Source organism: Myxococcus sp. AB036A (assembly GCF_006547355.1).
Classification (GTDB): Bacteria; Myxococcota; Myxococcia; order Myxococcales; family Myxococcaceae; genus Myxococcus; species Myxococcus virescens.
In genome coordinates this window covers 55232-112902 of the sequence record NZ_VHLC01000004.1, presented here as the reverse complement: position 1 = coordinate 112902, position 57671 = coordinate 55232, and the positions used below count along the sequence as shown (strand labels likewise).

General features: G+C 69.9%; 37 protein-coding genes (2 of these 37 running past the window's edge). 15 read left to right on the top strand and 22 right to left on the bottom strand.

Annotated features, from left to right (window positions below):
* Positions 1 to 3440 carry the 3' portion of a serine/threonine-protein kinase gene (locus FL344_RS02935; protein WP_141617434.1) on the top strand. It extends 196 nt beyond the left edge of the window, so only the last 3440 of its 3636 coding nucleotides appear in the window; its start codon lies off the left edge, out of view; it ends in the stop codon at positions 3438 to 3440.
* A gap of 96 nt (positions 3441 to 3536) precedes the next feature.
* Here FL344_RS02935 and FL344_RS02930 read toward each other — a convergent pair whose 3' ends face one another.
* From FL344_RS02930 to FL344_RS02915, 4 genes are all read right to left on the bottom strand, one after another.
* The gene (locus FL344_RS02930; protein ID WP_153881167.1) at positions 3537 to 3980 is read right to left on the bottom strand and encodes a hypothetical protein; all 444 of its coding nucleotides are present in this window, start codon (positions 3978 to 3980) and stop codon (positions 3537 to 3539) included.
* 44 nt (positions 3981 to 4024) lie between these two features.
* Positions 4025 to 5647, bottom strand: coding sequence for a sigma 54-interacting transcriptional regulator (locus tag FL344_RS02925; RefSeq protein ID WP_141617433.1), 1623 nt, complete (start codon positions 5645 to 5647; stop codon positions 4025 to 4027).
* Positions 5648 to 6186: 539 nt separating this feature from the next.
* A complete protein-coding gene (nth, locus tag FL344_RS02920; protein WP_141617432.1) occupies positions 6187 to 6909 on the bottom strand; it encodes an endonuclease III in 723 nt (240 codons plus the stop codon).
* A 129-nt stretch (positions 6910 to 7038) separates the two neighbouring features.
* Positions 7039 to 7545 carry a GNAT family N-acetyltransferase gene (locus FL344_RS02915; protein WP_141617431.1) on the bottom strand — a complete coding sequence of 169 codons (507 nt, stop codon included), beginning with the start codon at positions 7543 to 7545 and terminating at the stop codon, positions 7039 to 7041.
* Between the two features lie 202 nt (positions 7546 to 7747).
* Here FL344_RS02915 and FL344_RS02910 point away from each other — a divergent pair, with 202 nt between their 5' ends.
* The 5 genes from FL344_RS02910 to FL344_RS02890 all read left to right on the top strand — a co-directional run bounded on the left by FL344_RS02910 (position 7748) and on the right by FL344_RS02890 (position 16342).
* Positions 7748 to 13264: a hypothetical protein gene (locus FL344_RS02910; RefSeq protein WP_228564734.1), complete on the top strand. Its 5517-nt coding sequence runs from the start codon at positions 7748 to 7750 to the stop codon at positions 13262 to 13264.
* A 41-nt stretch (positions 13265 to 13305) separates the two neighbouring features.
* Positions 13306 to 14160 (top strand): CHAP domain-containing protein, encoded by an 855-nt coding sequence (locus tag FL344_RS02905; RefSeq protein WP_141617429.1) that lies wholly within the window; start codon positions 13306 to 13308, stop codon positions 14158 to 14160.
* A 68-nt stretch (positions 14161 to 14228) separates the two neighbouring features.
* The gene (locus FL344_RS02900) at positions 14229 to 14633 is read left to right on the top strand and encodes a hypothetical protein (RefSeq protein WP_228564733.1); all 405 of its coding nucleotides are present in this window, start codon (positions 14229 to 14231) and stop codon (positions 14631 to 14633) included.
* A 63-nt stretch (positions 14634 to 14696) separates the two neighbouring features.
* Positions 14697 to 15983, top strand: a complete 1287-nt coding sequence (locus FL344_RS02895; protein WP_141617427.1) for a hypothetical protein — start codon at positions 14697 to 14699, stop codon at positions 15981 to 15983.
* Positions 15980 to 16342, top strand: a complete 363-nt coding sequence (locus FL344_RS02890) for a DUF2019 domain-containing protein (RefSeq protein ID WP_141617426.1) — start codon at positions 15980 to 15982, stop codon at positions 16340 to 16342. The genes FL344_RS02895 and FL344_RS02890 overlap by 4 nt, the downstream gene beginning before the upstream one ends.
* Before the next feature lie 124 nt (positions 16343 to 16466).
* Here the strand turns inward: FL344_RS02890 and FL344_RS02885 are convergent, their stop codons facing one another.
* Complete coding sequence (locus tag FL344_RS02885; protein ID WP_255508164.1) at positions 16467 to 18890, bottom strand: protein kinase; 2424 nt, start codon at positions 18888 to 18890, stop codon at positions 16467 to 16469.
* Between the two features lie 223 nt (positions 18891 to 19113).
* Here FL344_RS02885 and FL344_RS02880 point away from each other — a divergent pair, with 223 nt between their 5' ends.
* From FL344_RS02880 to FL344_RS02850, 7 genes are all read left to right on the top strand, one after another.
* Entirely contained in the window at positions 19114 to 28662 is a 9549-nt protein-coding gene (locus tag FL344_RS02880) for a flagellar hook-length control protein FliK (protein WP_141617424.1), read from the top strand.
* Positions 28663 to 28682: 20 nt separating this feature from the next.
* Positions 28683 to 29288, top strand: a complete 606-nt coding sequence (locus FL344_RS02875; RefSeq protein ID WP_090488521.1) for a hypothetical protein — start codon at positions 28683 to 28685, stop codon at positions 29286 to 29288.
* On the top strand, positions 29288 to 29980 hold the full coding sequence (gene queC / locus FL344_RS02870) for a 7-cyano-7-deazaguanine synthase QueC (protein ID WP_141589308.1): 693 nt from the start codon (positions 29288 to 29290) through the stop codon (positions 29978 to 29980). The genes FL344_RS02875 and queC overlap by 1 nt, the downstream gene beginning before the upstream one ends.
* Positions 29977 to 30633 (top strand): D-alanyl-D-alanine dipeptidase, encoded by a 657-nt coding sequence (gene ddpX / locus FL344_RS02865; protein ID WP_141617423.1) that lies wholly within the window; start codon positions 29977 to 29979, stop codon positions 30631 to 30633. Before queC ends, ddpX begins: the two co-directional genes overlap by 4 nt.
* 98 nt (positions 30634 to 30731) lie before the next feature.
* Positions 30732 to 32063 carry a von Willebrand factor type A domain-containing protein gene (locus FL344_RS02860; RefSeq protein ID WP_228564732.1) on the top strand — a complete coding sequence of 444 codons (1332 nt, stop codon included), beginning with the start codon at positions 30732 to 30734 and terminating at the stop codon, positions 32061 to 32063.
* Between the two features lie 9 nt (positions 32064 to 32072).
* Entirely contained in the window at positions 32073 to 33896 is a 1824-nt protein-coding gene (locus tag FL344_RS02855; RefSeq protein ID WP_141617421.1) for a HAMP domain-containing sensor histidine kinase, read from the top strand.
* Positions 33893 to 34594 (top strand): response regulator transcription factor, encoded by a 702-nt coding sequence (locus tag FL344_RS02850; RefSeq protein ID WP_141617420.1) that lies wholly within the window; start codon positions 33893 to 33895, stop codon positions 34592 to 34594. The genes FL344_RS02855 and FL344_RS02850 overlap by 4 nt, the downstream gene beginning before the upstream one ends.
* 2 nt (positions 34595 to 34596) lie before the next feature.
* Here FL344_RS02850 and FL344_RS02845 read toward each other — a convergent pair whose 3' ends face one another.
* Both FL344_RS02845 and FL344_RS02840 read right to left on the bottom strand, forming a co-directional pair.
* Positions 34597 to 35520 (bottom strand): HEAT repeat domain-containing protein, encoded by a 924-nt coding sequence (locus tag FL344_RS02845; RefSeq protein ID WP_141617419.1) that lies wholly within the window; start codon positions 35518 to 35520, stop codon positions 34597 to 34599.
* Positions 35517 to 37379, bottom strand: a complete 1863-nt coding sequence (locus FL344_RS02840) for a protein-arginine deiminase family protein (RefSeq protein WP_141617418.1) — start codon at positions 37377 to 37379, stop codon at positions 35517 to 35519. The genes FL344_RS02845 and FL344_RS02840 overlap by 4 nt, the downstream gene beginning before the upstream one ends.
* Positions 37380 to 37555: 176 nt before the next feature.
* Here FL344_RS02840 and FL344_RS02835 point away from each other — a divergent pair, with 176 nt between their 5' ends.
* Both FL344_RS02835 and FL344_RS02830 read left to right on the top strand, forming a co-directional pair.
* Positions 37556 to 39172: a DUF1800 domain-containing protein gene (locus tag FL344_RS02835; protein ID WP_228564731.1), complete on the top strand. Its 1617-nt coding sequence runs from the start codon at positions 37556 to 37558 to the stop codon at positions 39170 to 39172.
* Positions 39173 to 39279: 107 nt separating this feature from the next.
* Positions 39280 to 40854: a serine hydrolase gene (locus tag FL344_RS02830; protein WP_141617416.1), complete on the top strand. Its 1575-nt coding sequence runs from the start codon at positions 39280 to 39282 to the stop codon at positions 40852 to 40854.
* Between the two features lie 6 nt (positions 40855 to 40860).
* Here the strand turns inward: FL344_RS02830 and FL344_RS02825 are convergent, their stop codons facing one another.
* The 15 genes from FL344_RS02825 to FL344_RS02755 all read right to left on the bottom strand — a co-directional run.
* Complete coding sequence (locus FL344_RS02825; protein ID WP_194862966.1) at positions 40861 to 44823, bottom strand: IPT/TIG domain-containing protein; 3963 nt, start codon at positions 44821 to 44823, stop codon at positions 40861 to 40863.
* Between the two features lie 98 nt (positions 44824 to 44921).
* On the bottom strand, positions 44922 to 46067 hold the full coding sequence (locus FL344_RS02820) for a peptidoglycan-binding protein (RefSeq protein WP_228564730.1): 1146 nt from the start codon (positions 46065 to 46067) through the stop codon (positions 44922 to 44924).
* Complete coding sequence (locus tag FL344_RS02815) at positions 46064 to 46396, bottom strand: hypothetical protein (RefSeq protein ID WP_228564729.1); 333 nt, start codon at positions 46394 to 46396, stop codon at positions 46064 to 46066. The genes FL344_RS02820 and FL344_RS02815 overlap by 4 nt, the downstream gene beginning before the upstream one ends.
* Positions 46397 to 46577: 181 nt before the next feature.
* On the bottom strand, positions 46578 to 47909 hold the full coding sequence (locus FL344_RS02810) for a hypothetical protein (RefSeq protein WP_228564728.1): 1332 nt from the start codon (positions 47907 to 47909) through the stop codon (positions 46578 to 46580).
* A gap of 5 nt (positions 47910 to 47914) precedes the next feature.
* Positions 47915 to 48658, bottom strand: coding sequence for an outer membrane lipoprotein-sorting protein (locus tag FL344_RS02805; RefSeq protein ID WP_141617413.1), 744 nt, complete (start codon positions 48656 to 48658; stop codon positions 47915 to 47917).
* 19 nt (positions 48659 to 48677) lie between these two features.
* The gene (locus FL344_RS02800) at positions 48678 to 49904 is read right to left on the bottom strand and encodes an ABC transporter permease (RefSeq protein WP_141589298.1); all 1227 of its coding nucleotides are present in this window, start codon (positions 49902 to 49904) and stop codon (positions 48678 to 48680) included.
* Positions 49901 to 50629, bottom strand: coding sequence for an ABC transporter ATP-binding protein (locus FL344_RS02795; protein ID WP_141617412.1), 729 nt, complete (start codon positions 50627 to 50629; stop codon positions 49901 to 49903). The genes FL344_RS02800 and FL344_RS02795 overlap by 4 nt, the downstream gene beginning before the upstream one ends.
* A gap of 17 nt (positions 50630 to 50646) precedes the next feature.
* The gene (locus FL344_RS02790) at positions 50647 to 51882 is read right to left on the bottom strand and encodes a beta-ketoacyl synthase (RefSeq protein ID WP_228564727.1); all 1236 of its coding nucleotides are present in this window, start codon (positions 51880 to 51882) and stop codon (positions 50647 to 50649) included.
* 20 nt (positions 51883 to 51902) lie between these two features.
* Positions 51903 to 53138, bottom strand: coding sequence for a beta-ketoacyl synthase (locus FL344_RS02785; protein WP_141589295.1), 1236 nt, complete (start codon positions 53136 to 53138; stop codon positions 51903 to 51905).
* 62 nt (positions 53139 to 53200) lie between these two features.
* Entirely contained in the window at positions 53201 to 53974 is a 774-nt protein-coding gene (locus FL344_RS02780; RefSeq protein WP_228564726.1) for an SDR family NAD(P)-dependent oxidoreductase, read from the bottom strand.
* Positions 53971 to 54720 carry an SDR family oxidoreductase gene (locus FL344_RS02775; RefSeq protein WP_141617409.1) on the bottom strand — a complete coding sequence of 250 codons (750 nt, stop codon included), beginning with the start codon at positions 54718 to 54720 and terminating at the stop codon, positions 53971 to 53973. Before FL344_RS02775 ends, FL344_RS02780 begins: the two co-directional genes overlap by 4 nt.
* Positions 54707 to 55141, bottom strand: coding sequence for a 3-hydroxyacyl-ACP dehydratase FabZ family protein (locus FL344_RS02770; protein ID WP_255508165.1), 435 nt, complete (start codon positions 55139 to 55141; stop codon positions 54707 to 54709). Before FL344_RS02770 ends, FL344_RS02775 begins: the two co-directional genes overlap by 14 nt.
* Positions 55142 to 55148: 7 nt before the next feature.
* Positions 55149 to 56171: a beta-ketoacyl synthase N-terminal-like domain-containing protein gene (locus FL344_RS02765; RefSeq protein WP_141617407.1), complete on the bottom strand. Its 1023-nt coding sequence runs from the start codon at positions 56169 to 56171 to the stop codon at positions 55149 to 55151.
* The gene (locus FL344_RS02760; RefSeq protein WP_141617406.1) at positions 56168 to 57379 is read right to left on the bottom strand and encodes a beta-ketoacyl synthase; all 1212 of its coding nucleotides are present in this window, start codon (positions 57377 to 57379) and stop codon (positions 56168 to 56170) included. Before FL344_RS02760 ends, FL344_RS02765 begins: the two co-directional genes overlap by 4 nt.
* Positions 57376 to 57671, bottom strand: the final stretch of a protein-coding gene (locus tag FL344_RS02755; RefSeq protein WP_141589289.1) for an MBL fold metallo-hydrolase. The gene runs 475 nt beyond the window's last position; 296 of the gene's 771 nt are visible here — the last part of the coding sequence; the start codon falls outside the window, past its right edge; it ends in the stop codon at positions 57376 to 57378. Before FL344_RS02755 ends, FL344_RS02760 begins: the two co-directional genes overlap by 4 nt.

Below are 57671 nucleotides of genomic sequence, written 5' to 3'. Positions count from 1 at the left end.
CGTCAGGTGAGCAGCCCTCTCCCGAGCAGACCGTTACGGTCGACCCGGTCCGGGTTGAACAGGCATTGGCCCCGGGGGACGCCGACGTCCCTGCTTTCCCGCTCCCCGGGTGGGAGCGATACCAACCCGTGCGGTTCCTGGGACAGGGCGGAATGGGTCGTGTGTTCCTGGCCTGGGACCCACGCCTGCGCCGACAGGTCGCCCTCAAGTTCGTCCGCGACGAGGAATCGCACACTTGCCGCTTCGTTTCCGAGGCGCGTGCTCAGGCCAAGGTGAAGCACGAGCGCGTATGTCAAGTGTATGAGGTGGGCCACGTCGGGGGGAAGGTCTTCATCGCCATGCAGTACATCGACGGCCAGTCGCTCGGCGCCCAGGTGCGTTCGCTCACCATCGAGCAGAAGGCACTGGTGATGCGTGAGGCTGCTCTGGGGGTTCATGCGGCCCACCGCGTCGGGCTCATCCACCGGGACATCAAGCCTTCCAACATCATGGTGGAGTCCTCCGACGACGGGACTCCCAGGCCCTATGTGATGGACTTTGGTCTTGCGCGTGAATGGAACGCGTCCGTCACGGCCAGCGGCGCCGTCTTGGGGACGCCGCACTACATGGCCCCGGAACAGGCTCGCGGAGAGGTGAGCGGGCTCGACCGCCGCGCGGATGTCTACAGCCTGGGGGCCACCCTCTACTTCCTCCTCACCGGCGAGGTCCCCATCCCCGGGGCCAATGGCCTGGAAGTGCTCAACAGCATCGCCACCGAGGAGCCGCGCGCGCCGCGCCTGCTTGCTCCAGGACTCCCGGCGGACCTGGAGGCCATTGCCCTCAAGTGTCTGGAGAAGGACCGCGACGCCCGTTACGACTCGGCGCGTGCATTGGCGGATGACCTGGAGCGTTTCCTGGGCGGCGAGCCGGTGCTGGCACGCACGAGCTTCGCGTACTCCCTGCGCAAGCGCCTGCGCAAACACCGGCTCCTGGCCACGGTGGGCGCCGCCGCGCTGGTCACGGCGGGAGGGGCCCTCGGTTGGGGCATCCGGGCCCGCCAGGAGGCCGCCGAGCGTGAGCGAATCGTCCAGCGATTCACCGAGCTGGTGGAGGGCATCGAGTCCAGGGGCCGCTACTCCGCGCTCTCGCGGCTGCATGACATCCGGCAGGACCGCCGGGCACTCCAGGCCCAGATGGCCGAACTGGAGGCAGAGATACAGCGCTCCGGTCCGCAGGCGCTGGGCCCTGGGCACCATGCGCTGGGGCGTGGCCACCTCGCGCTCGGAGACGAGGCGAAGGCCCTGGAGTTCCTGGAGTCCTCCTGGCGCAATGGTTTTCGCTCGCCCCGGGCCGCGTATGCGCTCGCACTGGTGAGCGGGCGGCGCTATCAGCAGCAACTTCTGGAGGCGCAGCGGATCCGTGTGCCGGCGCTGCGGGAGGCCGCGACGCGTGAAGCGGAGCGCCTCTACCGGGATCCGGCGCTCGCGTGGTTCAAGCAGAGTGAAGGCGCTCAGGTGCCCTCGAGGGAATACGTGGCGGCGCTGGTCGCCTTCTACGAGGGCCGCTTCGATGACGCCCTGCTCCTGGCGGATCGCGCCGCCAGCGAGCTGCCCTGGTTTCATGAGCTGCCCATGCTGCGCGGGGACGTCCATGCGGCACAGGCTTTCAAACGCTGGAACGGGGGAGACCCCGAGGGAGCCCGAGCGAGCTTCGAAGCCGGTCGCAAGGCCTACGCCGCCGCCATCGCCACCGCTGAAAGCGACCCCGCTGTCTACCGGTCCCTGGCCTTGCTCGAAAACGATGCGATGGTCATGGAGCTGTATGGCAGGGGGGATGTGATGCCTGCGTACCACCGTTCCCTGGACGCGCTTTCCCGTTGTCTCACCATTGCTCCGGACGACGCCCAGTGTTTGATTCGGATGGCGCGCGCGCACCACCGCTTGGCTGAGCACCGGCTCACCCATGGGGGCGATGGGGAGGAGCCTCTCGCGAAGGCACTGGAGGCAGCGCGGCGTGCCCTCTTGGTGTCGCCCGGGCTTCCGGCGGCCACATTCAACCTGGCTCGGAGCACCTGGCTCCAAGCGCGCTATCAAATCGAGAAGGATGAGGACCCACGCGCGCTGCTCGGCGAAGCCGCCGCGTTGTTCGCGAGCATCGGCGTGGCGCACCGGGACCGCGCCTACCACGGCGATTCAGGTCTCGTCTTCACGACATGGGCGGACTACGAGGAGCAGATTGGGAGGGATTCCGGCGGGAACAGGGACAAAGCCATCCGCGCCTACGAGGCGGCCATCGCCTTGGACAATCGTGTCCCCGAGGACTGGATCAACCTGGGGCGTGCGTTTTTTTCACGGGCTTCCCGTCCACTCAATGCGGAGGCGGAGCAGGACCTGCGGCGGGCGGCGGCGGCACTCGAGGAGGCTCGGGCCCTCAACCCCCAGCATATGGCGCTGTACTTCTATGCGGGGCAGGTCGACGAGCAGTTGGCTCGGCGGCGGGGTCGTCGCGGCGAGGATCCGCGACCCGTCCTGGCGCATGCATTGGAGCAGTATCAGCGTGGCATTGAAATCAACCGCCGGATCCCCAACTTCCATAACGGAATGGGCGTGGTGCACTTGCTGCGGGCCGAGGATTCCTGGAACCGGGGTGAGGATCCCCTGCCCGCGCTGGAGCAGGCTCGGACGTGCTTCGAACAGGCCATCGCTGTCGCGCCCGGACAGGGCTTTGCCTATGCGAACCTGGGCTCTCTCTTCGTCCGGCGCGCGCACTACCTGCTCGCGCTTGGCGAGTCGCCTCTTTCGAGCACGCATGAGGCAAGGGAGGCACTGAGACAAGCCTCCGAGAGGATGCCGGGGGCCGTGTGGCTGCGGGTCCTCCTCGGCACGGTGCATGTCATCCAGGCCCGCGTCGAGTCGGACCAAGGGCGAGACCCCGGGGCTGCCATCGCTCGCGCCCTGAAGGAACTCCACGCCGCGTTGGAGGTGAACTCCCTGGAGGCGGAGCCCTGGCTCCAGCTTGGCAAGGCGCAGGCCCTCCATGCGCACTGGAAGGCACAGCGCGGATCGCTCCAGCCCGAGGCCATGGCGGCAGCGGCGAAGTCCTTCGACAGGGCCCTCACGCTCTCTCCGGACGACCCGGAATATCGCCTGGAGGCTGGCCGCTTCTACCGACGGTGGGCGGAACACCAGAAGCGCACGGGTCGTGAAAACGGTCCGCTCCTTTTGCGGGGCCTCGAACACGCCGAGCAAGCGCTGAAGCTCCGGCCCGACTGGGCCGCGGCCCGCGCCCTGCGGGCCGGTTTGAGGTTGGAGTGGGTTGAAGCCGAGCCCCCCGGGGACCTGTGCACCTGGAGGCGCGAATCCCTGGATGAGCTGACCCAGGCGCTCACGCACAATTCAAACCTCTCCAACGAGTGGGGCGGTCCACTCGCTGGCGCTCAGCGGCTTGCCGCATGCCCCTGAGCCCGTGCTTGCGTCGCCCTCCGCCACGTCCGCGGCTAACTGGCGTGAGAATGGAACGTCGTGCCGCGAGCGTGGGGCGTACCTTGGGAGCGGTGGCTAGACCAGAGAGGGAAGTTCTGAGCCAGGACCGCCTGATACTTCGATTGTCCCAGAGGATGTGGGGGGTTCCCCTTTTGAAGGGCGGTTCTCCACCCTGTCTCTCAGAGGGTACTCGGGGGGCACGGTTTCTACGAGTTTGACGACATAGTTGCGTATGAATTGATCTTGGGAGGTGGGGGCCTTGGTTTTGTCTATCTGAGGAACGAAGTCGTGTTCGTATGTGTTTGTTTCTTCGGTGAAGACGAAGTCGTGGGTGGGATCATTGATTGTCAGGATGCAGGCATCGGGGTCGGTATCGCAGAAGGTGATTGTTGGAGTCAGCTTCAAGCCGTCAGGGAGTATGATCCTGAAGGTTATCCTGGTGCCGTCTAGGACCGCGATTGTCTTCGGTTCTGGTTTAGGGTTCTTTGTGAAGTCGATGGTGATGCTGTCGGGCTGCATGGTCGTCTCCTGGTCTGCCATTGAGGCGGTGTGAGGCCGTCCGCTCAGGACTCCTTCGAATACAGCCCCAGTTCCTTGACACGCCGGTTCAAGGCCCGCTTGGACACCTCCAGGCGCCGTGCCATCTCATCCAGGTTGCCCTGGCACGCGTGGAAGGAGCGGGTGAGTTCCTCCACGCTCAGGTCTCCAGCCAGACGGATGTTGGGGCTGCGCTCGATGAGATCATAGATGGAGGAGCGGGCGATCTGCAGGTGGTGGGCGGCCTTCTTGACGTCCCAGTCGTGCGCACGCAAGGCCACGAGGAGTTCCTGTTCGCCCACGTCCGTGGACTTGCGACGGGCCGCAACCTCACGCTTCGGGGGGAGGGCGGAGGCGGAGGGCCGGGCCGGCGGCGCCAGGTCGAGCCTCAACTCCTGGGCGAGGCGTGCATCAAGCTCCAGGCAGGGCTTACCCCTACTGCCGATGACGAGCTGTCTGGCGACGTTCCGGAGCTGACGGACGTTACCCGGCCAGGGATGTAGCAGGAGCTGCGCCGCCAGGTCTGATGGCAGCCAAGGTCGCGCATGAGGGTCTCTCGTGGTGAGGTGGTGAGCCTCTCCGAGCGCGTCCAACTCCTGGCGGGCGAAGTGGAGGAACAGTGGAGCGATGTCCTCCCGGCGCTCGCGGAGAGGGGCAAGCCGGAGCTCATAGCCGGCCAGCCGGTGAAGGAGGGGAGACCGGAAGCGCCCCTCGGCGATCTGCGCTTCCAGGTCCGCATCCGTGGCCGCGATGAGGCGGATGTTCGTCGCCACGGGCTTGCTGGCCCCCACCGGGTACAGCTCCCCCGTCTCCAACACTCGGAGGAGCATGACCTGTACGTCGGATGAGGCCTCTCCCACCTCGTCGAGGAAGAGCGTGCCGCCCTCCGCGGCTTGGAAGAGGCCCTTACGGTCGCGTTGGGCACCAGTGAAGGCTCCCTGGACGCTGCCGAAGAGTTCCGCCGCGGCCAGTTCCTTCGGGAGGGCGCCCAGGTTGACACTGACGAAGGGACCTCGGCGCTGGCTCCGCTCGTGGAGGGCCTGGGCGACCAGTTCCTTGCCAGTTCCGGTTTCGCCCCGGATGAGGACGGGCACATCCAGATCGGCGACGCGCTCGATGTGTCGGCGCAGGGCATGGATGGCGGCGCTTTCTCCCACCATTCCCAGGGCGGATGTTGCGTTTGATTCGGGGGGAGGGGCCAGGTGCAGCAGCACCCCCGTCCGCCTGGAGAACTCCAGCGGGACTCCTCTTTCAAGTTCTGTGGGACCGAATTCGCGGGCCCCGTGGAGTGGCTCACCCGCTGACGTGCATCGTCCCACTTCGCCCAGGACGACGCGGAGGCCTGCTCCCGCGGGGACGAACAGGATCGACTTGCGACTCATGAAGGGGTCGCCCAGGGGCAGGCCCAGCGGCTCGCCCGGGCGGCAGAAGTCCGGGGCATTGCGGGAGAGCGGGACCTCCCGGCCGGCGAGGAGTCCGTGCAGCAGCAGCCTCTCCCCGAGGCGGGTGACGGTGGTATGCGAGATGAGCGTCAACGCTGGAATCGGGCGCGCGGACAGGCGCTGCCCGTACGGAACCGACTCGGAGGCCGTGGACACGTCCGAGGTCCTCGCGGCCGCATGGGGAGGGGGGACGCTGGGACGGGACATCCGTGCGAATTTATCTCAATGCTCAATGAATTGCACCCGCAAGGGCTCAAGTGCTGAGGTCGTCCAATACCCTTTCACCCCTTGGTTTACTTAAAGGGTGCGCTGGGACCTGCCCCCTCCCATCGCGGCGGGCACTGCAACCAGGACCAAGCCCTCCTCCTGGCGAGTGAGCGACGGAGGGCTGGACGGGCAGGTGTGCCTATCCAAAATTCGCTCGCTGCGTCATGAGCGCGTCGCGGCGAGTAAGCGAGCCGTGCACGAGGCCAGAAGTCTCCAAGCCATCCGGGGGAAATCTTTGCCTGTTACGGCCACCACCACCGTCGAGGTGACGCACTCCAGCGCCTTGGCTGCGGCGCGACACGCGGAACCTGTCAACGCGAGTGAGACAGTGCGTTCGAGATTGGCGGTGTCTTCGGTATTGGGGCACCGCGGGGGAATCGCTCAGGGTGAGTGGCGTAGGCAGCGGCGAGCACCGCAGCGCGGGCCGCTCGGCGGCTGGCCCGCCGGGCGACGCAGCTCGTGGGGCAGGACCGGTTGCGTCAGCGCGCGTCCCTCACGCCGACCTGCCGGCAGAAGCTCAGCACCGGGCATGTGGAGCACTTCGGCCGCGTGCCCGTGCAGACGTGTTTGCCAAAGGGCACCAGCAGTCGGTTGAGTTCCACCCACCAGGCGCGCGGGAGCACGGCCTCCAGCGCCTCCATGGTGGCCTCCGGCGTGCGCGCCTGCACATAGCCCCAGCGGTTCGTCACCCGATGGACGTGGATGTCCACGCTGATGGCTTCGTGCCCGCACGCGATGCCCAGCGCCAAGTGCGCGCACTTGGGGCCCACGCCCTTGAAGGACTGGAGCACCTGGGCATCACACGGCAGCGCGCCTCCGAATTCATCCCGCGTCCGCGTGGCGATGGCGTGAAGCTGCCAGGCCTTCGCTTCGTGGAAGGTGACGGGCTGGATGAGGGCGTCGATGTCTTCCGGCGACATGCGCGCCAAGGCCTCCGGCGTGGAGGCGCGCTGGAGCAGGGTGAGCGAGACGGGCAGACTCACCTCGTCGCGTGTGCGGATGGAGAGGATGCAGGCGACGAGCTGCTCGAAGAGCGTGTCATGTCCTCGGGCCGCGAGCGCGAACATCGCCGCGTCCGCGAAGTGGCGCACCGCCTCTCGGATGCGGCCGAGCACCTCGTCGATGTCGAAGGGCTTCTTGTCCGGCCGGGGCGGTGGTTCCACGACGCGGCCGGGCTTCGCGGGCGCCCGCCGGCTAGGCATGGCGCGTTCCTTCCGCGGGATGGATGCTCGTCATGTGCTGCCTCCCGCCCCAAACCTGGGGACGCGGGCGCGACGAGGCACTGGGCCGCACGAAGGGCTGCCGGCAGGGCAGGGGGGCGCCCGTCTTCGTCAGTCGAGCGGCTTTGACAAGTCCCGGGCGTACCAGTGATCGCAGCCGAAGTGGCCCGTGCTGCCCATGGGCGCGCACAGCGGCTCGAAGCCCATGCGGCGGTAGAGCTTCTGGGCCTGCTGCATTCCCGCCAGCGTCTCCAGGTAGCAGCGCTGGAAGCCCGCTTCACGTGCGAACTCCAGGCAGCGTCGGAGCAGGCGCTCGCCCTGGCCGAGTCCTCGGGCTTCGGCGAGGAAGTACATCTTCCGCAGCTCGCAGACGCCGGCGTCGCCTCCTTCAAGTGGGGCGATTCCACCGCCGCCGATGACACGCCCCGCCCGCTCCACGACGAAGTAGGCGTGCCGGGGCCGGGCGTAGGCGGCGCTCATCGCTGACACCTCGGGGTCGTGGATGGCGAAGCCAGGGCCGTCCGCGCCGAACTCCGGCATCACCGCCCGGATGATGCCGGCCACCGCAGCGTCATCCCTCGATTCGATGTGTCGCAGCGTCAGCTCTTCCGTGCTCATGCGCGCAACGTTTCACAGCCGGGGCCGAGGTGCCAGCGCTGGCAAGGGGGCCGCCCGCTGTGTTGACACTCACGCACGGGCTGTGCAGCCGGATGCACAGATGCCACGGGTGTGATGCAGCGTGTACGCGTTCCCCTTCGTCCGGGGGTGTCTGTACGCGACGGCCTCTTGGATGGCATGTTCGTTGTATCGAGGGGGATGCATGTACTGCGCTGACTGCCGCGAAGAGCGGCGTGGCAAGGACTTGTGGTGCGCGCTGTGTGGCGCTCGGATGACGGGGCGCTCGCGTGAGGTCATCGAAGCAGAGCTCACGCACGTTCAATTCCTGCTCGATGAGCTGACGCGGTGGGAGTCGTCCGAGGTTCCTCCCAACGTCCGGCGCTTCATCTCGGAGCGGTATGAGCGGCAGGCTCGCATCCTCCTCGCGGTCTTGACGGAGCTGCCTCCAGCGGGCTCAGCGGAGGCGGCCACCGTCGTAGCTCCGGCGCATGCGGATGCCGCGACGTCCGTTCCCGCGGTGTTGATGCAGGAGCCTCCCGCGCCGCAGGAGGCGGCTTCGGTACAACCGGAGGTCGAGGCGACTCCGGCCGTGGAGGCTCCGGGCCTTACCGAGGAGCCACGCCAGGCCGATGCGTCCGCTCCGTCGGAGCCGGAGGACGTCGCGGCGCCGTCGCACCCGTCCGAGCCGGAGGCCGATGCCGGAGTGGACGCTGCGCCCGAGGCTGTGCAGTCGGATGATTCGCGCCCCGAGGCCCCGCCTGTCTGGATGCCGCTGCCCGCGAATCCGGCGGAGCCCTACGCGGAGCCGCCACCGGCGCGAAGCCTCACCGCGCGCCTCGTCGAGGAGACCTCCACCTGGAACCGGGTGTGGAGGCCGTTCCTCTACGAGAGCCTCATGTGGTTCGTCGGGGCCTTCCTCATCCTCTCCAGTGCCCTCTACCTCGTGTTCGAGAGTTGGGTGGGGATGTCGTCCGGCTTCCGCTCGCTCACCGTGTTCGGGCTGACGGCGAGTTGCTCCGCAGGCTTCACCGGTTGGGGCGCGTACCTCGCCAGGCGCGAGGCGTTACGCAAGCCTGGGTACATCCTGGGGCTCATCGGTACAGCCGTGGCTCCGCTCGCCGGTATCGCACTGGGGCCCATGGGCTTGGGGGACGTCTTCCAACTGGGAGGCGTCGGCACGGTGTGGCTCATTCCCGCGCTGCTGGCATGGGCGGGAGTGGCGGCCTTCCTGGCGCGCAAGCCGCTGGAGGCCTTCGATTCCTCGTCCCGTCCCTTCATCCAACTGGCGCTGGTGGCCAGTACCTTGATGATGGGGTTGGCGCCGCTCGCCGCGCGACTGGGCGGCCTGGCGCTGTGGCTCAACGTCCTGCCGTGTGCGCTCTTCTTCCTCTTGTCCTCGCGTCCGCCACCAGCGCCGCGTGAGGGCACCGCGCTCGCTTTCGTCCTCGCCGCGCCGCTGTACCTGCTGCTGCTCTATTTCACGCGCTTGCACATCGCGCTGGCGGGCGCGGACGTGGCGGTCTCCGTTGGCACCTATGCCCCGTTCGGCGCCTTTCTCCTGGCCACCGCGTTGCGCTTCCGCACCCTGGATGCCGAGCGGGGCGCGGATTCGCTGTCCATTGGCGCGGTGTCACTCCAAGCCACCTGCCTCATCGTCGCGGTGCCGGCTCCGGGGCCAGCGCTCTTTGTCACGGCGGCCGTCGTCTCGTGGACGTTGCTGTCGCTGTCGCGCGGCGGCGTCGCCCGCATCCGGTGGATCTACGCGGCCTATGCGAGCACGTACGTCGCCTATGTCTCCTTCTCCCAGCTCATCCCCGGGCCGGCGCGACGCATCATCAATGCGGTGAAGGCCTGGTTCGGTTACGTCACCGAGCCGCTGCCCCTTCAGTTCGGAGCGCTGTCCGCGTTGCCCTTCATCTTCGCGGGCGCGGTGTTCGCCGTCTCGCGGCTGTGGCGAGGTCAGCGTACAGGCAATGCACGGGACCTCGCGCTGGCGGAGGTGCTGCTGCGAGCTACCGCGGTGGCGAGCCCGCTCTTCGTCTTCTTGGGCCTGTCGGGACCGGACGCTCGGCCCTCCTTCTGGAGCGCGCTGGCGCTGGCGGTGCTGTGTCTCGTCCTGGGCCTGCTGGTGGAGCGCTTCTTCCTGACGGTGGTGGGGGCGGGGCTGTCGCTGTTCCTTCCCTTCCAGGCCTACGCCGTCCTGGGGGCATCCGGCGGCGCGGTCGCGTCGGGGGGGCTGGCCCTCGTGCTCGCCGCGGTGAGCATGGTGTGCACCGCGCGCACGCGTGGGTTGCTGGGCGCCGTCGTGGGCGTGGTGGCCACTGCGGGGTTCCTCATGGGCCTGATTGCCGGTGACGGCTTCACGGCCGTGACGGGCATGGCCCTGTGTGGCGCCGCCGCGGTGCTTGTCGCCTGGGTGCTCCAGCGTGCCTCCCTCATGGCGCTGGCGTCCGTGCTGGCGGCGGCCGTGCTTCCACGCCTGGCGGGAGAGCTCTCGTCCTCGGCGGTGGCGCCCACGCTCGCGGCGGTGGCGCTCGGGCTCTCGTGGCTGGGGATGCGGGGTGGGCTGGCGAGGTGGCTGGGGCTGCCGGGCGTCTTCTACGCGGTGCTCGCGATTCCCTGGGGCGTGCTGGCCCAGGTGCCGGGGCTGGCCGGCGTCATCCTGGTGTCCGCGGGCGCGGTGGCCGTGGCGTCGCGGACCTTCCCGGTGGTGCGTCCGCTCGCCGTGCTCATGTCGGCCCTGGCGCTGGTGCACGACATCCCGGGTCTCTATTCGCCATGGGGTGGATGGATGTCGCCGGGCCTGTCCGTGGCGCTGTTCTGCTGCTGGGCCCTGGGGGCTTCCGTCGCCGCGGCGCGGTGGGGCCGAGGCATCAGCGCGACGGTCGCCGGGCTCATCGCGCTCGTCTTCCCGCTGACGGCCCTGCTGGGCGCGCGTTCGTCGGAGCAGGCGCCCCTTTTGCTGGGGGCAGCGCTCGCGGCGCTGCTCACCGCGCGCGTACTGCCCGCGGGGCTGAGTGTCGCCGTGGCCGCGCTCTATGCGCTCACCGCGACGTTCAGTTTCGGCGCCGTGCCGTTGTTGTGCCTCGCCGGGGTGTTGAGTCTCCTGGCCGTGCTGGAGGAGGTCCCCGCGGTCTTGCGCGTGGGGACGGGCGGTCACCGCTTCGCCCTGGCGGCGACGTTGTCCGCCGCCGTGGTGCTGGGCGTCGCGGTGGTGAAGTGGGACGACGCGGGGCTGCCGTTGCTGCTCGTGGGTACCTGCGTGCTGCCCCTGCTCTGGACGCGAGCCAGTCGTCAGCCGTTCTTCGCGTCGCTCGCTGTCCCGTATTCCTTCGTGGGCATCGTGGTGGTGGGAGGCGAGCTGCCCTCGTGGGTTCAGGCGCTTCCGCTGCTGAGCCTGGCGCTGGTGCGTGTCGTGGCGCACGTCCCCGCCGCGGCTTCGTTGCTGTTGCGCTCACGTGAGGAGGCGCCTCGCCAGGCGCTGTCATCGTGGATGCAGGGATGGCTCGCCGTGGTGGCCCTGCCCGTGCTCCTCGTCGCGCTCAGGCCGTACCATGTCCCGACGTCGCTCTATGTGCTGTCGGCGTCCCTGGCGCTGATGCCTGGGCCGCGTCCGGTCTTGCGCGTGTGCGGCTCCGCGCTGGCCCTCCTCTTCTTCCTGGAGGCACGTCCCATCGTCATTGGCCTGCTGCTCGCGCTGGCCATCGCGGAGAGTCATGGGCCCGCTCGCATGTGGGCGTTCTTCCGGAGCGCGCCGGACACGGCACTGCGGCCCGGCGCCGTCATCACGGCGCTCATCCTCGCGACGCTGCCCACCCTCTATTCGCCCACGCCGTCTCATCTGGCCACGCTGGCGGGCGTGTTGGCGCTGGCCGCGTTCCTGCTGTCTCGGCGGTGGCTGCTGGCTCCCGCTATCTGGGCGTTGGCGTTGGCGCCCATGGGCGCGGTCAGAGTGAACGAGTTGTTCGAGCGGGGGCTCGACGCGGGCCTGTCCGTCATCGCCGTGGTGTTGGGCGCGGCCGTGGCGTCCGCCGTGCTCCAGTCCGGAGGCCTCCAACGCGCGCTCACCGAGACCTTCGCGAAGGTGTTGCCTCCGCTGGAGGACACCTGGAGCGAGCCGCTGTGGGTGGGCAGCGCCGGTGCGTTGGGCGCGCTGCTGCTGGAGCGTTTGCTCCTGTCTGGCCCTGGCTCGCTGCCCCTGCCGGTGGCGGTGGGCGCCGCGGTGACGGCGTGTGTGTTGATGGTGGCGAGGGAGCGGTGGATGGCCAACGTGGCCACCGCGTTGCTGGGGGCCTCGCTCGTTGCCGCCGTGGACCCGCTGTGGGTGCCGGCTGTCCTCAGTGGAACAGGGCTGGCGCTGTGCCTCATCGGGTCGCTCGTGGACGCTCGCGGTGTGCGCGTGGGCGCCTCGCTGCACCATGGCGGCTGGGTGCTGACGCTGCTGTCGCTCGCGGGCTTGCGCGAACTGGAGCACGTGGGCACCCCGCTGACGTTCCTCTTCGGCGTGGGCGCGGCGTGGGCCGTGGTGTGGCGGCGTCGCGAGCGCGAGGTGGTGGGGTGGCTGGCCTCGCTCGCCGCCGTGCACGGATGGCTGCTGTACCTGGGCGCGGTGTACTCCAGCGGCCGAGGCGCGGCGTTCATCCTGCCGTACCTCGGAGCGGCCAGCGCGCTGTTGGCGGCCCTCTCGCTCTTCGTGGCCAGCAAGTCGCGGCGCCGGAGCGTGGGGCATGGCTTCGCCGGGGTGGCGCTCTTCGAGGTGATGGCGGGGCTGGCGCTCGTGGACGCGTCGCTGGGCGCGCTCCGCGAGGGACTGGTGGCGAGCGTGGCGCTGGGCGTGCTGCTCTTCGCCCTGGTTCGCCGCGCGGCCACGGAGAAGGAAGAGGCGTCCGCCTACATGGCGCAGGTGGTGCTCGCGCTGGGCTATCTCTCCATCCGCATGCTGGGAATGGGGGCGCACCCGGGCCCCGGCGACAGCCTGGCGGCCCTGGTGGGCGGTGCGCTGTTCACCGGCCTCTACTTCTTCGTGCAGCGCGAGGGTTCCTCCCTGGCGTGTTTCCGACGGCCCGCCTTGTTGGGTGCATACCTCTTCCCGCTGGCGGGGTTGCTCTCCGCACCCTGGGGCGAGCCCCTTCACGTGGCGGCGTTGATGGTGGGGTATGCCGCTCACTTCGCCGCGCTGGCCACGCACCCGCGGCACCGGGGTCTGGCGTCGCTGACGTCGGTGGTGGCGTTCAACGCGGCGCTGCTGCTGGTGTGGCAGGGGACGGGCGCGGGAGAGGCGCAGTTCTACGTCATCCCCGCGGGGCTCTCCCTGCTCGCGTTGCTGCGCGTGTTCCGCGAGGCCATCGAGGCGGAGACCTATGCCCGTTTGCGTGCGCTGGCCGTCACCGCCATCTACGTGGCGGGTGCCTGGAAGCCGCTCATGTTCACTGATGGCGGTTCGATGCTCCTGTGCGTCACGCTCTGTGTGGTGGGCGTGGCGTGTGGCATCGCGCTGCGCATTCGCTCCTATATGTATCTGGGCACGGCGTTCCTGGTGACGTGCATCGCCGCCAACCTGGTGCGCTTCGGCATGCGGGACCACCGGATTGCCGCGGCCTCACTGTTCGTCCTGGGACTGTTGGTCATTGGTTCCATGGTGATGCTCAGTGCGCATCGCGCGGCGCTGCTCCAGAGGTATGCACGGGTGCGAGCCATGCTCGCGACCTGGGAGGGCTGACACCGGGAGTTCTTGGCGGACGGCCTGGGAGGTGGTCTTGAATGCGGCCCCTCATGTCGCTCCGCCTTCCACTCCTTGCCGTCTTCCCCCTCAGCGTGCTCGTGGGGTGTGCCACCGTGAAGCCACGCCCCACGGAGCCCGTCGCCACGACGGAAGCGGTGACGGTGGCCGCGCCAGGAGGCCTCGCGGCGCCGGTGCCGGTGCCCGTCACGGCGGTGGAGCTGGGGACCGCCGAAGCGGCGCCCACGGGGGTGGCGACGCAGTGGGTGAGCGCGGGCGTGCTGGAGGCCACGCTGCGAGCGGCCGAGCAGGTGACGGGGCCCGCCAGCACCACCGGCCGGTTCTGGGACGTGGTGCTCGCGCCCACGCAGATGTCGCGCTCCATCGTTCAGCGCTCCCTCCAGCTCGTGGGCATGCGCAGCCTGCGCCGAGTCAGCCGCGGCGTCCCGGATGACTGCTCCGGCTTCGTGCGCCTGGCGTACCGCTCCGCTGGCATCGACCTGGTGGCGCACGGTTTTCGCGCGGGAGAGAACGCCGTCTCCGCCATCTTCCGCCGCGCGGTGGATGTCGGCTCTGTCCACCACCAGCCGCCGCGTCCCGGAGACCTCGTCTTCTTCCGTGAGACGTATGACCGCAACCGCGATGGCCGCCGCAACGACGGGATGACACACATTGGTGTGGTGGAGGCCGTGGATGCCCATGGCACCGTCACCTTCATCCACCGGGGCGGCAAGGGCGTCGCGCGAGGCCGGCTGAACCTGTCCTTCCCGTCGAGGCACCAGCTGGAGCAGGGCGGGCCCGTGGTCAACGACTACATCCGTCCCGCCGCGAAGGGCTCGCGGGCCTATCTTGCGGGCGAGCTGTTCGCGGCCTTCGCGTCGCCTGAAGGGCTGTAACTTTCCAGTGTCTGGCTCATACCCTGAGTGGCTTTGAAGATGGGCCGCGCTGATGCGTCATGGGTGGCATGCGACTCGCCCTTGTCATTGGCTGTCTGCTGCTCGCTTCGGGTTGTGTCCTGCACACCCGCTCACCCTCTCCGCGTCCACCGCCTCCTCCGCATCGTCCGGTGGCGATGACGTACAGGGAAGCGGTGGACCTGGGCTTCAACCAATGCCGCTCGCGTGGCTATGAGTGCCGCCTGAAGGACGCGGACCGCAAGGGGCGGGACGTGTGGCGGGTGAAGTTCCATGCCTCCACGCGGAGGGCGAAGGGCCACCTGCACCTGGACTTCGATGCGTACTCGCGCAGCCTCCTGCGGGTGGATGAGAAGGTGAAGGCCCGCCGACATGACTGGGACGACGACGACGATGACGACCGGCGCGGGCGCGGGCGCGGCAAGAAGAAGGGGCACGCACGGCGGGATGACTGATAGCGGGGACACCGACACGGCCTTTCCGTAGCCTGGAGCCTTCCTCGCGCTGGAAGGCGTCTCATGGCAACTCGTCTGGGCGTCACGGTCCTGCTCTTCGCCCTCCTCGCTGCGTGCTCCACCCCGCGTGCCATCCGCCTCGACACGGGGCAGGGCCCGCCCCTGGAGTACAGGCCGTCCTCCTCGGACAAGTCCGTGAAGGTGGACGCAGAAGCATTCGAGGAGGCGCTGGCGCGGCTGGTGCTGGAGGTGCCCCTTGCGCTCCGTGCTCCCCAGCAAGGCTTGCTGGTGCGCGCCTCCCACCCCGGAAACAGTGCTGACGCCCGCTGGCAGCGTCTGATGCGCAAGAGCTTTGGCGGCCTCTGCGAGCCCGGTCAGCGCAGGGGGCACTGCCTCTCCCTGCTCGACATCGGGCCTGGCCTGGGCGAGTGGGACAAGCTGGGTGTGGCCCTGGGCCTGTCGCTGGAGCCCCTCAAGGAGAGCATCGCCCGGGCAGTGGAGAAGACCCTGGCACCCCAGCTCTTCTTCACTGTCATCGCGACGGGGCTCGTCACCTGGGTCGTGCTGGCGGCCAATCCCGAGCCGGTGTTCACCAAGGCGGCGGCCATCGTCTCGGCGGTCCTGCTCATCTACCTGGGCGTGGAGACGTTCCTGGAGGTGGTGGACGCGAGCCGGGAGCTGAAGCGGGCCACGGACAGGGCGAAGACGTGGGTTGAACTGGAGCAGGCGGGGCATCGCTTCGCCAACCGGGTGGGCCCGGAGGTGGCGCGCGTCTTCGTGCTCGCGGTCACCGTGGTGGTGAGTCATGGCATGACTGGGGGCGCCGCGTGGCTGGCCTCGCGGCTGTCGATGTTGCCCAGCTTCACGGAGGCTGCGGCGGCCGGGGCCTCACGGGTAGGCATCAGCCTTACGAACGTCGGACAGGTGAGTGCGGTAGCCGTTGAAGGAAGCACCGTCGTCGTCTCCCTGCCCGTTACGGCGGTCGCCATGACGGCCCAGGGCTTGAGCGGCGCCGCAGCGGGAGTCAGTCCTGCCGGCTTCAGGTTCTGGGGCTCGTTCAGCGGCCTCAAGAGTGCCTTGGGCTCGGCGGGACCCGGCAAGAACTGGCACCACATCGTCGAGCAGACACCGGGCAACGTGGAGCGATTCGGTCCTCACGCCCTTCACAACACCGAGAACGTGATCGCCATCGACGAAGGGATTCACCGGCAAATCAGCGCGTATTACTCGTCGAAAGATCCTCTCCTCTCTGGTGGACAAACCGTGCGGCAGTGGCTGAGTGGTCAGCCCTTCCAGACTCAGCGCGAGTTCGGCTTGAAGATCCTCCAGGACTACGGAGTCGTTCCATGAGCATGCGCAACATCCAAGGGGCGAGCATCGATGACCTCGTCCAAGAGTACGAGCAGGCGGCGGTAGCCTACGGACAGGCGCTGGCCGCTGCGAATCATCGTGCTGCCAATCGGGCTCACGACAGGATTGCAAGTGCCTACCGTGAACTCCGGAGTCGAGCGGCGGCCCCCCATCTCCTCCCGCTGTTGAAGAGCGAGGATGAGAATGTCCGTTCCTGTGCTGCTGCACACGCGCTTGAGTTCGCTCCAGAGCAGGGGGCGCCTGTTCTGTTGGAGTTTGCTGCCCGTCCAGGGCGTATCCGGACACGAGCGGAGTACGCGCTCAAGGCGTGGCGCGAGGGCACACTCAAGTTTCCGTGAACCCCATCAATTTGAGCATCACCCGAGGGCCGAGAGGCCCTTCAAGGGGTAGGAAACCGCCGCTTTATCCAACTGAGCTAGGAGGGAGTCATCCCACTGGCCCTCACCTCAAGGACTGCCGGAGTCAGTCGCTCTTCTGCTTGAGTGACTTGATGGCAATCGCCGCTGCTTCGTGGCCGCAGTCCTTGCTGCCCAGGAGGCCCTTCGCCTTGGGGAGCGCGGTGACGCGCTCCAGTGCGGGGATGGCATCCGCGTCACCCAGGCCCGCGAGACGGTTGGCGGCCTGGGTGCGGATGTCGCAGTCCGGGGAGTTCAGCGCCTCGCTATAGGCGCGAACCAGGTTCACCCCGTCCGCGGCCTTCATGAACTCCAGGTAGCGCAGCGCGCCCCACTGGCGCAGGGAGTACGCCTCCTCGGCCAGGTCCTCGTAGTGGGCGCGCAAGCGGTCCTTCGGGAACCGGGCCAGGGCATTCCCCAGGACGGTGAGCGGCTCCTTGCCGTAGTCCTCCGCCAGGCCGTCGAGGATGAGCGGCTCCACGTCCTCGAGCTCCTCCTCCTTCAGGTGGCTGAGCGCGGTCCGTTCGCTGATGTGGTGTCCCTTGGCATGGTGCGCCGCCACGCGCGCGCGCTTCAGCGAGGGCAGTTCCTTCTCCTCGTCGGTGGCGGCGTCCATCAGCGCCAGGGCTTCGGTCAGCTTCCCATCCTCCAGCAGCGCGAAGGCCCGGGTGCCGGCGTCGTTGCGGTGGCTCAGCCACGCGGCGCCAGCGCCCAGGAGCACCACCGCGCCGGTGACCAGCGCCGCCTCGCGCCGCCGCTGACGCAGCAGCTCCCCCAGGCCGGTGGGCAGCTTCACGGCCTGGAGCTTCGCCAGCAGGGGCGCGAGCGCGTTGCCCCGGCTGCCTTGCGAGGCGAAGCGGTCTCCAAAGGGCGGGCCCTCCGAGGCGCGCTGGCAGCGGTAGAGCTGGAGTTGCTCGTCTCGGCCGGGGAGGGTGATGGCGCCGCAGGGCTCGGCGGTGACCTCCGCGCGGTTGCGTGCCAGGTTCACCGCTTCGGTGAAGGTGACCTCACCCGCGCTGGCGACATGCTCCACGGCCTCGATGACCTCCATGGGCTCGCCCAGCACGGAGTCCGGCGTGGCGAGCACCTCGCCCGCGTGCAGGCAGACGCGCACGTTGAGGCGGTCCACTTCCGGCACCGTCTGGTTGTGCCGCCACAGCCGATCCTGCATGGCCATGCCGCACAGCACGCCCGCGGTGGGGGAGCGGAACACCACCAGCAACGCGTCCCCGCGCTTCTGGACCAGCCGCCCGTCGTGCTCCTTCACCAGGGGCATCAGCAGCTTGTCGTGCGTCTCCAGCATCCGCGCGTTCTCTTCGTGCGTCTGCCGGCTGGTGCGTTCGGTGAAGCCCTGGATGTCGGTGAGCATCACCGTGAGGTTCTGCGGCTTCACCACCGACGCGTTGCCGCCCGTCACCGCGGCCACGCCGCCGGAGGACTTCAGTCCGAAGGACGCCGTCCCCGTGCGCGGGGAGGCCGCCGGCAGGGCGCCCGAGGCCGAGCCGCCGCTGGAGGCCACACCGAACGCGGCAGTACCACTGCTCGCCTGCGGCGCCGCAGCGGCTCCCGCGAAGGCCGCCGTGCCCGTGGGTCCCGAGCTGTTCCCCGTGGCACTCCCGGTGCCGAACACCGACGTGCCCGAGGAGGGCGTGGCGCCACTTCCCGGCTGCGGGACGTAGGCAGGGGTGCCCAGGCCGGGCGTGAAGGCGGAGAGGGCGGAGTGCGCCGCGGCCAGCGCGTCGGCCAGTTCGTGCGCGCTCTGAGGACGCTTGCTCGCGTCCTTCTCCAGCAGGCGCATCACCAGCGACAGCAGGCCCACATAGCGCGACAGCGAGGGGGCCGCGCGGTCCAGCGGCAGCGGCGCGGCGGAGGCGTGCTGCGACAGGAAGTTGCGCGGCAGGGGCCCGTCGAAGGGGAGCCGTCCGGACAGCACGCGGTAGGTCAGCACGCCGAACGAGTACAGGTCGCTGCGCGTGTCCACCTTCGCGCCCACGGCCTGCTCTGGCGACAGGTACTCCGGCGTGCCCAGCACCACGCCAATCTGGCTGACGCTGCTGGCGGCGTCTGGCTCCACCAACCGGGCGATGCCGAAGTCCAGGAGCCGGGCTTGCTCGCCCCGGGCGCTCTTGGAGATGAAGACGTTCTCCGGCTTCAGGTCGCGGTGGATGATGCCCTTGTCGTGGATGGCGGCCAGGCCCTCCGCCAACTGCTGGAGCAGGGGCAGCGCGCGGCCCGGGGGCATGGGACCCGGCGTGAGCACGTCGTACAGGCTCTCACCTTCGACGAACTCCATGACCAGGCAGGCGTGGTCGCCGGACTCGCCGAAGTCGACGATGCGCACCACGGCCGGGTGCTCCACGGCGGAGAGGAGGCGCGCCTCGCGCTTGAAGCGCTCCGCCATGCCGGCCTGGGCGTGGAGGTCATGGTGCAGGACCTTGATGGCCACCTTGCGGCCCAGGGAGACCTGTTCACCAAGGTAGACCTCACCCATTCCGCCCGAGCCCAGCGGACGGAGAACCCGGAAGCGACCGTCGAGGACAAGGGAGTCAGGGGCCAGCACGCGGGGCGCATCTTGTCCGACTTCGGTCCAGCGTGCAGCCCGTTCCTTCACCCAGGATTCGGGGAGCCATCACGTCTCGTTGCTTGCCCCACAAGCGGGGGTTTGCCAGAAATTTCGAGGGCTTGGACCCCGTGCTAACGTCCCTGCTCCCGCGATGGCTACCGAAAGCGATTCTCCTAAGCCCGCCACGGCGCTGGATGCGCGCGCCGCCGCCCCCGAATTGCGCCTGCTGGACCGCAGGGCGTTCGTGGGTTTCCCGGCGCTGGAGGTCCTGCCGGGACTGCGCATCTCCGACTTCGCGCTCCAGATTCCGGACGTCAGCTTCCCCTTCAACGTCAGCGCCGGCGCCACGCGCTACCAGCGCAAGAAGCTGCACTTCGGCTTCCTCGAGCTGTCCGTCGACGCGGACCTGGTGACGCGCCGGGTGGCGGAGCTGGCCGGGCGTCTGGCCGGCATCGAGGACCTGCGCCTGCACTTCCGGCCCGGCTACCTCGAAGGCCAGGGACGGCTGCCGGCGCCGGAGCACACGCCCTTCACCTTCAAGGTGGCGTTCGACGCGGATGGGGAGCGGCTCGCCGTCTACCTCTACGACGTGCGCCTCTACGGCTTCTCCTCCACGCCGTCCGTGCAGGTGCCGGGGCTCTTGTCCGCGGCCGTGGGCGCGCTGGCGCTGGTGCCGGATGTCGAGGTCCGCGGGGCCACGGGTTTCTCCACGCGCGTGCTGCCCGCGCTGTGCCAACTGGCGGCGGTCAGCCGCGGCTACAAGATGCCGACGCTGGACACCGCGCGCCTGTCGGCCGCGGAGGTCTCCAGCACGGGCCTGCGCCTGCGCTTCTCCGCGGGAGGACTGCCGCCGCCGTCGCCACCGGACGAGGAGCTACTGCTCGCACTGGAAGGTGCGCGCGCCTTCGCGGACGCCGAAGGACTCATCGCGCAGGGCCGGCTGGCCGACGCGCGTCAGGCGTATCTCCAGGCCGGTGATGCGCAGGACGCGCACCCCTTCGCCGCCGAGCGGCTGCTGTCGCTAATGGTGGCGGACCCGCAGGCGCATGACCTGGCGCTGGACGTGGCGGCGACGCTGCAACGCCGCAGGGACCGCAGCCCCGCGTCGCTCTGGGGCGAGGCCGTAGTGCGCGAGCGCCGGGGCGAAGGTGCCCGCGCCGCCGAGCGCTACCTGGCGCTGTGCGCGCTCGCGCGCCGGACCTCGGAGGAGGCCGCGGCCTTCTTCGCCGCCGAGGCCGCCGCCCGCTGCTCGCGCGACACCGCGCCCCAGGTGGCGGTGAAGGCGCTTCATGAGCTGCTGGGGCTCAAGCCCGACCACCTGCCTTCGCTCAAGGCGCTGGCGCGTGCGTCCGACCAGGCCCGTGACAGGGCGGGCGCGGTGCGGGCCTATCGCCGGTTGGCGGCGCTCGCTCGCGACCCGGCCGAGGCCGCCGATGCGCACGTGCACCTGGCCCGGCTGTGCGCGCAGACGGAAGACGACATCGCCGGCGCGCGCCTGCACTGCGAGGCCGCGCTGCGGCTGGCGCCAGACCATCCGGACGCGCTGCTGCTGCTCGGCGAGCTGTGCCACCGCGGCGGTGAGCACCTGCGCGCGCTCAAGGCCCTGGACCGTCTGCGTGAGGTGGCCATGGGCCGCCACGAACTGGACCGGGTGGGCCATGCCGACCTGATGGCCGGCCGCGTGTGGGACGAAGGCCTGAAGCAGCCGGAGAACGCGCTGCTGCGCTTCCGTGAGGCGGTGTCGCTGCTGCCCGGTGAGCCGGAGCCGCTGTTCGCCGCCGCCCGGGTGGCGGAGGGGCTGGGCCGGTTGCAGGAGGCGCTCGCGGGCTACCAGCAGGCGCTGGAGCTGGCGGGGCCGGCGCCGCGCTCGGAAGGGGTGCGGCACGCCGCGCACGCCAGCCACCACGCCCTGGCGCGGCTGTACCGCACGCGGCTGGGTGACCCGGCGCGCGCGCGGGAGCACCTGGAGTCCGCGCTGGCGTTGGATCCGCGCGACTCGGTGGCGCTGGAGGAGCTGATTCCGTACTTCCGCGCCACCGGCCGCTCGCAGGAGCTGGCGGAGGCGTTGGAGAAGGCCGCGGCGCTCCAGGACGCCCCTGGCAAGCGCGCGGCGGCCTGGGCCGAGGCGGGCGAGCTGTACCGGGGCAAGCTGCAACAGCCGGAGAAGGCGGAGCGGTTGCTCCTGCTGGCGTTGGAGGCGGATGGCGACCACCGGCCCGCGCTGGAGTCGTTGCTGGCGCTGGCCGAGGCCCGGCGTGACGGCGCGCTGCTGACGCGGTGCCTGTCTTCGCTGGCGCGGCTCGCCACGGACCTGAAGGAGCGCGCGCAGAAGTACCGCCGGCTCGCGGTGGCCGCGCGCGACCTGGCCTTCGATTTGGACCTGGCCGTTCACGCGCTCCAGGAAGTGCTGCGCGCCGAGCCGGATGACCTGCCCGCGCTGGGCGAGCTGTGCGCGTTGCAGCGCAAGCGCGCCGACATGGCGGGGCTCGCCGACGCGCTGGAGGTGCGCGCGCGGGTGGCCGAGGCGCAGGGCGACAAGCGGCTGGCCGCGGCGGCGCTGCGTGAGCTGGCCGGAGTGCTGGAGGCCCGGCTGGGCCGCGTGGGTGACGCGCTGGTGGCGCTGGAGAAGGCCGCGCGGCTGGCGCCGGACGCCGCGGTGCTGCTGGACCTGGCGGACCTGTCGCTGCGCTGCGAGCGCCCCGAGCATGCGCGGCGCGCGCTGGAGAGCTTGCTGTCCACGCTGCCTCGCACGGCGGCGCCGGAGAAGCTGGCGGACGTGCGTTCCCGGTTGGGTCGCGCGTGCGAGATGCTGGGGGACCGCGAAGGCGCCATCGCCGCCTACGCGCAGGCCTTCCCGCTGCGCCGGCTGGATGATGCCCTGGCCGCGCGCCTGGAGGCGCTCTACACGGAGGCCGGGGAGTCGCAGGCGCTGGCCGAGCTGTGGGCCAGCCGCGCCCAGGCGCTGATGGGCGCCGACCGCGCCGAGGAGGCCGCGCCGCTGTTCCTCCAGAGCGCTCGCGCGCTGCTCGAGCGAGGCGAGAACGCCGCGGCGCTGATGCGCCTGACGGCCGCGCTGGAGGCGGACCCCGAGGGCCCGCTGGCCGCCGAGGTGTTGGAGTCGCTGGCCGAGCTGGAGCTGGAGCGAGGCGAGAAGCTGGAGGCCGCGCGCCTGTACGCGCGCCGCGCCGCGCTGATGCCCGAAGCCCGCGCTGGCGCGAAGCTGCTGTTCCGCGCCTCGCTGCTCGCCGCGGGGACCAGCCGCGAGGAGGCCTTCCTCGCCGACGCCCTGGAGCGTGACGCGAGCTACGCGCCCGCGCGCCAGCGCCGGGGCGAGCTGCGCCTGCCTACGGATGCACGCGCCGCCTTGGAGGACTTCGAGGCGGTGCTGGCCCTGCCGCCCGCGGACGGCGACGCGCCTCGCGAGAGTGAGCGCGTGGCCCTGACGCGCAAGGCCGCCACCGCGGCGGTGCGCGCGAGCCGCACGGATGCCGCCCGCCGCCTGCTGGCCGAGTACAGCGCCCGCGCGCCGGAAGACCTGGACGCCCGGGTGGAGCTGGCGTCGCTGCACCGCAAGGCGGGGGCGCGCGAGGCCCTGGCGGACCTGCTGGTGGAGTTGTGGCCGCGCCTGTCCGGCGAGCCCCGCCGCGCCGCTCGCCGCGAACTGGCGGAGCTGTCGCTGGGCCTGGGGCGCGCCACCACCGCGGTGGACGCGCTGCGCAGCCTGCGCCTGGAGGAACCGCAGGACACCTGGGCGGCGCAGTCGCTGCTGGACCTGCTGCCTCCGCCCGGCACCGGCACGCCGGAAGAGGAGACGGAGCGGCTGGAGTTGCTGAGCACACTCGTGGCCGCCGCCTCGGGCGAGGCGCGCGCGGAGTTGCTGGCCCGGCGCGCCGTGCTTCACCGCGCCGCGGGCCGGGTGTCCGCCGCGCGCGACGACTTCTCGGAGGCCGCGAAGGGTTCTCGTCGTCCCGCATCGCTGCTGCTCGCGCTGACGGAGCTGGCGCGCGAGTCGGGCGACGAGGCCGCGGAGCTGGACGTGTGGCGCCGCGCCGTGTCCGCCGACGCCAACCTCGCCACCCGCGCTCGCGAGCGGCTGCTGGCCCTGTCCGCCACGCTGGTGGAGAAGGACGAGCGCGCCCTCGCGCGCGAGGCCCTGGGCGCGGCCATCGGACTGGAGCTGTCCGCGGCGGAGCGGTGTGACGCCTTCTTCTCCCTCGCCGAGCTGGCGCGCCGTGATGGTCAGCCGGAGGACGAGGCCGCCGCGCTCGCCGAGGCGGCCCTCCAGGGACCCGCGCCTCGTCGCGTGGAGGCACTGCTGGCGCGCGCCGCGCTGCTGGAGTCCAGCGGCCGCATGGAGGACGCGGGGCAGAGCCTGGAGGCAGCGCTCGCGCTGGCCCCGCGGCACGCGCAGGCCACCGCCGCGCTCCAGCGCGTGCTGCGGACCCGGGAGGACTGGGCCGCGCTGGCCGAGCTGCTCGCCACCGAGGCCCCCCACGTCGCGCCCGCCGAGGCGGCCGCGATGTACGCCGAGCTGGCCAGCCTCTACCTGGACCGGCTGTCGCAGCCGGTGCCCGCGGAGGCCGCGCTGCGGCAGGCGCTGCGCCTGTCCCCGTCTGACGCCGCCGTTCGCCGTCGCCTCGTCTCGCTGGTGGCGGAGCGTGGGGAGCTGCGTGAGGCCGCGGCGCTGCTGGAGACCGCGGCGGAGAACGCCACCGCGCACGACGCGGCGCTGCTGCTGCGTGAGGGCGCGGGTTACGCGCGCGGCGCACACGACCTGGACAAGGCGCTGAAGCTGGCGCGCAAGGCCCACGCGCTGGTCCCCGCGCAGGGGCCGGAGCTGGCGTCGCTGGCGGAGTTGCTCTACCTGCGCGGCGCCGTCATCGAGGCGCTGCCGCTGCAAGACGCACTCGCCGCCGCCGCGGATTTCCGGAGCGCTCCGGAGGCCGCGGAGTCCGCATGGCTGCGCCTGGCGGAGCTGGCCGAGCAGACCGGAGAGACGAAGCGCGCGGTGGCCGCGTACCGGAAGCTGCTCGTGGAGCGGCCCCTGTGCGAGGCCGCCGTCATGCGTCTGGCCGCGCTGCTGGAGAAGGAGGACCCGCGCGGCGCCTTCGAGGTGCGCGTCACCCACGCGCACGCATTGGCTCCGTCCGAGGACACCGTGCAGCGGCTCGTCGAGCTGTCGGCGCGGGCCCGCGAGGTGCTCGCGGACGCGGGTGTGGCGGCCTCGCTGCTGGCGCGCGCCGCGTCGCTGGCGTCGGAGCCGCTGCCGCTGCGTCGCCGGTTGGCGGCGCTGCACCGGGAGACCGGCCGCACCGTGGAGCTGCTCACCGAGCTGCGCCAGGTGGCCACCCTCAGCCTCGAGGCAGGGGACCCGGACGCGGCGCTCGAGGCCTATCAGGAAGAGGCCCGGCTCGCGGTCGACCTGGGCCGCGCGGACGACGCACTGCGGGCGCTGGCGGATGCGCGCGACTTGCTGGAGGCGCGGGGGCAACAGTCCGAGGCCGCGGCGTGCGAACGCTACCGGGCGAAGCTGCTGCGCGACGTGAAGCTGGACCCCGCCGGCGCCGAGGTCGCGCTGGAGCGCGCCTTTGCCCTGGCCGTGGACCTGGGCACGGCGAAGCTGGGCGCGGCGCTGGCCGAGCGTCGCGACGACGCGGAGGCCGAGGCGCGTTGGCTGGAGCGCGCGCTGCCGCTGCTGGATGACGCGGGCGAGGCCGCGGCCGTGTTGCTGCGGCTGGCGCGGCTGAACCTGGGCGTGCTGTCAGACGTGGCGAAGGCCGAGGAGTTGCTGCGCTCGGCGCTGCGCAAGGACCGGGCGCTGACGGAGGCCGAGGGCCTGCTGGAGAAGCTCCTGGAGAGCGACGGCCGGCTGGCGGAGCTGGCGGCCTGGTACGAGGAGTGCGCGGAAGGCGAGCCCGACGCGGCCCGTCGCGCGGAGCTGTTCCTGCGCGCCGCCGTGCTGTACCGCGACCGGGCAGGGCGCCCGGAGTCCGCCGCCGCGGCCTTCATCGCGGCGCGTGGCGCGCGCCCGGACGACCTGGAGCTCACCGCGCAGGCGGCGGAGCTGCTGCACGAGGTGAAGCGCCACGCGGACGCCGCGGAGTTCGACGCGGTGCTGCTGGAGGCGGACCCGTTCCGCGAGCCCGTCTTCGCTCGGCACCTCGCCTTCCTGGAGGAGGCCGAGGACCATCAGGCACTCGCCGAGCTGATGCTGCGCAGGGCGCAGCGCCAGGAAGCCGCGGGCGCCGCGGAGAGCTACCTGTCCGCCGCCCGTGCCTTCCGCGCGGCCGGTGCCCGCGAGCGGGCGCTGCTGTGCGAGGACCAGGCCTTCGAGCTGAGCCCCGCGAGCGCGGAGGCCTTCGAGCGCGTGCGTGAGCGCGCGGCCGGTGACGTGCGCAGGCTGGCGGACCTGCTGTCCCAGCGCGCCGCGGCCCTGTCCACGTCGGAGGCCCTGCCGCTGCTGCGCGAGCGCGCATCCCGACTGCTGGACGCGGGCGAGGCGCTGCTGGCCGCGGAGGCCTTCGACGAATACCTCTCCCTGGCGGGGGACGACGTCGACGCCCTGTCCGCGCGCGCCGAGCTGGCCGCGAAGGGTGGAGGCCCCGTCGCCGCGCGCCCCTACGACCGCCGCCTGCTGGACGTGGGCGGGGACGCGCTGCCGGTGCCGGTGCGCACGCGGACCTGGCTGCGGTTGGGCCATGCCTCGCTCGGCGCGGGCGCGTTCCACGACGCGGCGGATGCCTTCGAGTCCGTGGTGGCGCTGGAGCCGGAAGGCGAGCGCGGCCGAGAGGCGCTGTCGCTCCTGGCCGAGGTGCACTCGCGCACGGGCAACGCGCCGGGCCTCTACCGGGCGTCGCTCCAACTGGCGCGCCATGCGGAGGACGCCGCCACCGCCGAGGTGCTCTACCGCCGCGCGGCGGACCTCTTCGACGACCCGAAGGACGCCATCGACGCGCTGTTGCCGCTGGCGCGCCTGCGTCCCGCGGATGCGTCCGTCATCGACCGGGCCGTGGCGGGGCTGCACGCCCTGGGACGTCATGGCGACCTGCTGGACGTGTACGCCTCGGGCGCGGAGGCGGCGGGTGGCCGTCGCGCCGCGGAGCTGCTGTTGGCCGCCGCGTCGGTGGCCTCCAGCTCGCTGGCGGATGAAGACGCGGCGTGGACGCTGACCCAGCGCGCTGCGGAGGCCGCGCCGGAGGACCTCACCGCGCTCCAGGCACTGGTGATGGGCCTGCGTCAGCGGGGCGACTCCACGCGGCTGCTGGAGGCGCTGGAGCGGCTGGTGCCGCGCGTCGAGGACGCCGACGAGTCCGCGGTGCTGCGGCTGGAGCTGGCCGCGCTCGCGCGTGACGCGGGCCGCGTGGACGTGGCGCGCGAGGCACTGGAGGAAGTGGCCGCGCGTGGCGCCTCGGGCGCGGGTTACGCGGACGCGCTGGAATCCCTCGAGCCGCTGCTGAAGGACGCCCCCGCCCGTCGCGCCGAGGTGCAGGTGGCGCGCGCGGAGCTGGCCTCGGGCCGCGAGCGGCAGGTGCTGCTGATGGCGGCCGCGCGGGGCTTCGAGGCCGCCGGACAATTGCCGGAGGCGCTGAAGGCGGCGAAGGACGCCGCGTCGGTGGAGCCGGACGTCGACGCCGCCCTGCGGGTGGCCCACCTGTACCGCGCGTCGGGCGAGGCGCCCCGCGCGGCGCGGGCGCTGCTTCAGGCCGCGCGGCTGGCGGCGCCGGAGGAGCGCCCCCCGCTGCTGCTGGAGGCCGCGGGCCTCTGGGAGAAGGCGGGAGAGCACGGTGAGGCGCTGGAGGTGTTCGAGCGCATCGCCACCGAGGCATCGGACATGCTCGCGCCCTCGGAGCTGGCCGAGCGCTTCGGCCGGCTGGGGGCCTTCGCTCGCGCGCTGGAAGTGGGCTTCGCGCCCGCCATGGCCTCGGGCGACCTGACCGACGCGCTGGCCATGGCCGCGCAGGCGGGCGACACGGCGCGCACGCGCGAGGCGCTGTGGGCCCTGGCCGCGCTGGCGGACGCGGACCCCGCGCATGCCTCGGCCCTGGCGGATGGCTTGCGCGCGGAAGGCGACGCGGAAGGGTTGCTGGAGCTCGCGGGCCTGTCCGCCGCGCGTGACGCCGCGTTCGCGGTGGCGCTGCGCGATGAGGTGCTCCGCTCGGCGGCGGCCTCGGTGCTGCCTCGCCTGCGCGCGCTGGAAGAGCTGGCGCCCGAGCCGGGCTTCGCGGCCCGTCTGACGCTGTTGCTGCCCACCCTGGAGAAGCTCCCGGAGGTGCTGGCGGAGGCGGTGCTGACGCAAGTGCATGCGCAGCCGGGCACGGTGCGCGTGGAAGCGCTGGCCATGGCGGCGGACGGCTGGCCCTCGCGGCGCAAGGCGCTCTTGCGCGAGCGTTACGCGCTGGAGCTGGAGCTGGGCCGCTACGAGGCCTGCGTGCGCACGCTGTCGCAGCTGGCAGGCGAAGAGTCGGACGCGGTGGCTCGCGCCGTCCTGCACCTGGAGCGCGGCGAGTTGCTGCTCAGTCCGCTGGAGCAACTGCCCGAGGCGCGCGAGGCCTTCGAACAGGCCCTGAAGGACGACCCCGCGCAGCTCCATTCCCTGCGGCACCTGTTGTCGCTGGTGGACCTGGGCGAGGAGCCCGCTGTCTTCGTGTCGCTGGTGGAGCGGGTGGAGCAGGCCGCGGGCGCGGAGTCCGGCAACACCTACCGCGAGCGGCTGGCGGACGCCTACGAGGCCCTGGGCATGGTGGCGGACGCGGCCGCGCAGCTCGAGCGGCTGCCGGAGACGGACGAACGGCTGGCCCGCCGTGCGAGGTTGGCGGAGGAGCGCGGCCTCACCGGCGAGGCCCTGCGCCTGCGCGAGCGGCTCACCGACGAGCCCGCGGTGCTGGAGGCCATTCTCCGCGGCTACCTGGACGCGCAGTTGGTGTCGCCCGGAGCCCGGCTCGCCGCGCGCCTCTTCGATGCCGGCGAGCTGTCCCCTGAAGTCACCCGCATGGCCGCCGAGCACCTCTCCACGGTGCCCGAGGGCGTGTCCCTGGCCGTCCGCATCTGGCCGCACCTGCTCCGGGAGCACCCGCTGGACGTGGATGGGTGGACGCTCTACGCGGAGGCCCTGCGGGCGCTGGGCCGGACGGAGGACTCGCAGCGCGCGGACGGCGTGGGCGCGGCCCTGTCCTCCAGCGACGCGGCGGCGCCTCAGGCCCCGGTGTCCACGCTGCCGGTGCCCTCGGGCTTCGAGCACCCGGTACCCGCCGGCGCGGTGCCGGTGACGGCCGAGCGCCTGCCCCGGCTCGCCGCGGCGCTTCGTCCCGTCCTGGCCTCGCTGGGCGCGGGCTCGCTGCGACTCGTGGTGGACCCGGTGGGCGGGGTGGAGGCGTACCTGGCCAGCGGCGACGTGCTGGTGCTGGGCGCGGGCGCGCTGTCCTGCTTCGGCGCCTCCGAGCTGAGTTACCTGTGCGCGCTGGCGCTGGCGCTGGGTGAGGACGGCGTCAAGCTGGCCCGTCCCGGTCCGGTGCCGGCCATGGAAGCGGCGGCGGTGGCGGCCTTCCGCGCCGTGCCGGCCTCGCTGGCGGCGGGGCGCGTCCTGGCGCTGCTGGACGCGGAGGTGCGCGGAGGGGACCCGGCGCAGGTGGATGTAGGCGCCGTGCTTGCCCGCGGCGACACCTTCCGGGCGCTGGCCCTTTGCGTGCTGGACGGCGTCTAGCCGTGTAGCGTGACGCCGCCATGCACGTGAAGCGCCTTGCTCTCGCCGCCCTGCCCGTCACGGCCGTCGCCGTGGCGATGGCCTGCTATTCCGAACCGGTGTACCCGGGTGACCAGGTGCTCGGTTCGTTTCGCTTCGAGGCCCGGCTGGATGCCGCGCGCACCACGTGCGACGCCTCGGTGCCGGACTTCGCGCAACTCAACGACGCCGGTGTGTTCCTCTTCGAGGGCACCTTCTCGCGCGACACGGACGCGGGCACGGGCTTCTTCACCGTGCAGGGCTACTCGCGTGACGCGGGCTATGAAGGGCAGGTGGCCACGTCCACGCTGAAGGCCGTCGCGCCCCGCGCGTCCTGTGGCACGGGCTGCGAGGACTCCTCCATCGAGGAGACGCTGCGGGTGACACTCTTCAGCGACAGCCAGGCGCGCAGCCTCAGCCGCGACTGCCGCCAGTTCGACGGCGGCATCCCCGACGGCTCGGTGCCGGGTCCTACGGAGAACGGTTACGACGTGTCGCTGGCGTGCGGCTCCCTCACGGACATCTTCTTGCCGGGGACCCGCAACTGCAATTGCCAGCCGTCCACCTGCACCACGGTGTACACCGTGCAGGGAGAGCGGAGGGATTGATGGTGAAGCGCGCGGTGGTGTTGATTTCGGGCGGCCTGGATTCGACGACGTGCCTGGCCATGGCCAAGGCGAAGGGCTTCGAGCCCGTCTGTCTGGCGGTCGCCTACGGACAGCGGCACGTCGTGGAGCTGGAGCAGGCGAAGAAGGTCGCCGCCGCCATGGGCGTGACGGACTTCCGGGTGGTGTCCATCGACCTGCGGCAGGTGGGCGGCTCCGCGCTGACGGCGGACATCGAGGTGCCCAAGGACCGGCCTTCGGATGAGATGAGCCACGGCATCCCCGTGACGTACGTGCCGGCGCGCAACGCGCTGTTCCTCTCGCTGGCGCTGGGGCTGGCGGAGGTGGTGGGCAGCACGGACATCTACATCGGCGTCAACGCGGTGGACTACAGCGGCTATCCGGACTGCCGCCCGGAGTTCATCCGCTCCTTCGAATCGATGGCCAACCTGGCCACCAAGGCGGGCGTGGAGGGCGCGCGCTTCACCGTGCACGCGCCGCTGTCCGGCCTGTCGAAGGCGGACATCATCCGTGAAGGCGTGAAGCTGGGCGTGGACTACGGCCTGACGCACTCCTGCTACGACCCGGACGCGCAGGGCCGCGCCTGCGGGCGCTGTGACAGCTGCGTGCTGCGCAAGAAGGGCTTCGAGGAAGCCGGCGTGCCGGACCCCACGCGCTACACGGAGTCCGCGTGACGCCGCGCCTCGGCTGGGGCGTGGTGGTGGCGCTGGGCCTGTCGTCCGGGCCCGCGCTGGCCAACGACGCGGGAACGCCGAAGGCCACCGCGACGCCGAAGGCCGCGGCCTCCCTGGTGGACGCCACCACGGTGGTGCCGGACCTGGTCGTGGACCTGCGCTACGCGACGGCGGACAACTTCTTGAAGCGGAAGGTGTACCCGGACACGGCGCGCTGCCTGCTGCTGCCCGAGTCTGCCGAGCGCCTGAAGAAGGCCGCGGACGTGCTGCGCGCCCGGGGCTATCGGCTGAAGGTGTACGACTGCTACCGGCCGCGCGCGGTGCAGTACCAGATGTGGGAAATCATGCCGGTGCCCGGCTACGTCGCCAACCCGCGCACCGGCTCCAACCACAACCGGGGCGGGGCGGTGGACCTCACGCTGACGACGCTGGAGGGCCAGGAGGTGGAGATGCCCACCCCCTTCGACACCTTCACACGCGCCGCGCACCATGGGTACGAGGGCGGCACCGAGGCGTCGCGCAAGCACCGCGAAATCCTGCGCGAGGCCATGGAAGGCGTGGGCTTCAAGCGCAACCGCATGGAGTGGTGGCACTACGACCTGCCGGACGCGAAGAAGCGCCCCGTGCTGGACGTGCCCTTCTCCCCGCCATGACATGATGAAACCATGATGAACGGAGGGCCCGCCTGCGGCACGCTGCAGGCACCTCCCCAGGGTGGTCACGGCGTGCGTGGCCCGGGATGGCACCCACGATGAAGCCCACCCTCTGCAATGCCCTCTGTGTCGTCCTCCTGCTGCTGTCCGCGCCTGCGCTGGCGGCCGGGGGACTCTCCGGCACCGTCGTGCGTGCCAGCGACAAAAGCCCCATCCCGGAGGTGCGCGTCACCGCGACCTCACCCGCGCTGCCGGAGCCCCGCTCCACGGTGACGGACGCGCAGGGCGGCTTCCGCTTTCCCCAACTGGAGGATGGCGTCTACTCACTCCGCTTCGAGAAGGAGTCCTTCCAGGCGCTCATCCGGACGGACATCACGGTGAAGGCCGGCCATGAGCCCCGCGTGGACGTGGCGCTCGCCGCGGCGTTGCTGACGCGCCCCTCCGTGCTGGCCCCCGCGCCGGTGGATGATGACCGGGAGCGGGCACCCGCCTGGACGTTGCAGCACCTGCCCGTGCTCGTGCCGGATGGGGCGTGGCAGACCGTCTATCGCGCGTCGCTGGGGAAGCCGGGCTCCGGCGTCGAGACGCGGGGCTTTGGGGTGAACCCCACCATCGACACGGAGGAGTCGCGCGTCTCGGAGTTCCCCGTGGCCGTGGACACCAGCGCCTACGCGGTGGCACGCGACTACCTGTCTCGTGACGTCTTCCCCGCGGAAGGCGCGGTGCGGACGGAGGCCTTCATCAACAGCTTCGGCACCGGGGACGAAGGCGAGCCGTACGGCCCCTTCTTGCTCTACGTCGAGGGTTTCCCTTCGCCCAGCCGCAAGGGCTATCACGTGGTGCGAATCACCGTGAAGGCCCGCGAGCCGGTGCGCGAGGTCGGCGTCCAGGTGGAGTTCAACCGGAAGGCCATCGCCCGCTACCGGCTGCTGGGCTACGAGTACCTGTCTCCGAACCCGGAGCCGCCCGACCCAGGCGACGAGACGGAGCTGTTTCCACTGGCCGCCGGCCAATCCGTCACCGCCATCCACGAGGTGAAGGTGCACGGGCCCTCCATCGCCTTCGGGATGCTCCGGGTGCGCTACGAGCAGGGCAACTCGAGCAACTGGCGCCGCGTGCAGATGATGATGCCCTCCAGCACGTTGCGCTCCGACTATGCCCGCGCCGCCCCATCCTCGCGCCTGGCCTACGTGGCCTCCGCGTTCGCGGAGAAGTTGCGAGGCTCCTTCTGGACGCGCGCCCTGGACTGGCCCCGGCTGCTGACGCTGTGGGAAGGCATCGGCGAGCCGCTGCGAGCCCGAAAGGACGTGGCGCAGTTGGGGGCGCTCATCCGCAAGGCCCAGTCGCTAGACACGCGCAAGGAGCGCTTCGAGCGTCTCATGCCCGGCGGAAGCTCGGACTTCGACGACGTGCCCTCTCTGGGCAACTGAGCCGCTCCGATGCTCCGCCGGTTGCTGCCCACCCTCATCGCGCTCCTGCTGGGCTTCGCCGGGCTGGCCTGGGGCCTGGGCTCGCTCCAGCGCATCTTCGCCACCGAGCGGGATGACGCGCAGGCCTCGCTCGATTCCCGCCGGGAGGCCCTGGAGCAGTACGCGCGTGCCTCCCTGGCGCAGTCCCTGAGAGACCGCCTGGAAGCGGCGCGCCCCGCGCTGGAGGCCGCCGCGCTGGATCCGCTCGCCCCCGCGACGGGGCTCTACCTGAGAGAGCGGGGCACGCAGTTGCTGCCCCGGCTGGCCCTCCACGACACCGGCGAAGACACGCCCGCGAAAGAGCGCTACGCGGGCCTGCGCGCCGGCACGGAGCGGGCGGACGAGGCGGAGGACCCGTGGGCGGAGCGGCTCGCGCTGATTCGCGAGGTGGACCGGGCGCTGTCACGCGGCGACCGCCGTGCGTCCACCGTGGCGCTGATGGCGCTGCTCCAACACCGCTCGCAGTACGTGCTGGCCTCCACGCGCGATGTGCCGGGCTTCCTGGTGGTGTTGGAGTCGCTGGCGGAGCGGGGCGACCCTGTTCCCCAGTTGATGCACGCGCTGGTGCGTGACGGCCTGGCGGACGGGCGCAGCAGCCGCCTGGATGGATTGCAGCGGCTGCTCCTGCTGCGCCGCGCGCGCTTCACGAAGGAGGACTTCGACTTCCTGCGCGAGCGCATCGTGGCGCTCTCCACGAAGGCCGGCGTGCCGGCGGCGGACTTCGAGGCCCGCGCCGCCGAGCTCGCGTCCGAACCGCTGCCATTGCCCAGGACGCTTCCGGGCCCCGCGCTGGTGCGAGCGGGGTGGTACCTGGAGCCGCGCGGCGGCAATCACGTGCGGGGCGTGGCCGTGGACTCGGGCGCGCTGCTCCAGTCGCTGACACGGGAAATGCGCGAGCGTGGGTTGCTGGAAGCGGACGGACAGGTGCGGCTGCTCGCGGACGCGGAGATTTTGTCGTTGGCCGACCTGCCGCTGTCGGTGGACACGCCGGAGTGGGCGCGGGCCCAAGGGGCGCTGGAGCGACGCTACCGGCTGAAGACGGGCATGGTGGCCGCGTGCGCGGTGCTGGCGCTGGGCATCGCCGCGCTGGCCTTCGTGGCCCAGCACCGCAAGTTGCGCTTCCTGGAACTGAAGAGCGACTTCGTGGCCACCGTGTCACACGAGCTGCGCACGCCACTGACCTCCATCCGGCTGCTGGCGGAGACGCTGGAGTGGCGGCTGGCGGAGGGCACGGACGCGCGCGACTACCCGGCGCGCATCGTCCGGGAAGCGGACGGCCTGGGCTTCCTGGTGGAGAACCTGCTGTCCTTCAACCGCATCGACAAGGGGCGCTGGGTGCCAAAGCTGGCGCCGGTGCGCCTGGACGAGCTGGTGGCGCAGTTGCGCAAGGACCTGGAGTTCTGGTCCAAGGTCCCCGTGGAACTGGAGGCGGACGTGGGGGAATTCTCCCTGCGCGCGGACGGACAGCTCCTGCGCCTGCTGCTCTCAAACCTGGCGCGCAACGCCTGTGCCTACAACACCCGCAGCCCGGTGCGCCTGCGCATCGAGGCGCTGTCAGATGGCCGCGTGCGCTTCTCCGACAACGGCGTGGGCATCCCCCAGGCACAGTGGGAGCGCGCCTTCGAGGAGTTCGTGCGTCTGCCGGGCCAGGGACATGATGCACCCGGCAGTGGCCTGGGACTGGCCCTGTGCCGCCGCATCATGCGCGTGCACGGCGGCACCCTGCGCGTGGCGGCCTCCAGCCCGGAAGGCACCACCTTCGAGCTTCGCTTTCCTCATACGGTGACGACATGACCTCATCCGTTCCGGCGCTCCTCCTGGTGGAGGACGACACCAACCTGCGGCTCGCGCTGCGCGACAACCTGGAGAACCAGGGCGGCTACGCGGTGGAGGAAGCCACCTGCGTGCGGGAGGCGCGCGAGCACCTGGGCCGGCGCGACTTCCAGCTCATCCTGCTGGACGTCATGCTGCCGGACGGTGACGGCTACACGCTGTGCCGCGCGCTGCGCGAAGAAGGCGTGGCGACGCCCGTCCTGATGCTCACCGCGCGCACCCTGGAGGATGACGTGGTGCGGGGCTTCGAGTCAGGCGCGCAGGACTACCTGGGCAAGCCCTACCGGCTGCGCGAGCTGCTGGCGCGCGTGGGCGCGTTGGTGCGCCGCTCCGGCGCGGCGCCGGTGAAGGGTCTGCGCTTCGCGGGCTATCGGATGGACCTGGACCGCCGGAAGGTGGAGACGCCGGCGGGCGCATCGGTGGAGCTGACGCGGACGGAGTTCGACCTGCTCGCGTTCCTGGTGCGCGAGCGCGAGCGCGTGCTGCGCCGCGACGAAATCCTGGACGCGGTGTGGGGCCGGGACGTCGTCGTGGACCCGCACACCGTGGACAACTTCGTCTCCAGCCTGAAGAAGAAGCTGGGCTGGAACAGCACGTCCCGCTTCGCCATCCAGACGGTGCGCGGTGTGGGGTACCGGATGGAAATCGAAGCGGCCTGACGTCAGCGCAGCGGGTTGTGGCGCAGCCGTTCAGCCAGGGCGTCCAGCGCCGCCAGTTGGGCGGGCGGGGCGCTCAGCCGGGCCGCGTCGATGAGCGTGGGCGTCTGGGGCGCATCCACGCGCAGCAGGGCGTTGGAGACGGCGCGTCGCACGTCACCGTCCGTGTCCAGGTACGCCCGCACCAGCGCTTCGGCCGCCACGCGACGGATGGCGCCTTCCTCCGAGCGCGCCTTCACGCCGGACGTCTTCCATGCCCACGCGGACCCGGCATCCCCCAGGGCCTTGGCCAGCCGTCGCATGACGTCGCGTTCCGGTCGGGCGTCCAGTGCATCCGCCAACGCCCGTGTCGCCACGAGCCGCCGGCACAGGCCCAGGGCCTCCATCGCGGCCTCGCCCCGGGCGTCCTTCTGCTTCGACGCGGCGATGAGCGTGTTCGCCGCGTCCAATGTCTCCAGCCGCGCCAGCGCTCCCGCGACCGCGCGAAGGACCTGGGGCTGGGTGTCCGGACTTTCGAGAAGGCTCTTCCACAAGGGGGCCAGGCGGAGGTCACGCAGCGCCCCCGTGGCCTCCACCAGGCCCACCTTGAAGGCCAGCCGCGCGGACTCACGCGAGGGGAGCCGCGGCGTCTCCTGAGGTGGGAAGGCAAGCCGCTCCACCATGGGCCACAGCGCCTCCGGCCCCAGCGCACGAAGCCCCGGTGACACCGCGGCCAGCGTGCCCCGCTTCTTCGCGTCCAGCGCGTCCACCTGGGCGGCGGCCGTGTCGAACCGGATGAACGCCGCTGGATTCTCCTGGCGGGCCCGGGAGATGTTCGCTTTCAAGCCGGCCTTCCAGTCATCACCCGGGCGGGGCGTCTGTGTCCCACCCGCGCTCAAGGAGACCAGCATGAAGGCGGCGCTGATGCCGCGAAGCAGCGCGCGTCTCATCGTCCACCCTCCCACCACTTCACGTCGGGCACCTGTCGCGCGCTCTGGGTGGCGCAGTGGAGCTGGCCCTGGGCGATGTGGAACGGCGCCCACGCATCCACCCAGTGCACGTGGATGCCATGGGCCCCGAGCGCCTCCTCGAACCGCGTCTTGAACGGGTCCTTCCCATCGATGAGCGGTCCATGCGGGTCTGGCGCGATGACCTGCGTGGGCGTCAACGACAGCAGGTTCAGCGTGGCGGGCTGATACGCCGTCACGCCGTCTGACGCGTTCTGGAAGAGGAAGGGCACGCGGATGATGTCGGCGTCCGTGAGGCCCGTCTCCTCGCGGAGGATGGAGAGCTGCGTGTCGATTTCCAGTCCCGCCACGGCGCTGGCGTCCATCAGTCCGGGGTTGTCGAGCACCTCGGCGATGCTTGCCTCCGCGGGAATGGAGTACGCCCAGGACAGGCCGGCGAAGAGCTTCGCGTCTCCGTGCCCCTGGGCCTGCGCGTCCTGGAGCCTCCGCCGCGCGAGCGCCGGGTCGGCCACCAGGGCAATCCAGCCCCGAGGCGTGGGGGCGGGCAGGAAGGTGAACGTCTCATCCACGTGGTCCACGAACAGCCACGAGGTGTCCACGTAGATGGGAGGCTGCACGGCCTGCGCCTCCAGCATCTTCGTGAAGCTGGGGTCGGGCTGATAGTCCGGCCGAGAGTCCGGCCCCCGGCCCCGGAACAGCCGGCCCAGGGGATACGCGACACCGTCCTTCTCGTGAGGCGGGATGACCTCCGTATTGCCGAAGGAGTTCAGCGTCTGGGAGGCCATGGACATGCCCTGCTGGTACTGCTGGATGGCGGCATTGTCGGGGCCGCGAAGCCAGAACGCGATGCGGCCGGCCGCGCGCAGGGGCGCGTTCGCGTCGGTGTTGTAGACGTGCGGCGCGCGGTAGTTGACCTTCATGACGTGCTGGCGGCCCTCCGGCGCAGGCATCGACATGTACGCGGGCTCGAAGTAATCCTGCGCCCACAAATCATCCACAGCGAACTCGGAGTAGACCATCCGCTCTCCTGAGTCCGCGAGCACGCCGCCCAGCGCCTGCCGGAACTGGTTGGCCTCGATGCTGGCGGCGGGCTTGGAGACGAAGACGTTCCAGGCGGGCGTCATGTGGTGGAAGAGCACCACGGGCGCCACGCGCATGCGGACGGTGTCGGTGAACACCGGGTCGTGCGGATTGTTCCGGCCGATGGTGAGCACCACGTCCGCGAAGCCATCCCACTCCTCGGGGTCGCGAACGATGTCGCGCCCCTCGATGGCGAGCACCACGCCGCGCCGTATCTCGGCGGTCGACAGGAACACCGTGTCGGGAAAGCCGCCCGAGATGAAGTTGCCCCGCACGCGCTTGAACAGGCGCACCTTCTTGCCCGCGGCCCCGGACACGATGACGGAGCCCACCGTGCCCGCGGGCGCCTCGGGCCAGGGCACCGTGCGCAGCCGGGCCAGGTCCTCCAGGTCCGACTCGCCATTCACCACCGCGTCCATGGCGTCATGGCACTGCGTCAGCGCGTCATCGCTGATGCGGTGGGGGTCCATGGAGAAGGGGCAGGCGTCCTCGTCGTCGTCCAGGTTGGCCAGGAAGATGGCGCCGCGCTCCGCCGTCCAAGTGTCCTCGTCCTCGTCCTCCGTGGGGTTGTCGAGCTCGACGATGCCATTGCGATTCACATCCGCGCGCAGGTCGACCACCGGATGGAAGGGCCCTTCGAGTGGATCCTCGCTTCCGGGGCGTCCCCCTTCGTCATCGGCCACCGGCCCGCAGGCGCTGGCCAACAGGCATGCCAGCAACAGCGGCAGGAGACGTGCTCGGGCAGGCGGGGACGGGGGCATTGCGCTCTCCGGGGGCACCGACGGGCAGCCCGGTCCCGGTGGAACGACATCGTGCGCCCTACGGCAAGTCACGATGCAGTGGCCCGGGAGTCCTTTGCGCCAGGAAAGCGTCATTTGACTTCGAGCCCACAGCTCACCGCGTAACTTCAGGTACCGTGTGGGGTTCCTCCATCGTCATGCGACTTCTGTCTGTCGGATTCCTGGTGGCCTTCGTGCTCTCATGTGCGAGCGGGCCGCACCCCACGACCGTGGTGGCGTCCGAGCCTGTGTCGGCCGGACCCGCCTTCGACGAGGCACGTGCGGTCCACGTCCTGCGACGCATGGCCTTCGGACCTTCGCGACAGTCGCTGGCGGACCTGCGGCGCCAGGGCGTGGAGGAATGGATGGCGTCGCAGCTCTCTCGTCCCGGTGCGCCGCTGCCCGCCGGTCTGGAGGCGAAGCTCCAAGCGCTGCCCACGTTGACGATGTCCATGGCGGAGCTGGGGCGGGAGTACCCGCCGAAGCGCCAGCGGGAGGAAGCCTTGAAGGACGGGCGTGAGCCTCAGCGTCCCGCCCTCATCGGCCTGGAGCAATCCGCGGCGAAGCTGCTGCGGGCGGTGGAGAGTCCCAATCAGCTCGAAGAGGTGCTGGTGGACTTCTGGTTCAACCACTTCAACGTGTCCTCGGACAAAGGCGCGGTGCGGTGGATGGTGACGGCCTACGAGCGCGATGCCATCCGCCCGCATGTCTTCGGCAACTTCCGGGAGCTGCTGGGCGCCACGGCCCGCCATCCGGCGATGCTCTTCTACCTGGACAACTGGCGCAGCGTTCGTGACGGCATGCCGGAGCGCGTGTCACGCGAAGCGCAGTCAGAGGATGATGACGCACCGGAGCCCGCCGAGCCGAAGCCGGGCCTCAACGAGAACTACGCGCGTGAGCTGCTGGAGTTGCACACGCTGGGCGTGGAGGGTGGCTACACGCAGCAGGACGTGCGCGAGGTGGCCCGCTGTTTCACGGGCTGGAGCATCCGCAAGCCGCGCCAGGAGCCGGCGTTCTACTTCCGTCGCCGGGCGCATGACCCGGACGACAAGTGGGTGCTGGGACAGCGCATCCCCGGACGGCGGAGCGTGGCGGGTGGGGAGCAGGTGTTGGACCTGCTGGCGCGGCACCCCTCCACCGCGCGCCATGTCGCGAGCAAGCTGGCGCGGCGCTTCGTCTCGGACACGCCGCCGCCGGCGCTGGTGGAGCGGGTGGCGAAGGTGTTCCTCGACTCGGGCGGGGACCTGCCCACCGTGTACCGCGCGCTCTTCCAGTCACCAGAGTTCTGGGCACCCGAGGCGCGGGCCGCGAAGGTGAAGACGCCCTTCGAGTTCGTGGTGTCCGCACTGCGAGCCACCGAAGCGGAGGTGACGGTGCGCCCCCGGCTGGTGCAGTCCCTGGCGAAGATGGGCGAGCCGCTCTTCCGGGCCCCAGCGCCCACGGGCTTTCCGGAAGGGGCGGCTCCGTGGGTGAACAGCGGCTCCCTGGTGGCCCGGCTCAACTTCAGCCTGGAGCTGGTGTCCGGGCGGATGCCGGGGACGAAGGTGGCGTTGAAGACGTTGGCCACGCCGGCCGACCCCACCGAGCACGCCTGGGTGGACGCGCTGGGCCAGGCGCTGCTGGGCGCGCCTCCGTCGGAGGAGACGCGAGCGACCATCCTCGACGCGCTGTCGAAGCGCGCCGAGGCCGCCAGCGCCGTGGGAGAGACACGCCCCGTGGACGTCGCGCTCATCGCCGGGTTGTTGCTGGGCTCGCCGGAGTTCCAGAAGCAGTAGCCTCGCCTCGCGCACACGCAGCGTGCCGTGGCCGCCTGGTCCGGAACGACCCAGAAATCGTCCGCGCGGGCACAATCAACTGCGAACTCCTTCGTAGCGCTCACGCCATGTCCCCATTGCGTCCTGCCCGTATCCTCGCGACGGCGTTGTCCAGCTTCGCCGCCCTCGTGCTGCTCACCGCCGCCGCCCCGCGACGTCCCACTACGGAGTGGCTCGCGCGGCCCTCTGAGGCCGCACGCATCGCGCGGGTGGAGGCGGGGCTCGCTCCCGTCGTGCTTCCAGGTGAGGCCCCCCGGCACCTGACGCTCCAGCAATGGATGGAGCTGTACTCGGTGCCTGGGCTGAGCATCGCCGTCTTCGACAAGGGCGCGCTCGTTTGGGCGAAGACCTATGGCGTGAAGCAGTCCGGCGGCAGCGAGCCCGTCGCCATCGACACGCTCTTCCAGGCGGCCTCCATCAGCAAGCCCGTCACGGCGCTCGCGGCCATGCGCCACGCGGAGAAGCGCAAGTGGTCGCTCGACGCGGACATCAACGACACGCTCGTCTCCTGGAAGGTGCCGGAGAACGACTTCACGAAGGAGCAGAAGGTCACCCTCCGCCGGTTGCTCGCGCACAACGCGGGCACGACGGTGCACGGCTTCGCGGGTTACGCGGAGGGAGCGGCCGTTCCGACGACGCAGCAGATTCTGGATGGCGCCGCTCCGGCGAACAGCGGCGCCGTGAGAGTCGACACCGTGCCGGGGACGCGGACGCGCTACAGCGGTGGTGGCACGGTCGTCGTCCAGCAGATGCTCGTCGACCAGCTCCAGCAGCCCTTCCCGCGCATCATGAAGGATGCGGTCTTCGCCCAGTTGGGCCTCAAGGACAGCACCTTCGAGCAGCCGCTCCCCAAGGCGCTGGAAGCCCGCGCCGCCGTGGGGACTCGTTCAGGTGGCACGAGCGTGGAGGGACGGTGGCACACCTACCCGGAGATGGCCCCCGCGGGGCTGTGGACCACGCCTTCCGACCTGGCGCGCATCGCCCTGGAGGTCTCCAAGGCCCGGAACGGCAAGTCCCGGCGGATTGTCTCCCCGGCGATGGCGAGGCAGATGCTCACCGCTCAGTCCTCGAACTTCGGCATTGGCTTCGCGCGCGAGGAGGGCAAGGCCTGGTTCGGGCACGGCGGCGCCAACGCGGGCTACCGCGCCTTCCTCATGGCCCTGGCGGATTCAGGGAGCGGAATCGCCGTGATGACGAACTCGGACGACGGCTCGCGCCTCTTTGACAGGCTGCTCGCCAGCGCGGTGGCGGAGTATGGCTGGAAGGGCATGGAGGAGGCCCGGCCGGACAGCCCCTCCACGACGGTGGACCTGCTGGTCAGGCTCCAGGGCGTGGACTCTGCCCTGGCCTGGTTCAAGGACCGCAAGCAGGGGCAGGCGACCGACGCCGAGTTGTCCCCGGGAATCCTCAACGAGATTGGCTATGGGTTCTTGCGCCAGAAGAAGCTCGCGGACGCCGTGAAGGTGTTCGAGGCCAACGCGGCGTTCTATCCCGAGGATGCCAACGCCCACGACAGCCTCGGGGAGGCCTACGCCGAGGCGGGCCGCAAGGATGCCGCCGTCATGCGCTACAAGAAATCGCTGGAACTCGACCCCAAGAACGCCAACGCGGTGAAGATGCTGGAGAAGCTGGGCGGCCGGTGAGTTGTCTCAATACCAGGTGTAGTTGGGGACCTCCATCAGGCCGGGCCTGACGCGTGGAAGCCCGAAATTGGGTTGGGTGGTGTGCCCGAGTGGAAGGACGACGTAGTGATTGATGATGGCGGCTTGCCTCACGGGATTCGTGCCCAATACCCCCGCTAGGTTGGTGCAGGCCTCGGCCTCGATGTTGTTCACGGTGAGCGGGGTGGCTGTGTCGTAGTGGCCGAGGAGCCGCTGGAGCGTGTTCTGGGCAAGCGCGGGATTGTCGATGAACGCGGAGATCTCCCCGTCGTATTGCATGCTGCGATACGACCAGTTGGCGGAGCCCACGATGAGCCAACGGTTGTCGATGATCGCCACCTTCGAGTGCGTGTAGATACGCGCCCTGGCGGTGACGTTCATGCACGTGTAGATATGGAGCGCGCAATCCACGCGCGAGATGTCTTCGAGCTTGACCACGGTGTCGATGCCCCCACCTCCATTTCTCCGGAACGTGAGGGTGTCGGCCTCCAACCAGCTCGAGGCCGTCGGGTTGTTCGCCTGGTACGTGTCCACCACGGTCCACGTGACACAGTCGACCCGGTCGATGTGCTGCTCGACGCCGTTCACCATGTAGTAGACGCGGCTGCAGTAGTGGGTCCCATTCGGTCTGCGGAGTCGCAGGACAATCTGGAGCCACGAGCGACGCGTCATATAGCCGGGGGCACCGCCACCCGTGGGCATCATGACGATGACGCGCAGTTCCTGGCCGGCCTGTCGGCGGACTTCGTGGCGCGTGTAGATGGCTCGAACAATCTCTGGATCCGCGAAGTGGTAGTTCTCCAGGTAGATGTACTGATCCGCCGCCGCGATGCGCGCCAGAAGCAGGTCGCGCAGCTTGCGATAGCGCGTCTTTCCCTCTGAGCGCGTCAAGGCGATGCTCACGTTGATGTTGGCGGCCTGGGGGGCCTGAAGCGTCCGGTTCTCCTGAATCTGAATGGCTTCCTGTCGAACCGTCTGACTCGCGTTGAATGCGAATCCTCGCGCCAGGATGTCTCCGCCTCCTCCAAAGCTGTTCCAGATCCACCGCTCCTCGATTTGGGAGGTCCGCCGCCACCGGCGCATCCACTCGGCTTCAACGTCATCCGTCGCGGGGCCACGAAGACGGATGGCGGCGTCGTGCCAGGTCTGATTGTTCGAATGATCGTTGGGCGCGAAGTAGGAGGGAGAAAGGTTGATGCCTCCGAGGAGCACCGTTCGCTGCCCCGCGACGGAGAAGATGGCAATCTTCTGGTGGTTCGAGGCCCCGATTTCCCCTTCGTAGGTCTCCAGGAAGACGCGGACGCGTCCCACCCCCGGGCCCGCGGCGGCCGCGGCGCGGTCGATTTCCGCCACGGCCTGCGCGAAAGCCTCATTCACTTCGGCGACGCCCTTGCCCTCGCTCACCCGTTCCACCTTCGCCGGGCGCCAGACGATGATGTCGAAGTCGTGCCCCGCGCGGATGACCCGGTCGATATAGGAGAGGAGGGTGTGATTGGGCACCCGGAAGTGGGCCCGGTCGCCCATGGTAACTGACGCTTCAATCATCCAGAACGCGAGGCGAACGTACGTGAGCGCATGTCGCGGCGCCTGTCGCACGGCTTCGAGGTTGAGGCGGAACTCCTCGAAGTACTCCTCTCCGTCCATGAGGAAGACGACGTCGTTGTCTCCCGTCTCAGTGGGGACATCCACGTAGGTGAACGCATTCGCCAAGGGCAGGCTGAGCGGTTCGCCCGGGTTCTGGACCTGGACGTCACACGCCCCGGCGACGTGCGCGGGGACGCGCGCCCGGAGAAGACCCGCGTTGACCACGACGACATCCGTGCAGGCCACTCCGCCAATGCGCACCTGGATTCCGTCCAGGAACCGGGCCCCGGTGATGTCGACCGCCCTGCCACCCTCGAGCGTTCCTTGGGCGGGGGTGATGGCGGCGAGCGTGGGCAGTTGACGGTAGGTGAAGCCGTTGACGAGCGTCCCGCTGGGCACGCTGGGGACGGTCACCATTACATTGACCGTGCCATGGAGCTGGGCCGCGGTCGTCGCGGTGAGCGTCGTCGGCGACAGCACCCGGACGTGGGTCGCGTTGACGCCGTTGAGGGTGACGGTCGCGCCGTCGACGAAGCCGGTCCCCGTGAGCGTGATGGAGGTCCCTCCCGCGGCGGGGCCGGCCGGCGGAGCCACGCTCGCGATGGTGGGCGCGGCGCGAAACGCGAACCCGTGGGTGACCTGCTCCGCGCCACCCACCGCCCGCGTCACCACCACGTCAACCGGGCCCGCGATTCCCGCGGCGGTTGTCGCGTGGAGCTCCTGCGCGGATTGGAATGCGACGGCGGCCGCGGGCGTCCCTCCGAACGCAACCGTGGTGGTGTCCGCGAAGGCGTCCCCGCGTATCACCACCACGGTGTTGCCAGCGACGGGGCCTTCGGCGGGGAGAATGCTCGTCACGGTGGCGTAGGTGAACCCGTTGGCGAGCGTCATCGCCGGTGTGTTGGGGTTCGTCACCACGACATCGACGAGGCCCGCGCCATGCGCCGCCGTCCTCGCGCGAAGCTCGGTGTCGGACACGCGATTGACGTGGGTCGCGGCCGTCCCCCCGATGCTCACCGTCGCGCCCATGGCGAACCCGTGGCCACGAATCACCACATCCGTTCCTCCCGCGGGCAGTCCGCGTGCGGGCGCAATGGAGAGGACCTGGGTGTAGGTGAACGCGCCCACGAGCGTGGTGGGGGCGCCGTCCGCGTTCTGGACCTCGATGTCGACGGTGCCCGCGGCGTGGGCCGGGGTGGTTGCGGTCAGCGTCGTCGGAGAGACGATGGTGACCTGGGTCGCGGGGCGGCCGCCCATCAGGACCCGCGCGCCCTCCGCGAAGTCCGTCCCCGTCACCGTCACGGCCGTCCCTCCGGCCGTTGTCCCCAGGGGTGGTTCGACGCGGGTGATGGCAGGCGCCGCGATGTAGGTGAAGGCCCCGACGAGCGTGCTCGCGGCCTCTCCCCCATTCTGGACGACGATGTCGACGGCGCCCGCGGCGTGCGCCGGTGTCCTCGCGGTGAGGGAGTCTGGGGGATGGATGGTGGGGACCACGTTCGTGCCCCCGATCGACACCGTGGCTCCGGCGGCGATGCGCGCGCCCCGGATGGTGACGTCGGTACCCCCAACGGAGGGACCTCGGGCCGGTTGGATGCTCGTGACCTCGGCGCCAATGAAGGTGAGCCCCTGGGTCAGCGTGCCGGCGACGCCGTCACCGTTGGTGACCACCACGTTGGCGGCCCCCACGGCGTGCGCTGGCGTTTGCGCGACCAACTCCGTACTGGAGCGGAAAACGACGTGCGGTGAGGGCGTACCGCCGAAGGAGACCGTCGCCGCCGCGTCGAAGAACTTGCCACGGAGGACGATGTCCTCGCCGCCTCCTGGCCGCGCGCTGTTCGGCGTCGCGCCTGTCACCAGGGGCGTGCAGTATCTGAAAGAGGCCCGCGTCCCCGCGGCGCGGCCGTGGTTCCAGAAGTCGGCGGCGGCAACGCCACTCCCTGCGGCGTGGGCTGGCGTCCGCGCCCGGAGTTCAGTCGCGGACGCCACGACGACGTGGGTCGCGAGGACGCCGCCGAACTCCACCTCCATCTGGGCGTGGAATCCCTTGCCGGTGATGACAACGTCAGTCCCCCCGGACGAAGGCCCCTCCGCTGGCGTGATGCTGCTCACGACACAGCGATAGTGGAAGCCGACGAAAGTGGCCGGTGCCCCATGGACGTTCCGGACCTGGACGACCGCAGTGCCTGGGAGCGCCCGGGCGGGCACGATGACCGTGATTTGGGTGGCGGAGACGAACACCATGTTCGTTCCGGGAGTCCCCCCGAAGGTGACGGTCGAGCCCGCCGTGAACAGGGTTCCGGTAATCGTTACCCGTTCACCTCCATCAACTGTGACGTTGTTGGGAGTGATGCCTGTCACGGTCGGCATGCGGGATGTCTCCTCGTCTGCGGGCGATTGTTCATGGGCCGGGCCGCGGAGGCGCCCCATGGGCTGCCTCCGCGCTGCTCAGTCAACGTGGGGGGCACTCAGGCCAGGTACTCAGCGCGGAGCCGTGTCCTCGTGGCGTCGTCGAGCTCACAGGTCACCGGCAAGTCATGGTCGCGCTGGAAGTCGCGGAGCGCTCGTCGCGTCCACGGGCCCATGACGCCATCCTCTTCGCCACAGCTATAGCCCAGGTGGCACAGCCGCGCCTGGGCGCCAGCGAGGGTGTCCAGCGGCGCGAGTCTGGCGACTTGGAACGCGTAGGTTTCTCGCTTGGAGCCGGAGCCGAAGGTGACCTTCAGGGTATGGACCGACGCCGATGCGGGCTCGATGAGGAATCCTTCGCTGTTCGTCGCTCCAGCGCGCTCCTCGGTCCTGACGTCGCTCTCCAGCGAAACCACGTAGGGCAGCTTCACGCGAGGCTGGCCCGCCGCGTCGAGAAACCGGACGCGAAGCGTCTCCGTGAACCCCTTCCCACGGAGGAGGTAGGCGTTGCCAGCGTCGACGCCCTCCGTCCCACGGCGGGGCGCGGGAATTACGACGGAGTCCCCGGGATTGAGGATGTTCTTGTCCCCACGGAGTTCCTTCAGCGCCGCGTTCTCCTCCGCGTTCCAGAGTGTCTCCGGCAGATGTCCGTGCCGGTAGGCAAGGGTCGAGATGCACTCGCCGGCTTGCACGACGTGGGTGATGGCTTCCCTCGTGTCAGGCCCACTCGGGGCCTGCCATGCGGCATTCGTGTCGCAGCGGTCCCGCTCGGGGGGAAGCTTCTCGGACGACTCCAGCTCCCAGGCTTCGTGGTCGAGCTCACGCGGGTGGAGCTGGTACTTCCCCATCGCGAGGCCGCGGAAGCGCGCGAGTCCATCAGCGTCCGTCTTCGCGATGAGCACCTCGGACTCGCTCTTCTCGAGCACGAGGGTGACGTTCTCCAACGGGGCGTCGTCGGAGCCGATGACGCGGACTTCTATCGTGTGGGCTTCGCGCAGGGGACACGGAACGGTGAGGCTGCCGGGGGCCACGTTCGCCGGGCTCTGGCTCGCGACCTGCTCGGCGGCGGCGAGTCTCGCGTGCTTGTCGTCCTCCGCCTCGGGCGCCGCGGGCTCAGGCGGTGGCCGGCGACCCGAACCGGCGAAGTACAACGCCGCGGGGTCTTGAACGGGAGGGGCATCTGATTCCCAGAAAGGCTCGCTCATGCGGCACCGCCCAGCGCAGCCCGCGCCTTGCGGTTGTTCGATTCAGTCTTGAGGTCACGCAGGCACCGGCGCGACACCCGGCTCAGCCGCTCCGAGGGCAATGCAATCTCTGCGTCATGCAGGTACTCGCCAACCCAGGGGCGCGATGGTTCCTGGTCGAAGTGCCAGCCGAACGATGCGCAGAGGTTCAGGAAGCGGATGGTGTCTTGCGTGCTCGTGAGGCCGTAGCCGCGTGCCCGGGTCAGGCTCTCTTCGATGTGGATGCGCAGTTCACCATCGCCGAGGCCATCGACTTCCCTCGGGAAGTGTGACCGCAGGTGGGTGACCATCTCGCTGGTGAACTGCGTCTCTCTCTCGCTCCCCAGCGCCGTCAGTTGTTCGCCCCTGACAATCATTTCCCCAGCGTATCGGAACGAATGAGAAAGTTCACGTCGAGTATGAGTTCTATTGCGGCCCGAGCTCCCAAGTGCCTTCCTGCTTTGGCGCAGCGCGATGGCGCTTCCTTCGCGCCTACAGGACGTAGCCCCTGGCTCCCACGAGAATTGACTGGCTCAGCAGGGAGTGGAACTCGGTGCGGGGGCCTCCGTGGTGAATGACGCCCAGCGCGAAGAGCGCTACGCGGCTCCAGACATTCCACTCCGCATAGGCGGAGGCCTGTCCGCTGCCATCCACCAGGTTGAGTGAATAGCGGAGCTGCCAGGTCGGCCCGGTGTCGGTGGGGTTGTTCTGCACCTGCATGAACAGGTAGTGCCGCCCCAGCAGCGGCAGTCCGTTGTTGAGCGCCGCTCCCAGCGTCTGGCCCGCGAGCGCGGCATCCGGAGAGGGGAGGGTCAGGACCGAGGATGCACGGGTGGCGATGTCGAAGTACCGCGCGCCATCCGCCCACCGGTAGCCTTCATTGTTGCTCAGGTACTCCAGGTAGACGGTGTGGCCGGAGTCCAGCGTGTAGCCACCGCCAGCGAGGGCGGAGTAGATGAGCCGGTGGTCCCGGGCATGGCGCGGCAGGAAGGCGCCTCCCACGGCGTTGGGGAGCCGCTCGGGGTAGAGCGCGGAGGTCCCCTGCCGCAGGCCCCCTTCCGCGTAGAGGAGCAGCGCCTCGCCGACGGTGGTCTGCCCGAATGCACCGAAGCGCGGGCGTTCGTGGGCCCACCGCTTGGAGGCGTTCAGTCCCACGACGGAGGCCTCGGCCGTGTAGTCCACCTTCAGCAACGACAGGGCCTTGAACCCGTCCTCCTTCTCCCATTGCCAGTCTCCGCGTCCGTCGCCGAACTGGTGCAGCAGTGACAGGGACAGGGCCTGCGTGGGGGACCAGGTGGCCTGGGCCACGTCCACGCCGCGCAGCTCGCGCATGGGGTTGTTCCGGCCGTTCTCGAAGTAGATGGGATTGCTGGGCGAACGGAAGTTGGATGGCCCCCACATGAGCACGTCCCTCCCCAGAGACACCGCGAGCGACTGCACCGGGTAGAGCGTCACCAATCCCTGGTTCACCCAGGCGTCGAGCCGCGTCTCCGGTCCCGTCTCTCCGAAGCGCCGCCACTCGAAGCGGGCCCGGGGCTTCAGGCTCACCTCGAAGGTGTCCGTGGCGAGCTTCAAATCAAGCCGGCCCTCCACCTCCGTCTGCCCTGCTGGAAGACGGGCGATGCGGTTGCCAGGATTGAGCAGGCTGTTCTCACGGAGTCCTCGCTCACTGTCCAGTGCCAGCACCTGGAGGCCGGCGGAGCCCTGCTCCAGCAGCTCCTGGAATGCCTGGGCCTTCGCGTTCGTACCCAGCCCTCCCGCCAGCAAGCCCACGAACAACGGCAGGCCCGCTGGCGAGAAGACAGCGATTCGCTTGGAGCGCATGCGCCTCAGTTCCCAAGCCGGTTGACGTCGAACGTCCCGCGCGCCAGCTCCGTCACCTGCACGTCGGCGTACTCCAGCATCGTCCTGGCGGGCGTGAGCGCGTCCTGGATGGTCATCTTGCTCACGAAGGGGAACGTCTTGCCTTCGTGGGTGAGCTGGTTGCCGTACTCGAAGGTGGCGGACTTCAGCAGCTTGCCGGAGAGGGAGAAGAACTCCGCCTTGATACCGACCTGCCGCTCCTTGGAGACCCAGTAGGTGATGCGGTCATAGGTGCAGAACGTGTTGATGGCCTTCAACTCCAGCACGTAGCTGGCCTCGCCGTTGACGTCCTCTTCGCGCAGCAGCTTGCCCTGGTAGTCGACGGCGTAGTTCGTCGATGCGATGTCGCCTTGAGACGCCTGACCGGAGAGCTTCTGCCTCGGTGAGATGGGGATGGGCTTGCGGAGGCCGGGACGGCTCATCCACATGTTCCGGTCCACCTGGAGCAGCTTGGAGCCCTTGAAGCGCACGGGCTCTCGCGTCTCCGCGAGGCTGGCGGTGGCATTGGCCTTCAGGGTGAGCAGCCGCTCGGGCTCCTTGTCCACGCCGCTTTCGGGAGTGATGCGGACCGTCCAGCGGATGCCAGGAAGCCCGCCACCCCGCGAGCGGTCCGAGGCCTTGAGAATCTCCGCCGCGTCTGGCTCCTCCGCCCGCGCCGTGCCGGTGTGCAAGAGCAGCAGTCCCAGGATGAGCGCCAGGATGTGTTTCATGGTGATGTCTCTCTTTCCGTCAGACATGGCCCAGCGAGTCGGTGATGCACTTGCGCGCGGCGGTACGCGCCGGGAAGAAGGCCGCGGCGATGCCCAGCAGCGAGAGCATGACGAACGTCCTCGCCATCCGGGGCACGTCGAGGTCGACCATGAGGCTGACCACGTTGGAGGAGTTGGGCGGGGTGTAGGTGATGCCCGCGCTGTTGACGGCCAGCCGCACCAGCAACGTGAAGAGCAACCCTCCGGCGCAGCCCAGCACCACGAGCATGAAGGCCTCGGTGGTGAAGAGCCGCAGGATGCCCGAGCGGCGAAGCCCCATGGAGCGCAGCGTTCCAATCTCCCGCGTCCGCTCCACCACCGTCATGCTCATGGAGTTCACGATGCTCATGACCACCACGATGAAGACGTTGCTGAAGATGAAGGCGAAAATCATGTCGAACAGGCGCTTCACCTGTGAGTAGAAGCTCGACAGTTCCAGCCACGTCTTGAGCTCCACGTCGAAGCCCGCTTGCTTGAGCTGCGCGGTGAGCTCCGTCCGCGCCTGCTCGGTGAAGGCCTTGTCATCCAGCAGCACGATGAGCCGCTCGGCGCCGTCGAAGTCATACAGGGACTTCGCCAGGTCGAAGGGCAGGTACAGGAACTTGTCGTTGGTGCCGACGTTGCCCGTGTTGAAGTCGTCCACGATGTCCACGTCTAGCGCATTGGCCTGACCTGTCACCGTGCTCACCAGCAGCGCGGCCGAGTCGCCGGGCTTCAGGTTGAGAATCCTGCCCAGATCCTCCGCCGTCGCCACCCCGATGGGGTTGTCCGCCTTCAAGTCACCTGACAGCTTGCGCTGGAAGTCACCCTGGAGCTTCTTGACGTCCTCGGGGACCATGCCCTCGCCCACGAAGACGGTGGACGCGGTGCCGTTGGACACCATGCCGCTGAGAGACATGCGCGGCGTCACCAGCCGCGTGTGAGGGTACTGCCGGAGGATGGGCATCACCCGGTCCAGCTCCTCCTTGGAGAACATGTATTGCGCCGGATGGAGGCGGCCTTGGGTGCGCAGGCCTTGCTTCATCACCGTCAGGTGCCCCAGCAGCTCCCCATGGATGGCCTGCTTGGCCAGCCCGCTGTACACATACTTGATGTATCCCGCGAAGAGGCTGATGGATGCGAAGCCGAAGCCCACGGAGAGGAGGGTGACGAGGCTGCGCCGGTGATTCTTCAGGATGTTGCGGAAGCCAATGGAGAAGTAGTTCATCGCACAGCCTCGTCCGCCTGGAGCAGGCCGTCCTTGAGCAGGAGTTTCCGGTCGACCAGGTCCATGAGCCGCGGGTCATGGGTGGTGAAGATGAAGGTGACGCGCTTGGAGCGGTTGAGCTCACGCATGAGCTTGACCACCATGTAGCTGTTCTCCGAGTCCAGGTTGGCCGTGGGCTCATCCGCCACGACGATGGACGGCGACGTGACGAGCGCGCGGGCAATCGCCACGCGCTGGCGCTGACCGCCGCTCATCTTGTCCGGGCGCGCGTTGGCTTGATTCTCCAGGCCCACGTCCTTGAGGGCCTGACTGGCGCGCTCGCGTACCTCGGCGGCGCCCACGCCTTGAATCTGCAGCGGCACCATGACGTTCTCCAGGGCGCTGAGCACGGGGATGAGGTTGAAGCTCTGGAAGACGAAGCCGACCTTGCGGCTGCGCAAGTCGGAGAGCGCGTTGTCCGTCAGCTTCGCGATGGGCGTGCCTTCCAGCGACACCTCACCCGAGGTGGGCGCATCCACCAGCCCCAGGATGTTCATCAGGCTGGACTTGCCGCTGCCCGACGGGCCCCAGATGGCGACGAACTCTCCCCGGTGGATGCGCAGGGAGACGCCTTTCAAGGCTTCGACCCGTGTTTCTCCCAGGACGTAGTCGCGCCGGATGTCATTCAGGGACAGGAGCACGTCCTCGTTCGCCGTGCTTGCCGCCGTCCCTTCCAAGTTGGCCATGTCTGTGTTCCTCGATGCTAGAGCGCCCGGACCAACGCCGCGCCGGCGTTGCCCCCGAACGAATAGGAGTGCGCCAGGGCCGTCCGGATGGGCCGGTGTGGCCTCGACTGGCGCACCAGATTGAGCTCGAACTCCGGCTGCTCGGTGCCGGCCTGGACAGGCAACCCGCCTCCCCGAACCGCGCCGACACAGGCGAGCAGGTTGAACATGTCGCTGGCGGACTCGGCTTCGCCGATGAGTCCCTTCACGCTGCTGAGGGGAACGGTGCTCGCCGCGGCGCCCATCACCGTCTTCAGCGCGGCTACTTCCGCCCTGTCCAACGACTGCGTGGAGTTGCTGGCCGCGGCGATGTAGTCCACGGCCTCGGGCGAGGCATCCGCGTCGCGAAGCGCCTGACTCATCGCGGAGGCCAGTCCCCGGCCCTCCGGGTGGTGGATGCCGAAGGAATGCCCGTCGTGCGCCACGCCCAGGCCCGCAATCTCCGCCAGCGGGGTGGCGCCTCTTGCCCGCGCGGAGGCGAGTGTTTCCAGCACCACCACCGCCGCCCCCTCTCCCATGATGTAACCATCTCGCCGGGTGTCGAAGGGACGGCTCACGTTGGCATCACTTAGCACGCCAATGTCATCCATGTCGAAGTGCGTGGCCGTGGTGAACAAGTCGAATGTCCCCGCGATGAGGGCGTCCGCCCGTCCACTGCGCAGCGCCTGCGCCGCTAGCGCGAGCACCTGGAAGCCGCAGGCGTTCCCAGCGCTGATGGCGTAGTTGGTGCCGCGCCAGCCCCAGCGGATGCTCAGCGCGCTGGCCACCGCGTTCGTCACGGTCTCCTGGAACAGCAGCGGTTGGACGAAGCGCGGCTCGCTGGTGATGATGCGGTGCCAGATGTCCTGGCTGACCTCCGCCATGGCCCGGTAGGTGCCCAGGAACACGCCCACCCGCTCCGGGTTCCAGGTGGAGGGCCCATGCCCCGCCATCTGGAGCGCCTCCTCCGTGGCGAGCATCGTGTACTGCGTCCCTCGAGGCGCCCGCCGCAGGTTGTTGGAGCCCGTCAGCGCGGACAGGCTCCCTGGAGGAACGCGCGCCCCGTGCTTGCAACCGCACCCCGACACATCGAAGTCATCGATGGGGCGGATGGCGCTGCGTCCCTCGGCGAGCGCGTCCAGCAGGGGCGGGACGCCCGCCCCGTAGGGGGACACCGCTCCCATGCCGGTGATGACCACTCGCATCTCATCTGTCATTCGCGTACCGCCAGCCATGCGTTTCCCCTTGTGTTGCATCAGCCCTCCCAGCGGCGGAAGACCATCGCGGCGTTGTTGCCGCCAAAGCCAAACGCGTTGGAGAGCACCGCTTCCAGCTTCGTGGGCCGGCTGTGATGGGGCACGTAGTCCAGGTCGCACTCGGGGTCTGGCGTATCCAGGTGCAGCGTGGGCGGCAGGAAGCCGTCGTTCAGCGCCACCACCGCCGCGGCTGCCTCCATGGCGCCGCTGGACCCGAGGCTGTGGCCGACCATCGCCTTGATGGAGCTGACGGGGACTCGGGTCTGCTCGCCAAAGACATGCTTGATGGCGCGCGTCTCGATGACGTCATTGGCCGGCGTGCCCGTGCCGTGCGCCTTGATGTAGCCAATCTGCTCGGGCTTCAGGCCCGCGCTCGCCAGCGCCGCCTGCATGGCCCGCGCGGGGCCGCGTCCCGTCTCGTCGGGCCGGGTCATGTGGTAGGCGTCCGTGGAGCCTCCGTAGCCCGCGAGCTCCGCCAGGATGTTCGCTCCGCGGCGCTTCGCGTGGGCCTCGCTCTCCAGCACCCACAGCGAGGCGGACTCGCCCAGCAGCGTCCCATCGCGGTCCTTGCTGAAGGGCCGCAGCTTGTCGCTCGCCAGGGAGCGCAGGACGCCGAAGCCGGCCTGGGGCATCTCACTGAGCGGATCGACTCCGCCCGCGAGCATCACCTCCGACCGCCCGGAGCGAATCACATCCATCGCCACGCCCAGGGCATGCAGGCCCGCGCTGCACGCGGTGGACATGACCAGGCTGAGTCCCCCCAACTGGTACTGGCTGGCGACGTGGTCACTCATGGCGCAGATGAAGCTGTCGAGCACCAGGGCTCGCCAGGGCTCCTTTGGGCCCGCGCGCCCGCGCCGGTAGGGGTAGTGCAGCGCGGCGTAGCCTTCCTTCCTCGCGGGCATTCCTCCCAGGTTGGTTCCGAGCACCACGCCAATGCGCGAGCGGTCCTCGACGTCCAGGTCCAGCCCGGACGCCGCCAGTCCCTGCGCCGCCGCCACGCGAATCATCTGGGCGCCGCGACTGAGGTAGGGCAGCTCCTCGGGGCTGAAGTGCGCGGAGAAGTCGATGTTCTTCAGCTCGCCAGCGGACTGACAGCGGTGCTTGCTGGCGTCGAAACGGGTGACGGGCGCGATGCCATCTCTCCCCGAGCGAAGCCCTTCGGAGAACTCCTCCAGGTTGTTGCCAATGGGCGTGAGAACGCCAATGCCGGTAACGACGACTTTGTTGCTCATCCTGTTCCTCTCAGCCCGTGTTGCGCGATTCCTTGAAAAGACAGATGTCCGCGAGCGGCGCGCTACAGCACCAGCCCGCCATTCACGCGCAGCACGTCGCCGACCACGTAGGCGCTCTCCGGAGACGCCAGGAAGAGCGTGGCGTTGGCGACGTCCTCCACGGTTCCCAGCCGGCGGATGGGGGTGGCCTGGATGAAGCCCTCACGCACCCCGGGACGGTTCATCAGCCCCGCGACCATCTCCGTCTCCACGAAGCCAGGCGCCACGCAGTTCACCCGGATGCCATGTGGCCCCAGCTCTCCCGCCAGCGCCTGCGTCAGCCCAATCAAGGCCCCTTTGGTGGCGGCGTAGGGCACCTGTCCCGCGCGTCCCCGGATTCCGGCGGAGGAGGACATGTTGATGATGGCGCCACGGCCCTGCTGCACCATGGTCGGAATGACCGCCTGACAGCAGGCGAGCGCGCCGTAGAGATTGACGTCCACCGTCTCCCGCCACGCCGCGGCCTGGAGCATCATCAAGTGCCCATCCCGGCTGATGCCGGCGTTGTTCACCAGCACATCGATGCGGCCGAAGTGGGAGAGCGCCGCCTCTCGGAGCTGTCCTGGTACGTCGGGACTGGCGACCGAGCCGGGGACCAGCACGCAGCGTCGGCCCTGCGCCTCGACCTCGGCGGCGGCCTGCCGCGCGGCCTCCGCGTTGCTCCCGTAGTTGAGGACGATGTCCGCGCCCTCCGCGGCGAAGGTGAGGGCAATGGCCTTGCCAATGCCACGCGAGCCGCCCGTGATGATGACCGTCTGCTGCTGGAACCGCTGACGTGCTGCCTGGGATTCACTCACCACAGACCTCCGGTGGCAGACAGGCGCTGACCCGTCGTGAGGTTCGCTGCGCTCGAACCGAGGAAGAGCACGGCCTCGGCAACCTCCTCCGCGCTCCCGAGCCGCCCCAGGGGACCCAGCTCGCCATCGAGCCGCTCGCGCTGCGCTGGGGTGAGGTGTGCTGTCTCCTCCTCGAGGAGTTGGACCGCCAGCGTGTTCACGGAGATGCCTTGCCGGGCCACCTCGTTGGCCAGCGCGCGTGTCATCGCGGTGATGCCTTCGGCGGCCACGCGGCTCGCGCCTCCGGAAGCGGCATCCAGCAGGTTGACGATGCGCCCCGAGCGCTTGCGCATCATCGGGCGGATGACCTCCTTGCAGAACCACGCTGTCCCACTCAACTGGCGGTCGAGCACGGCCTTCCACTGCTCGGCGGACAGGTCGCTGAGCCGGCCGGCCGCGCGGCTCAATGACGCGTTGATGAGCAGGTCGATGCGGTCCAATTCCGTGGCGACGCGGCGGACCACCGTGCCCACCGCCTGTGCGTCAGAAGACTCGCAGGGCAGGGCCAGCTCCGCGCCCAGCTCCCTGGCGAGTGCAGTCGCCTCTGCCTCGTGCTCCGGCAGGAACACCAGGGCCAGACGTGCCCCCGCCTTCCCATGGCGCCGTGCAATGGCATTGGCGATGGGCTGTCCCGCTCCGGTGACCAGCACCACCTGCTGGTGGAGGAAGCCGTCCAGGAACGGTGTGTTTGTTTCAGGGTGACTCATGTGACTTTGAACCTCTCTGGGAAAGCACCATGACGCCGCTGGCAGCCGGGACAGCGTCGGCCCAGGCCTTGACCTCGACGCGCACCGTGGTCCGCCACCGCTTGAGAATGTTGGCTTCCATCCGCAGGACGCTGCCGGCCGGGATGGGGGTGTGAAATGTCATTGCCTCGATGCCGCCGAGGTACCAGACAGACGGTGTGACTTCGTCGGGCCCGCGCAGGAGCATGATGGCGACCTGTCCCAGGGCATCCACCAGCAGGCAGGAGGGCAGGGCGGGGGGCGCGTCTCCGAAACGCTCGAACATCATCTCGTTGCCGGAGACCTGCTTGAACGCCCTGCCAAAGCCCGGTGAGAGCGCCTCCACCGCGTCGACCAGCAGCATGGGGAACCGGTGCGGTGTCCCGCCGTAGATGCGGGCCATGGGGTGCTCAGTCATGAGCACCCCCGCGCAGCACCACAGCCAGGGCGCTGCCCTCACCCCCCAGAGCGGTGACCAGCGCGCATCCCTTGTCGAGGACCCGCGTGGCCAGCACGACGGCCAGCATGCCCGCCGTGCTGAACGTCTCTCCAAGCACGTCCTTGGGACAGCTCACGGGCACCTTCGCCGCGTGCGCCCCGAGGGCTTCGTGCAGCCCTCGCTGCTCCCACCCGTCGAAGCCTCCTCGCCCGTTCGCACAGGAGAAGACGGCGCCCAGTTGCTCGGGCGCGATTCGAGCCGTGTGCATTGCGTCCCGCACCGCGCGGGCCAGCGTGTGCGCCTGGTTCGTGAGCGAGCCTCCCCGGTGCCCGGTGCCCAGGACTTCCGCGTGGGGGTGTGCGCCGCGCGTCAGGGCGCGCGTGTGCTCCTCCAGGACCAGGGCGCACGCTGCTTCACTCACCCGCATTCCCTCAGGCAGGGCGATGCCAGCCAGGAGCATGGGGCTCAGGGTGTCCGCGCCCACCACCACCATCCGCTCCGCCTGCCCCTCCTCGATTTGCTGGCAGCCGAAGCGAAGTGCCTCCAGTCCCGCGGCGTGGCCCGAGCACAGGGTCGCGGTGGGACCGCGAAGGTCGTGCACCATGGAGATGTAGCCCGTCGCCGCGTTGGTGACGGTGTTCTGGAACACCACCGGGTTTCCGTAACGGCCGCCTCGCTCCAGGATGGCTTCCAGGTACTCCGCGTTCGTGGGCAGGCAGCCGTAGCTGGAGCCGAACGCGATGCCTGTCTGGAGGGGATTGCCGGGCCTGGCATCCTCGATTGCCAGTGTGGTCGCGGTGAGCGCGATGCGTCCGAGCCGGTCCATGTGCCGCAACTGGGCGGACTGCTTCGCGAACGCCGCGTCGGGAATGCGCTCCGCCAGGGAGGACGGTGGGCCCGCATCGCCTTGGGAGAAGCGCTCCCAGAGGGCCGCAGGTCCCATGGCTCGGGGACACACCGCGCCGAGCCCGCTGATGACGATGCGCCGGCTCATCGTGGCGCCCTCCCTGTCTCGGGAAAGCGCCGGGCAACGAGGGCGACGTTCGCCCCGCCGAACGCGGACTTGGTGCTCATCAGCGTGTCGATGCGTTGGGCGCGGCCCTCGCCACGCACCACGTCGACGTCGCACTTCGGGTCCAGTTCCTCGCAGTTGAGGGTGGGCGGGAGGAAGTCGCGAGCCATGCCCAGCACGGAGCCGATGAGCTCCAGCGCGCCGGAGGCCCCCAGCGTGTGGCCGAAGTAGGGCTTCAGGGAGTTGACCGGCACCGACGCGGCTCGCGCGCCGAAGACACCTCGCATTGCCTGGCACTCCGCGGGGTCATTGGCCGGCGTCCCGGTTCCGTGGAGGTTGACGAAGTCGATCTGCTCCGTCGTCAGTCCCGCCTGTCGCAAGGCGAGCGTCATCGCCTGTTGGAGCCCCCGGCCCTCGGGGTGCGGACTGGTGGGGTGATGGGCATCGCCCGCCGTTCCCCAGCCGCACAGCTCCGCATGGATTCGAGCGCCCCGCTGGCGCGCGTGGTTCAGCTCCTCGAGCACGAGGATGCCCGCACCCTCGCCGAGTACCATCCCATTGCGCCGATGGTCGAAGGGGCGGCACACCGTGGGCGTCATGGCGCGCAGGACGGAGAAGCCACTGAAGCTGAGCAGGGTCAGTGCGTCCGCTCCTCCCGCCAGCATCACGGAGGCCCGTCCCTGACGGATTTCGTCCAGTGCTCGGCCCATGGCGAGGCTGCTGGACACGCAGGCCATGGTGACGGTGGACAGGATGCCGCCCAGGCCGAACCGGTCCGCGACGTTCCGCGCGATGGAGGAGAAGGGAACCTCCCCGAAGTGTCTCCGGCGAGCGTCCTCATCACCTCCGGAGCGAATGACCTGTTCGAGGGACAAGGCGGGCCCACGGCTCGTGCCCAGCATGACCCCCGCCACCTCCCGCCAGTTCCCCTGGGCTTCGAGCCCACTGTCGCGGAGGGCCTGCTCCGCGGCGTGAAGGGCCAGCTTTGACACGCGGTCCAAACCGTTGTCGGGCGTCTCGTCCGGCAGGTCCACCACGCCCGCGGAGTACGTCCGGCCTTCGATGTCGAACGGGGCGGCCCGCCGGATGCCGCTGCGGCGGTTCGACAGGGCCTGGGCGAGCTCGTCGGCGGACAGCGCATTGGCGGCTGTCACGCCAAGGCCCGTGATGACGACGCGATGGGGGCTCATGAGAGCTTCTCCAGTGGCTCGGACGGCGCCGTGTCCACCAGACAGTCGTGGCCCGGAATGATGTGGCGGTATTCGCGGAGGAGCTTGCGGCGGGTGTGGCTGTAGAGCTCGGTGTCCTGCGCGAGCTGGAGCTCCCGCTCGGCGTTCTCCACCAAGGTCTTCCGTGTGAAGAGCGCATCCCCTGCGATGAGAATTTTTCGCGGCGTGCCCTCATCGTCCGTGCGGGCGCGGTGCGCGACGACGGAGATATGCCCATGGGTATGGCCCGGCGTGGGCAGCACCTCGACCTCCT

Excerpts from the sequence above, each read along its gene's own strand:
- FL344_RS02930 (WP_153881167.1), bottom strand. The coding sequence starts at position 3,980 with ATGCAGCCCGACAGCATCACCATCGACTTCACAAAGAACCCTAAACCA.
- FL344_RS02925 (WP_141617433.1), bottom strand. The coding sequence starts at position 5,647 with ATGTCCCGTCCCAGCGTCCCCCCTCCCCATGCGGCCGCGAGGACCTCG.
- nth (WP_141617432.1), bottom strand. The coding sequence starts at position 6,909 with ATGCCTAGCCGGCGGGCGCCCGCGAAGCCCGGCCGCGTCGTGGAACCA.
- FL344_RS02915 (WP_141617431.1), bottom strand. The coding sequence starts at position 7,545 with ATGAGCACGGAAGAGCTGACGCTGCGACACATCGAATCGAGGGATGAC.
- FL344_RS02910 (WP_228564734.1), top strand. The coding sequence starts at position 7,748 with ATGTACTGCGCTGACTGCCGCGAAGAGCGGCGTGGCAAGGACTTGTGG.
- FL344_RS02905 (WP_141617429.1), top strand. The coding sequence starts at position 13,306 with ATGCGGCCCCTCATGTCGCTCCGCCTTCCACTCCTTGCCGTCTTCCCC.
- FL344_RS02900 (WP_228564733.1), top strand. The coding sequence starts at position 14,229 with ATGCGACTCGCCCTTGTCATTGGCTGTCTGCTGCTCGCTTCGGGTTGT.
- FL344_RS02895 (WP_141617427.1), top strand. The coding sequence starts at position 14,697 with ATGGCAACTCGTCTGGGCGTCACGGTCCTGCTCTTCGCCCTCCTCGCT.
- FL344_RS02890 (WP_141617426.1), top strand. The coding sequence starts at position 15,980 with ATGAGCATGCGCAACATCCAAGGGGCGAGCATCGATGACCTCGTCCAA.
- FL344_RS02885 (WP_255508164.1), bottom strand. The coding sequence starts at position 18,890 with ATGGGTGAGGTCTACCTTGGTGAACAGGTCTCCCTGGGCCGCAAGGTG.
- FL344_RS02880 (WP_141617424.1), top strand. The coding sequence starts at position 19,114 with ATGGCTACCGAAAGCGATTCTCCTAAGCCCGCCACGGCGCTGGATGCG.
- FL344_RS02875 (WP_090488521.1), top strand. The coding sequence starts at position 28,683 with ATGCACGTGAAGCGCCTTGCTCTCGCCGCCCTGCCCGTCACGGCCGTC.
- queC (WP_141589308.1), top strand. The coding sequence starts at position 29,288 with ATGGTGAAGCGCGCGGTGGTGTTGATTTCGGGCGGCCTGGATTCGACG.
- FL344_RS02860 (WP_228564732.1), top strand. The coding sequence starts at position 30,732 with ATGAAGCCCACCCTCTGCAATGCCCTCTGTGTCGTCCTCCTGCTGCTG.
- FL344_RS02855 (WP_141617421.1), top strand. The coding sequence starts at position 32,073 with ATGCTCCGCCGGTTGCTGCCCACCCTCATCGCGCTCCTGCTGGGCTTC.
- FL344_RS02850 (WP_141617420.1), top strand. The coding sequence starts at position 33,893 with ATGACCTCATCCGTTCCGGCGCTCCTCCTGGTGGAGGACGACACCAAC.
- FL344_RS02845 (WP_141617419.1), bottom strand. The coding sequence starts at position 35,520 with ATGAGACGCGCGCTGCTTCGCGGCATCAGCGCCGCCTTCATGCTGGTC.
- FL344_RS02840 (WP_141617418.1), bottom strand. The coding sequence starts at position 37,379 with ATGCCCCCGTCCCCGCCTGCCCGAGCACGTCTCCTGCCGCTGTTGCTG.
- FL344_RS02835 (WP_228564731.1), top strand. The coding sequence starts at position 37,556 with ATGCGACTTCTGTCTGTCGGATTCCTGGTGGCCTTCGTGCTCTCATGT.
- FL344_RS02830 (WP_141617416.1), top strand. The coding sequence starts at position 39,280 with ATGTCCCCATTGCGTCCTGCCCGTATCCTCGCGACGGCGTTGTCCAGC.
- FL344_RS02825 (WP_194862966.1), bottom strand. The coding sequence starts at position 44,823 with ATGCCGACCGTGACAGGCATCACTCCCAACAACGTCACAGTTGATGGA.
- FL344_RS02820 (WP_228564730.1), bottom strand. The coding sequence starts at position 46,067 with ATGAGCGAGCCTTTCTGGGAATCAGATGCCCCTCCCGTTCAAGACCCC.
- FL344_RS02815 (WP_228564729.1), bottom strand. The coding sequence starts at position 46,396 with ATGGTCACCCACCTGCGGTCACACTTCCCGAGGGAAGTCGATGGCCTC.
- FL344_RS02810 (WP_228564728.1), bottom strand. The coding sequence starts at position 47,909 with ATGCGCTCCAAGCGAATCGCTGTCTTCTCGCCAGCGGGCCTGCCGTTG.
- FL344_RS02805 (WP_141617413.1), bottom strand. The coding sequence starts at position 48,658 with ATGAAACACATCCTGGCGCTCATCCTGGGACTGCTGCTCTTGCACACC.
- FL344_RS02800 (WP_141589298.1), bottom strand. The coding sequence starts at position 49,904 with ATGAACTACTTCTCCATTGGCTTCCGCAACATCCTGAAGAATCACCGG.
- FL344_RS02795 (WP_141617412.1), bottom strand. The coding sequence starts at position 50,629 with ATGGCCAACTTGGAAGGGACGGCGGCAAGCACGGCGAACGAGGACGTG.
- FL344_RS02790 (WP_228564727.1), bottom strand. The coding sequence starts at position 51,882 with ATGGCTGGCGGTACGCGAATGACAGATGAGATGCGAGTGGTCATCACC.
- FL344_RS02785 (WP_141589295.1), bottom strand. The coding sequence starts at position 53,138 with ATGAGCAACAAAGTCGTCGTTACCGGCATTGGCGTTCTCACGCCCATT.
- FL344_RS02775 (WP_141617409.1), bottom strand. The coding sequence starts at position 54,720 with ATGAGTCACCCTGAAACAAACACACCGTTCCTGGACGGCTTCCTCCAC.
- FL344_RS02770 (WP_255508165.1), bottom strand. The coding sequence starts at position 55,141 with ATGGCCCGCATCTACGGCGGGACACCGCACCGGTTCCCCATGCTGCTG.
- FL344_RS02765 (WP_141617407.1), bottom strand. The coding sequence starts at position 56,171 with ATGAGCCGGCGCATCGTCATCAGCGGGCTCGGCGCGGTGTGTCCCCGA.
- FL344_RS02760 (WP_141617406.1), bottom strand. The coding sequence starts at position 57,379 with ATGAGCCCCCATCGCGTCGTCATCACGGGCCTTGGCGTGACAGCCGCC.